This window comes from Coprococcus eutactus, from assembly GCF_001404675.1.
In the GTDB taxonomy this organism is placed as follows: domain Bacteria; phylum Bacillota; class Clostridia; order Lachnospirales; family Lachnospiraceae; genus Coprococcus; species Coprococcus aceti.
In genome coordinates this window covers 519,045-576,715 of the sequence record NZ_CYXU01000002.1, presented here as the reverse complement: position 1 = coordinate 576,715, position 57,671 = coordinate 519,045, and the positions used below count along the sequence as shown (strand labels likewise).

Genomic DNA, 57,671 nt, shown 5'->3' with positions numbered 1-57,671 from the left:
AATATTCAGGCTTTTTCTGCCAGCTCCGGCCTACACCGCGTACACCACAGTCTCATAAGGTCTGAGCGTACCATCGTAATCCGCATAATTACCCATAAGCACATCCGCAGTCTCAGGAATTGCATAGCCCACATCCTCACCGGTCATGTTGACAACAACATATACCGATCTGTCTGTGCTTTCTGCATTTGCTCCAGTTCCACATGCACACTCAATCTGAACCGGCTTGCGCCTGTACACTATGATTCCTGCATTATCCGTCTCCACATCCTCCAGGTCTCCGTAGATGAGAGTCTGTGTGTACTCCGAGTGATTTCTGAGCTGTATCATCGCCTTATAAAAGTTAAGCACAGAATCCTTATCAGCGCTCTCAAGCTCCACTGTCTGGAGGTCACACTGATTGTTGCATGCCAGCCATGGCTCATGCACTGAGAATCCGAAGTTCTTATCGCTGTTCCACTGCATCGGAAGTCTTGACTGGTCGCGGCTCCTGATATTTACAGATTCCATCGCCTCTGCCTCGCTGTATCCGGCTTCAATGCATCTCGCAAACTGTCCCTTGGAGTTGATATCGTCCAGCTCATCTATGTTATCAAAATGAGTGTTTATCATACCAAGTTCCTGTCCCTGATATACAAACGGCGTACCCTTCAGGAAGAAGAACAGCGCGCCCAGCGCCTTTGCCATCTGTGTTCTGTATTCAGGAATATCACCGGCTGGGAAGTACTTGCCTATACTTCTAGGCTGATCGTGGTTTTCCAGGTAATTTGCTGCCCATCCGATCTTTTTCACAAGTCTCTGATTGGTGAACAGCTTGTCCTTGAATTCCTCTATCGTCCAGTCTCTCTGGTGCAGCCAGAGATCGCCCGGATTGATATCTATATCTGTGTAGCTAAAGTCAAATATCATGGAGAAATGTCCATCTCTCCCAATATATCTGTCCAAATCCTCATTTGGAACTCCAGGAGTCTCTGCGACAGTCACAAAGTCTCCTCTGCCATATGTGTTGAGTTTTAACTCGTGAAGGAACTCATCTATTCCCGGCCTGTTGAGGCAGCATTTGCCAACATCGCATCTGCCGTCCTCGCCGTCTGACGGCATAGGCGGGAATGAGAGGTCTTTCTTGATAAATGTTATGGCATCCATTCGGAATCCTGAAACTCCCTTGTCAAGCCACCAATTCATCATGTCGTAGAGCTCTTGTCTCATCTCCTCACATTCCCAGTTGAGATCCGGCTGCTCCTTCGCAAATGAATGGAAATACCAGCTGCCATCCTCAATCTGTGTCCATGTGCTTCCACCGAAGTTGGATCTGAGATCTGCATGTCCATCTATGTTATCCTTAAATATATAGTAATTTCTGTATTTGCTGTGTCTGTCCCGGCACGCCTCCTGGAACCATCTGTGTTGGTCTGATGTGTGATTGATGACCATGTCCATGATGATCTTGATGCCATTTTCATTTGCGCATCTTATAAGTTCATCCGCATCCTCTATGGTTCCAAACTCAGGATTCACATCGTAGTAATCCGATATGTCATATCCGTTGTCCTTCATAGGCGACTTGAAGAATGGACATATCCACACAGCGGTCACGCCAAGATTTTTGAGGTACGGCAATTTCTCAGTTATTCCCTTCAGATCTCCTATTCCATCTCCGTTGCTGTCATAGAAGCTTCTAGGGTATATCTGGTAAAATACCGCCTCTTTCCACCATTTTCTGTCCATATTTTATGTTTATCCTTTCACAGCTCCGGCTGAAATTCCCTCGATGATATTCTTCTGAAGTATGATGAATATGATCACGATAGGGATGATGCAGAGAAGTACCGCAGGGAAGATTAGCTCCCATGGATTTCCATACTGTCCTGACAGACTCTTTGCATAATATAAGCTCAGCGTGAGCGTCTTTTTGTCGTTATTTCCTATTACGAGGAATGGAAGAAGGTAATCGTTCCATATCCACACTGCATTTGTGATGACAACTGTCATGGTCGTAGGCTTTAAGAGGGGCATGACCACATATCTGTATATCTGGAATATATTTGCTCCATCGAGCATGGCTGCCTCCTCAAGTGACAGCGGGATACTCTTGATGAATCCTCTGTACAGCAGAACCGACATACTGATTCCAAAGCCTCCGTACATGAGGATCAGACCCGGTGTGTTTTTGAGTCCCAGCTTGTCCATCAGCGATACCAACGGGTACATAACTGACTGGAAAGGTATGAGCATGGCTGCTGTGTATGCGATGAAGAGTATATTTGCCACCTTGGAATCTGTCCTGGCAATTGCCCATGCGGCAAATGAAGATATGACCACGATAAGTGCCACTGCCGCAACTGTTATGAGTACTGTCTGAAGCAGGCTGCTGCCGAGATTTATCTGCTCAGCTGCATTCTTCAGATAGTCCAGATTCCATGATTTCGGGAGAGCTATTGGAGATGCTACTATCTCCTGCTGTCCCTTGAATGAGTTGACGATCAGGAACCATATCGGGAATATGGTCACGATTGCCAATACAGCGAGTATAACCACTATGAGTGCTCTTTTGATCTTGCCTTTTACTCCCATTATGATTCAATCTCCTTTCTCTTAGTGATCATTACCTGAGCTATAGATATAACTGCAATGATAACGAAGAATATAACTGCCTGTGCCTGCGCCTCTCCGTATGCCGGAGGAGAGCTCTCTCTTACTGTTTTCAGTATCATGTAGGATATCATGGTCGTTCCGAAATTGCCCTCTGTCAGTGAAACATTGAGGTCAAGCATCTTGAAGCTGTTTGCCAGTGACATGAAGAGCACTATCGTAAATGAAGGCATGAGAAGCGGAAGTGTGATCTTCCTGAAGCTTGTCCAGCCCGTAGCCCCATCTATTCTGGCAGCCTCATAAATATCCTCTGAAATATTGTTGAGTCCGTTGAGGTAGATTATCAGGTAATAACCTGCAACCTGCCATACACCAACGATCGCATATGCCAGAAGTGCTTTCCACTGATTCTGAAGCATGTTGTTGAGCACCTCTACGTGTACCACACCGTCTGTTCCGAACAGCGTCTGTGAAAATACATTTTCAAATATGAAACGCCATACATAACCCATGGCGAGCATTCCAAGTACATATGGAAGGAACAGTACCGTTCTGAAAAGTCCCTTGCCCTTGGTAAGCTTCTTGATCATGAGTGCCAGAAGAAGACTGACAACATTCTGTGCTATTACTGCGAGTACAGCATATATGGCCGTGTATCCAAGTGACTGAAGGAAATCCTTCGACTTGAATATGCTTGTATAATTCTTAAGTCCCACCAGTGCATTCCACCAGTGCTCCCCACCTACGAAGTAGGAACCTCTCCACTCGGTGAAGGAGTAGATCACACCCTCTATAAAAGGAACTATGATAACCAGCAGAAACAACACTATAGAAGGCAGAACCATAAACCAGAATTTTCTCTTGTAAAATCTTTTCATAGTTTTTCCTTTCCTACATTGAACACCAGCCATACAAAATTTGCCTTCGGCAAATGGCTGGCGCTACATGTCAGGTTTTCATAGAAAACCTGACACATCCCATTGAACACCGATTACTCTTTGATGCTGTCCTTCCACTTTGTCAGTGCATCTTCCACACCTGTTCTTATAGTGTTCTCATCCCACTGATCAGGATTTGTAAACAACTGCTCCTGAATAGTTGCACCGATGGTGTTGAGTCCCCATGACTCAGGGAAAGCATCGAAGTCATTGCCCATCACAAGGTCATTGCTCATATAGTATACAAGTGAATTGCTGAGCGGATTCTCAAGCTTCTCGCTCTCGTCTGCGTTGAATGGGACAAATGCGAATTTGTTTGTGATGTAATCTTTTCCTGTATCTGATGTGTAGAGCCATACAAGGAAGTCCTCAGCGGCTTTCTGCTCCTCTTCTGAATCCTTCTTGTTGATAACGTAATACTGTGAAACGAACTCAGGGATTGAGCTGTTCATCTTGTCAACTGTAACGCCCTCAGCTGAGATGTCACTCTGCTCAAGGTTGACCTTCATTGGGAGCATTGTGAGTCTTGATGCCTTGTCTGCATCCACACCTGCGATGGTTCCGTATACCCAGTTACCCTGCTTGATGAACATTGCCTTACCCTCGGCAAATGTCTGAACTGCCTGATCATATCCTGTCACTGTTGAGTTGATGTACTCTGATCCACGCTCTACCTTGCCGCTTGGTCCTGCTGTGTAGCTTGAAAGCATGTCAAGCTCCTGAACCATCTTTACAAGTGGCTCCTCAAGCTTATCAACATCTTCCTTTGTAGCTGCTGCCGTTGCATTGTAGTTAGGGAATACTGCATTCAGTGCGTAGTTTGTATAGTGGTTTGCATATGTCCACTTCTCAGCGCCTGCGATTGCAAATACTCCGTTCATGTTCTCTGTTGTGGCTGTCTTGTCCTTTGCTGTGGTGTATGCATTGCCTGAAAGTGTAACCTTCTCGCCACCCTTGCCGTTTATGTAATCACCGATTGCCTTGATCATGCCTGTGAACTCTTCATAATTGGCACTTCTGTAATCAGCGACAAATGCGTCTGCGTTGTCAAGTCCAAATACATCACATATCATCTGTGTATCTGCGATAAGTCCGTAACCCTCTACGTTGTAAGGGATTCCGCAGCTTGCTCCGCTCTCATCTGCGAGCTGCATGCTCTCTGGGATTGAATCGTAGATTGACTTTAATTCTTCATTATTTACTGATGTTGATGGAAGTACAAATCCGCCCTCATTCCACTCTGTGAACTGTGCCTGGTTTATCGCGTACAGTGTAGGATAGTTCTTGGAATTCATCTCAGATCTGAGTGTCTCCATGGTCTCCTGTGTACCACATGTGTAAACCTTAACCTTAACTCCTGTCTCTGTCTCATAATCCTTGCACAGATCCTGGATACTGTCTGCGATCTCGGACTTTGTGTTGTAAATATACAGATCGTAATCCTTCTTTGCTGAACCACATCCTGTCATAGATGCAAGTCCCAGCATCATAGCTGCTGAAAGTGCACATGCTACTAATTTCTTTGCTCTCATAACCTTTTCTCCTTTTCTTGCTTTGAATTTTCCCTCTTGTTAATTCTCGCTATCATTCATATTGTTCCGATAAAACATATTTCATAAGCGCTTAAATGAAACATGTTTCATTTGCATTAAGATTATCATATGAAACATGTTTCGTCAATAGGGGATTTATAGATTTTTGTATTTTGTGCTCTTAGTAAGTTTTTTATGTTTTGTACCCGCAAAAAAAAGAAGTTCATGATTTTTGAGTGGCACCTCATTTTCTCTTCATGAACTTCTTTTCGTAATCATACTATAAAGTTGTATCGCCTTTTTCTACGCTCACCGGAAGTAGTATAAGATTTCCGTCTATATGTGTGTTTCTCTCTTTTGCGCTGTCGATCTGATCTGCGGTTGCTCTTTCAACCTGTCCTTCGGCATCATCTTCCTCCTCCGGTCCGTCGATCATCTCCATAAGCTGGCGTACTGCCTCCTGGGCGATCTCCTTGTACGGCTGATGTATCGATGTGAGCCTTGTCGTGCTGGCGTTGGTTATGTACGTTCCGTCGTATGCCACGATCGCCAGGTCATCAGGAATCTTTTTGCCTATGGCAAGTGCCGCCTTAAGGAATGCTATCGCCGGCATGTCTGCGGCAAATATTCCGTCCACGTCAGGATACTCCTCCAGTATGCATTTTGCCATCTCAAAATATCCATGAAAATCAAAGTCGTTCCACTGTATTGGAACTCGTCTGGATTTTATCCCATTCTCGGCAAGGACTCTATCTAGTTCCTCATGGCACTCAAATGACATGATATTCTTATCTACCTTGATTCCTGATATGTGGATGACATATTTGCATCCACTGTTTATAAATTCCTGGGCAGCAAGCTGTCCGCCCATCTTGTGATCCGACACTACGACAGGAAATTTGCTGCCAACCTTATAATCCAGCATGACCATCGGCTTATCTATCTTCTGGTATTCCTTCGCCGTACATGCCGACGTTCCGCATATGATCCCATCCACGATGTTGGACTTTAACAGCTTGAAACACTCCTTCTCCCTCTGCTTGTCATCGGATGTTGAAAAAAGCATAAACTTGTATTTCTTCTCATAAAGTATCTTTTCTATCTCCGATGCCAGTGATGAGAACCATGGGTGCTGGATATTTGGAACCAACATCGCAATGGAGTTTGATCTGCCCTTGAACATGCCTCGCGCAAGCTCATTTGGAACATAATCCAGTTTCTTCATCGCATCTTCTATCTTCTTCTGAGTCTCAGGTTCAACATTTGCCGTGCCGTTGATAAGTCTCGACACCGTGCAGATGGCGACCCCCGCCTCCTTCGCAACGTCTCTTATACTTGCCATATATAAATATACTCTCCTTATGAATTTCAGACTGTAGTCCATGAAACTTGTTTCATAAGAAGAGTATACCATAATACTTTCCGTAATGTAAATTGTGTAATATGACGATAATCAGCTCAAAAGCTCCTCTATCATAGCTCCGTCAAATGTCACGCTCTGAACGTGATTTACCTCGATCTGGTAAAGCGCATGTGCAACTATGTGCTCTGCAGCCTGCTCTATATCTCTGATTCCGGTCACGCCGTCGCACTTCTTGATGACAGCATCCACGCCGTCTGGAAGGATGATGCACTCGCTCTTGTCAAGTCCGATGCGCTTGAGCACCTTCGGCAGAACAAATTTGTTGAATATCTCCTTCTTCTCATCCGGGGTGTAATCCGGTATGTCTATAACAGCAAATCTCGACATGATCGGCTTGCTGATGTTCTCCTTGTCATTTGCCGTCGCTATAGGATACACGCCATTTGTCGGGATCATGCACTCCATGTAGTTGTCGGTGAATCCCAGGTTGTCCAGCAGTGTCAGCAGTACATCCGCAGGATTGCCGTTGCCCTTGCCGGAATTTGCCTTGTCCAGCTCGTTGATGATGAATACGAGGTTAGATTCTCCAGCCTGTGAAAATGCCTCCATGATGATTCCCGGCTTGGCATTGGAATATACTCTTGAACTTCCTGTAAGCTGTTCCGGATCGTTGATGGAACTCATGTCAAGGGTCGTCCATGGAAGTCTGAGTATTCTCGCAACCGCATAGGCTATCTGTGACTTTCCTGTTCCGGCAGGTCCGCAGAGCAGAAGTCCATATGCAGGAAGTGTATGTGTACGGTTGATCTGGATGATTGTCTCGATGATCCTCTGCTTTACCTTCTCCATTCCGTAGAGTTCCTCGTCCAGTATCCTTCTAGCCTCTTCCGGATCTATCGCCTCAAAGTAATTGCTCTTCCATCTGATGTTCATCGCCATGGAAAGTGCTCTCTGGGCGTGGCGTCTCTCCTCCGGTGATACCTCGCTGGATCTCGCAACCGCAAGATTTCTTCTGGCCCACAGCCTTATATTGTCAGGAAGTGTTCTTCCGGCGCAGTGCATGAAGTCAATGATGCTCTGCATGCTCGTGAGCTTCATGTCATCGCCCAGTGCCTCTTCCTCTTCTTCCTCCTCGGATTTCTCCTCTTCTGAAGGGGCGTCGCTGGCAAGAAGTCTCTCTATCATAAACTGCAGGAATCCATCATTTGCCGAGAGCTTTGATCCGCCGCCGAACTCGGTCTCCCTTATCTTGTATACCGCATAACCCTCCGGTCTGTTCTCTCCCGACAGACGGACGTTGATGTGATTCTCGCCGAGCCATTTGAGAAGGCTTACAAATCTCGCATCTATCTTCAATATGTCTGCGGACTGGACTCCGTCTACCTCGTCAAATTCAAATGCTGTTCTCTTGATCGGATTGGTGAACTTTCCGCTGGAGTGGTGAGCCCACTTCCTGGTCGTGTTCTCAAGGATCATGATCGGCTTCTCCGCTGTTGCTGTAGACTCCGAAGACTGAAACGTCTCATATGTAACTATGTTCTTATTCTTGTTGTCACTTCCACTGAAATCAAATACTGGCATATTTTCCTCCCTGTTTAACGATGTTTTATTGCAAGTTTAATCATGCCTTGCAATTATAAAACATCATATTTAATGTTCGTCAAACACCCGCATCCATCTTTCCCGTTTAAGCCTTGTGGTGAACAGGATTCCTCTGAAACAGAGCTCCACGCACATGGCGATCCATACACCGTAGAGACCGACTCTAGGTGCAAGTATGGCTGCAAGCGGTATCCGCACACACCACATACTTGCAAAGTTCATGCAGCTTGGGACCAGAGTGTCCCCGGCTCCCCTGAGTGCTCCCGATGCAACTATGGATGCGGCATAAAATGGTTCGGCAAATGCCTCTATCCTCAGCACTGCCGCCCCAAGATTTCTTATCTCTTCGTTCGGTGTCAGCACACCTATCATGGACGGAGCTGCTATGTACATAAGGACTCCGCCAATGGTCATAACCGACACACCTAATCCCATTGTAATCCATGCCATTCTTCTGGACAACTGTTTTTGTCCTGCTCCCACGCATTGTCCCACAAGTGTGGTTGATGCCGCCTGTACTCCGTACCCCGGCATGTAACAGAAGCTCTCCGCAGTAACCGCAAATGAGTTGGCTGCGATGGCTATCGTTCCAAGCGGTGACACGATCTTTGTGGACATGACATACGCTGAGCACATGACCATCTGCTCAAGACCCACAGGTGCTCCTATCTTTACCGCCCTGGTAAAGGTATCCCTGTGAAATCTTAAGTGTTCGCCCTTTCTTAAGTGAAGTGTCTTGTTCTTCCACAGAAGTGTAGTGACCATGATGGCACAGGTAACAGCCTCCGCCGTGATGGTTCCGAGCGCCGCACCTGCAACGCCAAGTCCAAGTCCCGGCATGGTAAATGTGATGCTATTTATCTGCACACTCCTTGTCGGAAATATAAAGAACAAATTAAAAATCACATCCATCACACAGCACATGACATTCAGTATACCTGGGAGTCTCATATTTCCGGAGCTCTGGTGCATACCGCCTGCTATGCTGTTCATCTGCAGAGCGGGAAGTCCCAGCATGTACACGAGGAAATACTGGCTTGCCATCTTCTGTATCGCAGCCTCACCGCCGAGCCATCTCGGAAGCGGTGAGCTTATAAGTGCTGCAATGAGTGCGAGTATGACGCTTATGCACAAGGCTATTATGAGTCCCTGTTTCATGATATTTCTGGCAGATTTATCCTCACCGGCCCCCACAGCCTGGGCTATCTGCACAGTAAATCCTGTAGTCACCGCAATGCATAGCCCGCCAAACAGCCATGTCGTGGACGAGACAAGTCCGATGGCTCCCGATGCATTTGCACCAAGACGCCCCACCATGGATGCATCGATGTACTGCATGACAATGGACGAGATCTGGGCAAGGATCGCCGGGATGCTGAGCCTGACCGTAAGTCCTATCTGCTGGGATGCGGTCATCGACTTTCCAGATATCATGTCCTTCAGCAAGTTTTCACTGCTACTCATCTATATCTCCTTTTTTAGCCGCATTGTCTATGTTTACCATCTCTGCGTTCATTTTTCTGAATGCCGTGGTTCCCTCGGCAAGTCTCTTCATGCCCTCTTCCACGATCGACCTTGGACATGCGATGTTAAGTCTGATAAATGCCTTTCCGTTCTTACCATATGAAAGTCCCGGCGACATATAGAGTCCGGTGTTCTTCCTGATAAATGCTGAAAGCTGTTTTGCGTTGTCAGTTATCTTACTGCAGTCAAGCCAGAGAAGGTATGTTGCCTCCGAGTACACCACCTTCATGTCAGGGATATTCTCAGATACAAATTTTCTCACATACTGCTTGTTCTCATACAGATACTGCCTGAGACTGTCCAGCCACTCGCCGCCATTTGTAAATGCTGCTATCGCCGCATCCACCGCAAATGCATTTGGCTCGGCTACTTCATCTGTGTTCAGACCTCTCCACATCTTGTGTCTCAGGAATTTATCCGGAACCACAATTGCTGCGGTCTGTATTCCAGCTATGTTGAAGGTCTTTGTCGGCGCAATACAGGTCACGCTTATATCCCTGCATGTGTCAGATGCCGTGGCAAATGGCACATACTCCTTTCCAGGATCGGTGAGATCGCAGTGTATCTCATCCGAGATGACCGTCACACCATACTTTGCGCATAGCTCTCCCACATGGGCAAGTGTCTCCTTATCCCAGATTTTTCCCGCAGGATTCTGCGGATTGCAGAGTATCATGAGGCTGGTCTGTGGATCTGCAAGCTTTGCCTCAAGATCCTCAAAGTCCATGGCATATCCCTCGCCGTCATATTTCAGAGGGCTTTCCAATATATTTCGCCCATTGTTGTATATAGAATTAAAGAAAATATTGTAGACAGGGGTCTGCACTACAACATTCTCTGCGGGTGTGGTGAGCTTTCTCACCGCCGTTGATATGGCTGGGATGACTCCGGAGCAGAACACCAGCCAATCCCTATCTATCGCAAATCCGTGTCTGTTGCCCCACCAGTTCACGTAGGCATCTGCCCACTCGTCCGGGATGATGGAATATCCGAATATTCCGTGCTCCACCCGGGCTGCCAGTGCCTCCCTGATGCATGGAGCCGTCTGAAAGTCCATGTCTGCCACCCACATTGGCAGTTCGTTTTCCGGCACGTCCCACTTCAGGGAGCCTGTGCCGCGTCTGTCTATAACCTTGTCAAAATCAAACTTCATGTTTGTCCCTCCACTTCATGGAGAGATTCCGCGGCTGCTGTGGCAAACGGCTGGCACATATAGAGTGCTCCATCACGTTCGTCTTCCCTCGCCTTGCTTTGCTTCTATCTGCACTGCGCTCTGCAAGCGATAAGGGCGTTGCTTGCGCCGCTCCGGCAAGAAGCAGCAATGCTCAGTCGACTTCACTACCGATTGAGCACTCTATATGTGCCAACTCGTTTCACCACAGCAGCCGCGGAATCTCATTTACGTTATGATATGCCACCATGTATTTATCATCATTCTACGTAAAAATTATTATATTTCTCTTATTTATATTATCATATGCTGTCACACGTAGGGGTGATGTTTTGCCGTGAATCCCTGTGCTTTAATTTAGTCCTGTACTATTATTTTTGTCTTTGACGGATCTACTTTGTCTTTTTCTATTATCAGGTTGTCAATGTGCTGGGCTTTGATGGTTCCTGATGTTGGGTTCATGACACTGTCTATCTTGCTGCAGATATCGGCATCCACTGTTGAATATTCAAATGCAAGTGTTGTGTTGATGAGCTTGCAGTTCTTCATCACAAGGTTGTCGATGTAGCACATGCCCTGAAGGCTCTCGATGGTGCAGTTCACCAGGGTGAGGTTCTTTGCGTTCCAGCCAAGATACTCGCCCGATATGAATGAATCATATACGGTCACGTTCTCGGTATTCCAGAATGCATCCTTTGAAAGCAGATTGGAGTTTCTTATCTCTACATTCCTGCATCCGTCAAATGAATAGTTGCCGTCAAGCTTCAGGTCGTCTATCTTCATATTATTGCTGTTCATGGCAAAATAGTCGCCCTTTGCTGTCACGTGGTTCATTGTCACGTCATCGCAGCTCCACAGTGTCTCCTCCGCATTGGTGAATGTCACATCCGTAAGCTCCAGCCCTTTACATCTGCGGAAGTTCTTTGGTGCCTGGATGAGTGCCCGCCTCACCGCGATATTATCAGTGTACCAGACTCCGGCTCTCGCCATCTCAAACCAGTGGCAATCCTCCGCAACAATGTTCTTGCTGTACCACAGCGGATACTTCCATTTGAACATGCTGCCGTACAGATTTATGCCGCGGCTCTCCTTAAGCGGAGACTCGCCATCGTCAAATATCGTATCATATATATCGAGATTTTTTCCCATGAAAAGAGCTCTCTCACCTGTCAGAAACTCCTGTCTTATGATTTTCTTTTCTTCTTTCTTATCCATCTCGTTCATCTTCCTTTTGTATATTCTCTATTATATTATTGGCCTATTATCACCATGTTATCACTTCTGGCAAATGCGAATATGACTGAGCTTATGACCACCATGAGTGGCAGTGCAAACAGTAATATATTTATTACCTGAAATTTGCTATATTAACAGACTTATCCTCTTAAATTAAGGGATTCTCAACCAGTCTTCTTTATATTATAATCTACACATACAAGTCCGGCATGTAAATAGGGATCTCATGTCTGATATTTTGGGGAAACAACAATTTCAGGGGGTACATTATGATTTTAACATCGGGGGATTCTATCAGTATTTTTTTCAGACTATTACCTTATACGACTTACATTATTCCAATAGCATCATTCATCATAGCTGTGGTCATCGGCCTTTCCATACGGGGTAAGGCATGCCGTATCGAGCGGGACTATACCAGAACATCCGCCGATATCACATCTGTCAGAAGATTCAGTAAAAGAACCCATATCAACTATGAATACCGCGACCAGTCCGGAGTATTGCACAATGGTTTTCTTTCCGTCCGCGGTATAACAAATTACAACTCCATGTCGTCCATCGCAATATATTACAACCCGAATAATCCATCCGTATCTTATACGGAAAGAACTATGAACAGTGACAAAAATGCACCATTCATCTATGGTAGTGCGGTTCTGCTTGGAACTCTGGTATTTTTATGGAGAAGGCGCTGATTTCTCAGCGTCCTTTTTTATTACCTCCTGATGAGATCCTTTGCCACCTCACCGGCTATTATAAGCCCTGCGACTGATGGCACAAATGCCACGCTGCCCGGGATGTCTCTGCGCTCTGTACATTTGTGTTCTGCACCCGGAGGACAAATGCAGTTGTTTCTGCAGCTTATCGCCATATCTTCGATCGGCCTTGTCGGAATCTCTTCCGAGTATACGACCTTGAGTTTCTTGACACCCCTCTTCTTCAGCTCTCTTCTCATGACCTTCGCAAGCGGACACACCTTTGTCTTGTATATATCTGCAACCTTGAACTGGCTTCCGTCAAGCTTGTTTCCCGCACCCATGCTGCTGATGATCGGGATATTCTTCTCCTTGCACTTCATGACAAGAGCGATCTTGGCTGTCACGGTGTCCACCGCGTCGACTACGTAGTCGTAGCTGTCCCAAGGGAAGTCATCCGCATTTTCCGGAAGGAAGAAACATTTGTGTACCTCAACCTCCACATTTGGATTGATGTCAAGCATCCTGTCCCTCATAACATCGGTCTTATACTTTCCAACTGTGCTCCTTGTCGCTATGATCTGTCTGTTGAGATTTGTCAGACACACCTTGTCGTCATCTATCAGGTCAAATGCTCCGACACCGCTTCTGACCAGCGCCTCGCATACATAACCGCCAACTCCGCCTATTCCAAATACCGCTACCTTAGAGCCTGCCAGCTTGTCCATTGCTTCCTTGCCAAATAGCAGCTCTGTTCTCGAAAACTGTGTTAACATCTCTTATTCTCCTAATATGATATATATCCCACTACAACTATATACAAAATAAGTTTTTTTTCAACTGAAATCTTATTGCCCCTCCGGGGACGGAGGTACCTGTCCCCTCCGTCCCTGATTTATATTGAGTACATGTATCCGATTCGGTCACTGTACTCCCGGGTAAGATCGGCGATGGTTTTGTTATCAAGCACATTGTTGATGGCAGATTCAAGGTCATCCCACACCTCTCCGATGACATCGTTCATAACCATGTTGGTGTCGCCATCCTCATCAACTCGATTATCGATCGGTGATATCCTGCCCTCAATCGCCCTTAGCACCATCCCAACCGTGATCTCCTCCGCTGGCATGTTCAGACGGTAACCGCCCCTCGGTCCTCTCACGCTCCTTAAATATCCTGCCTTTAGCAGAGAAGATGTAACCTGTTCAAGATATTTGTCAGACAATCCACACCTTCTGGCTACGGCTTTGACAGTAACCGTGCTGCCACTGTTTATCGATATATCTACCATGAGTCTCAAAGCATATTGTCCCTTTGATGATATTAACATTTTTCTGCCTCCTGTTCATTGTTATATTTTACCTATAGAATTACTATGAATTAGTTTTATTTTTTTTGGCAAGGAGAAAAACAGTTATGCATTTACATTCCATGCTTTATCTCCATGCCAATTACTTCCCAATTATTCTATTTATTTTTTTTGAGTATATTTCTATATCGTTAATCATATATGCTGATCAACTGTTTCAGTTATCCTTATTTTTTTAAACCATTCAGATATTCCTCAACATAATGGATAACTGCTGCACCATCTCCAACGGCTGTCGCCACCTGACGAACCGCCTTGGTTCTCACGTCGCCCGCAGCAAATATTCCCGGTGTGCTGGTCCGTCCGGTCTCGCCCGCTGCAACGTAACCAGCGTCGTCAAGTTCCACGACGTCACCGAGAAAATCTGTGATCGGACTTGTGCCTATGGCGATAAATACACCGGCTACCGGAAGTGTGAAATCGTAATCGGCCTGTCCATCCACTGCTGTCGGTGTCTTCACAGCAACCTTGAGCTCCAGCTTGCCCGGCGTTCCGCCTATCTCTGTCACCTGCGCAAATGGGTGAAATTCTATATTCTCAGTCTCAAGCACCTGCGCACCGAGTATCTTCTCGCCTCTAAACTCATCTCTTCTGTGGATCAGATGCACCTTGCTGCACATCTTTGACAGATACAGGGCATCCTCAAGAGCTATATTACCTCCGCCCACAACTGCGACTTCTTTGTTCCTAAAGAACGCTCCATCACATGTGGCACAGTAAGAAACTCCTGCCCCTGTGAATTCCTCCTCACCGGGAACGCCAAGCTTTCTGTGCTTTGCACCCGTGGCTATCAGAACCGCCTTTGTCTCTATGCTGCTGCCATCCTCCAGGCTGACCTTTTTGTGATCACCGTAATCCTCGATGGCTGTCACCCCTCTGTCATCAAACTCTACGCCCAATGTATCTGCGTGTTCTTTGAACTTCATACCCATGTCAAAGCCGCTTATGCCCGGCAGTCCGAGGTAGTTGTCCACCTGCTCTGTATTTACGATCTGTCCGCCGGAGAATGCTTCCTTCTCCAGTACCACCACGTCCATCATCGCCCTCTTGGCGTAGACTGCGGCGGACAGACCCGCAGGGCCGCTGCCCACAATAACCAAATCTCTCATATTTCCTCCTTGTCGAAGAAGGTCGCTGTCATGTTTATGTAATGCTCCAAGGCTACGCACGACTCTGTCACCTTGTCTTAGCTCCTGACTGCATTCGCTCCCGCCCCCTATAAGGGCAGGGGGGCTCCCGCTCAGCAAGGAGCGACAAGCTTCCGTCGTCTATGTGCTACCCGCCTTTGGAGCATCACATAAACATGACAGCTTACTCTTCGATAACCGTTAGTTTTATTATGTTATTTCCAAACCACTCTTTTAATACTTATCTAATTATTTCTACAATATAGGAATATAAATTCCTTTTTAATGAGACATCTTCTGACCTACTAAGTCTCTCTAGTTCTCTTTGTATTTCTTTATCAACTCACAGGTTTTGGATACGTCTTCCTTGCTGTGTGCGTAGGACACGAACATTGCCTCGAACTGTGATGGTGCAAGGTAGATTCCGTTGTCCAGCATGTATGAGAAATACTTTGCATACCTTGCGGTGTCGCTGGATATTGACGTGTCCATATCCACTACTTCCTGATCTGTGAAGAATACGCTCATCAGTGAGCCTATCTGGTTGACATGGACTGTGTCGCCGAGTGTGTCTCTGACTGTGTCGGCTATCTGCCTTGTGCTCTTTTCTATCGCCGGATATATTGTATCCTTTTCCTTCTGGAGTATGCGGAGCGTTGTGAGTCCGGCTGTCATGGCTATCGGATTGCCCGACAGAGTTCCCGCCTGGTATACTCCGCCAAGTGGTGCCACCATGCTCATGACATCGCGGCGTCCGCCGTATGCTCCCACCGGCATTCCGCCTCCGACTATCTTGCCAAGTGTTGTGAGATCAGGCTTTACCCCGAAGTATTCCTGGGCACCGCCAAGGCTGAGTCTGAAACCTGTGATGACCTCATCAAATATAAGAAGTGCGCCGTACTCATTTGTTATGTCCCTGAGGAACTGAAGGAATCCATCATGCGGTGGGACAACTCCCATATTTGCGGCAACCGGCTCGACCACGATTGCGGCAATGTCTTTGCCCTCCGCCTCAAATAACTTCTTTACGCTGTCCTCGTTGTTATACTCTGCTATGAGTGTATGCTGTGTATACGACTTTGGAACTCCCAGGCTGTCCGGAACTGACTGTGTGAGTGCCGCCGAGCCTGCCTTGACCAGAAGTCCATCACTGTGTCCGTGATAGCAGCCGCGGAACTTTACAATCTTGTCTCTGCCTGTAAATCCCCTCGCCACTCTGAGGGCACTCATCACCGCCTCTGTTCCCGAGTTGACCATTCGTGTCAGCTCCATTGACGGCATGAGCTCATTTATCAGCTCTGCGATCTCGAGCTCTTTCCTTGTCGGTGCGCCGAATGTAAGTCCGTCATCACAAGCCGCCTTCACCGCATCTATGACTCTGTCATCGGCATGCCCCAGAATTCCCGGGCCCCAGGAACAAACATAATCCACGTAGGAATTGCCATCCTCGTCAAATATATGTGAACCTTTTGCTTTCTTCATAAATACAGGTGTCCGTCCCACCGAGCCAAATGCCCTGACCGGTGAATTGACGCCGCCCGGAATTACCTTCTGTGATTTTTCAAATAGATCCTGTGAATTTGTCATTGCCATTCTTCTTTCTATAATTTATCGTCCTGTGTGACTTTTTTCTTTGTTTCCTTTTGTTTTTCGTAAAGCTATGTTATTTTAACCGTTTAGATACAATATTGTATCTTTTTCTATTTTATATTCCAAATAGATAAAAACGTCTCGTTATACATAGCAACTATTGTCCTACTCAGCTCTATCTTCTTTTAAGTGTTGATGTCGCATTCTCCTCATCTTTGGAAACGCCTCTCTCTCCTCCGTCGAGTGGGGCAGATCGTCGGAATCATTCCGAAATATGACTCCGTCATATTGATTCCGACTCAAGCCAGTGTGCCACGTCTATGGCGTGATAGGTTATGATGATCCCTGCTCCGGCACGTTTCATGGCTGTCATGTTTTCCATAACGATCCTCTTCTCGTCTATCCAGCCATTTGCCGCAGCTGCCTTGACCATGGAGTACTCGCCGCTGACATTGTACACCGCTATCGGATAGTCCGTGTGGTTTCTCACATCCTTGACTACATCCAGATAAGCAAGTGCCGGCTTGACCATGATTATGTCTGCTCCCTCGGCGATATCCGCCTCGCACTCTCTCAGAGCCTCCCTGCCATTTGCGGGATCCATCTGGTATGTCCTTCTGTCTCCAAACTGTGGTGCAGAATGTGCCGCATCGCGAAATGGTGCATAGTAACCAGATGCAAATTTCGCACTGTAACCCATGATCAGTACATCCGTCAGCCCGTTGTCGTCAAGTGCCTTTCTGATGTATGCGGTGTGTCCATCCATCATATCCGACGGAGCCACCATGTCTGCGCCAGCCTTTGCAAGTGATACAGCCATCTTGCCCAGATATGGAAGAGTCTCATCGTTGAGTATCTTGCCGTCATGGATAATTCCGCAGTGACCGTGTGATGTGTACTCGCACAGACAAATGTCCGCTATGACTATCATATCCGGATACAGCTCTTTTATCCTCCTGACTGCTTTCTGCATGATTCCCTGATCGTCGTACGCGCTGCTACCCACCTCATCCTTGTGAGCCGGTATGCCGAACAGGAGAACCGCGCTGATTCCGGCGTCCGCCACTCTGCGAAGCTCCTCCTCAAATGTGTCGAGTGAATACTGGTATATTCCCGGCATGGAGTCTACCGGATTCTTGATCCCTGTGCCCTCCGCCACAAACATCGGATATACAAGATCCTCCTTGTTAACCCTGTTCTCTCTAACCATATTTCTGATGGCCTCGCTTCCGCGAAGTCTTCTGAGTCTTATCATGTTACTGCCTCTTTTCTCTAAAATAATAATCACCGATGGCTGATATAAGGTGCTCGATATCACCAACCTCTGGAACTATATCCGCATGATAACCAGCCTTCTCCAAAGCCTTCTCGGTCACATTTCCAAGTGCCGCTATGCGGATATTCTTCATTATATCATGTATTTTAAAACTGCCGTCTGTATTGTCCGTATGATCCCCACATGAATCTATATCATTCAACAAATGAGCCACACCGCAGTTTTTTTTCTCTGCATCAAGAACATCTAGAAATCCTCTGACACCTGACGCGCTGACAAATGTGATCACATCCAGATCCTTCAGATACTGTATGCTCTCCATCCTGCGTCCAACCACATCATAAACTGGGATCTCCTCATATACCACACCGCCCTGATCAAGTATGTCAAGCATTGTCTCGCTGCCCTGAACGGCTCTCGGAAGGAGAAGTTTCTCTCCGTCATTCATCACATTTGCAAGTCCCATAGCAAGAGCACTTGTGGTGTACTCGTCCGGCACATAATCCGCTATATATCCCTCAACCTTAAGTGCGTCCCTTGTTCCGGCGCCGACCACCGCAAGTTTCAGATGGGCCAGTTTTCTGACATCTATATTCCATTCTCTGAGCCATTTGAAAAACAAGGTTATGGTGTTCTGACTGGTAAATGCCAGCCAGCTGTAATCTTCTATATGTTCCAGAGCCACTCGCAGCCTGTTCTTCTCCTCTGTCTGCTCCACACTCATATCCACTATGCTGTAGGACTGACCGCCAAGTGCATCTATTGCAACTCTCATCTTCTCGCGAAGCTTTGGCGTTCCAATAAGTCCAACGTGGACATTCTGAAGCGGTCCTCTGTTTGGTGCTGTAAAATCCAACGCTGCATTTTCACCCACAACTATGATCGCAGGAGATTCAAGCTTTGCCTCGTTCACCTTGTCCGCAATTGTCTGTATATCGCCGCGGACTATCCTCTGTCCAGGCATGGTTCCCTTGGAAATGACCGTGACCGGAGTATGTTCCTCCGCCCCAGTCTGAACAAGTCTCTCCATGATCTGTGGCAGTCTGTTCAGCCCCATCAGGAACACGCTTGTCCCTTCCTGATTTCTGATGTAGTCGTAGTCATCTAAACCACCTTCATCAGATCTGTGTATGTCTGCCCGCTTGTGTCCTGTTATCACGTGAAAGCTTCTGCTCGTTCCGCGGTGGGTCACCGGTATGCCGCACACCTCCGGAACCGCCACGGCGGACGTTATTCCCGGTATCACCTGAAATGGGATCCCCGCTTCTAAAAGTGCGGTCACTTCCTCGCCGCCTCTTCCAAATACAAATGGATCGCCGCCTTTGAGGCGCACCACCATGTTGCCTTTGCGGCCTTCCTCAACAAGTATCTCGTTTATCTCAGGCTGCTTCTTGTAGTGGCTGCCCGCCTGTTTGCCGACGTATATCCTGCGGCAGTCCGGCTTCACCATCTCCAGAAGCTGATAGGTTCCGAGTCTGTCATATATGATTGTATCGCATTGTTTTATGAATTCCAGGCCCTTCACCGTGATTAGTCCCGGATCGCCGGGGCCTGCGCCTATCAAATATACCATTTTTTTGCTCTCCATTCGCCGTGTGAGTTGGATGGGTGTCTCTCGGCTACGCACAGCTCAGTCACCTTGTCTTGCTCCTATTTGCACTCACTCCCGCCTCCGATAAGGGCGTTGGAGGCTCCCGTTCGGCAAGGAGCGACAAGCTTCCATCGCTTATGTGCTACCCGCCGTAGAGACACCCATCCAACTCACACGGCTTACGCATCGAAAAAATTTACTTCTTTACTTTTCTTTTATCTTCAATACATACTACTTCAAAACAATCTACATTTTATGTTTTTATTTATCTTTTAAATATACTGTTGCAAAACAACTTACTCTACTTTATTAAATTCTCTACCAGCTGTTCCCATTCTGCGGTGTTTCCTTCTACCGTCTTTCTGTGTATCTGGATTTCTTCATCTTTCTCTTTGTCCGATGAAGCCGCATCTGCTTTCATCAGGCTTAGCTTCATGTGGTCGCCATGAAGTTCTGAGTACACGCCTATCGGTTCGTGACAGCCGGCGTTCAGGCGATTCAGAACTGCGCGCTCGCATGTGAGCTGTGTGTATGCCTCTGTGTCATTTATCGCTCTGACCATGTCGTATACCTCGCCAGAGGTTCGTGTCTCTATGGCTATGATTCCCTGACATGCTGCCGGAAGCATTGACTCTGTACTGATGTATCTGAATGTAAGTTCGTCCTTGTGCACTTCAAAGCATTCTGTGCTGTCATTGCCTTTGTCTTCAATAACTCCCAGGCGCTCAAGCCCTGCCGCTGCAAGAATGATGGCATCGTATTCGCCATCTTCCAGCTTCTGTATGCGGGTGCCGACATTTCCTCTCAGGTTCTTGCACTCAGCATTTGGATACATGTCTCTTATCTGGTACTGCCGTCTCAGGCTGCTGGTTCCCACCACGAAACTGTCGTTTCTGTCAAATGACCTGCCACTCTTATATATAAAAACGTCCTGCGGACATGCTCTCGGAAGTGTACCCGATATCGTAAGACCTTCCATGATCTCCATCGGCATATCCTTGGCACTGTGTACCGCTATGTCTATGTCACCTTTAAGTATAGCTTCCTCGAACTCCTCGACAAATACCGCTTTGCCTCCGAATTCCAGAAGCGCTCTGCTGGTGTCCCGATCCCCCCGGGTACTCATTGTAACCATCTGAAAATCAACCTGGGAAAATCTCTCATTGAGTGCCTTTATCACCAATTCAGTCTGAGCAAGAGCAAGCTTGCTGCCGCGGGTTCCAACTTTTACTGTTTTTTTCTGTCCTCCGCTTTCGCAATCCAAATCGTCACTATTGAATCCATCTGCCATGTCATTCTCCGCAAATTTACGAATATTCGGTTTATTTTTACCATGTCCATTCTCAACTCTCATCTAACAGACTCCTAACCATTTGCTGAAACGCTTTCTTTCGCTCTTCCTCGCCGTCTATCTGTGCTTTGATCTGCTCGCGGAGCTCACCCATACGCTCTGCTATATCGCCATAACTCCTACCTAAATGGCTCTCTATATTTCTCTTGATCGTGCCCGCAAGCACTGGACTCTGTCCACCGGTGGAAACGCTTATAACAACCTCTTTATCCTTTATGATCGCTGGAAAATAAAATCCGCAATCTGCCTTCACATCAACCACATTTACAAGTATTCGCTGCTGCCTGCAAAGCTCCGCCATTTCGTGGTTGACCTTCTCATCGTCCGTCGCCATTATGACGACAAATGCACCGTCAATATCCTGCGGCTGCACGCACCTTTTTACAAGTGTTAGGCATCCAGAATAATCTGCAAAATTCTCTACAGAACCACGATCATCGCTTGTCGCTGCACAGTATTTGTCTGGCGTATTCACCTGCTCCGCCAGTTCTAAAAGCTCCGGGCAGAACTCCGGTGACACCACCGTGACCACCGCGCCAAATTCCAGCATGCTGCACACCTTTCTGTATGCAACAGTTCCGCCTCCTGCGATCAGGCATCTCTCATTATTCAATTCTATCATAAATGGGAAATACGACATCACTACCTCTAATTTCTATTATTGAGTCTCTATTAAAAAGCACCAAAAGTTGTTCCAATTATCTGACATCTGACATAAACATCATCAGCCGATGATACTGCATAACCTCAGGCAAACAAGCAGTATTCAGTTCTCACATCCGGCAGTCACAATACTGTCCAGCATTTTCTCAAATGCATCATACTCAAGCTGTCCTTTGAGTTTATATACCATCTTTGCGCCATCTATAGTCTTAAGCTTCGCCATCACGTCTCCATGCTCCCTGTTGAACCTCGAAAATGCTATGTTCTTCATAATCTCGTCAACCTGTGATATGAGCCACGGCTCCATCTCTGTGATTGTTTTTGCCCTGCTTTCATTGTTCTCTCTGGAGAGTGTTCTGATATAGTCTATGTCACGCAGCACACATCCGTCCACATCTGAGACCGCAGGATCAATGTCCTTTGGCATTGCCAGATCAAGGAGCAATCTCCGCTTCGGCTGCATTTTCACAGCCTCCGCCAGTTCATCCCTGACAAATGTATAATGTGGGCTTGCTGTCGCACTGATGATGACATCCGCCCAGGCTGCCAGCTCATATCTTCTGCTGTAGTCCTCTATCCTGATCTGCTGATGTCTGTCAAATATGCTATCTGCACTGTGGTGACTTCTGCTTGTGCCTGTTATCTCTATATCTGGTGCAAGATCTGCAATATCCTTGACAACTATGCTGCCTATCTTGCCTGTGGCTCCTACGACCAGGATATGCCCGGTATTTGCCTTTTCAGCATCCACACTCTCAGCTTGACTGCTGCTTACCACATCACTTCGAACATCTCTGCACGTGTTTTCAATGCCGCCATTTCTTGTAAAATTCACTGCCTCCCGTGCTGACAAGGTTCCGACGGATACCGGAAGTCTCGTAGTGTCACTCTCCGTCGCCACCGCCTTTGCCGCCGCAAGTGCTCCCTGAAATGCTATATTCAGCTCGCCGTCACAGGCTCCAAGCTTCTTTGCCACAAGATATGCGCTCTTCACCTGATGTATGATCTCCACCTCGCCGAGCACCATGGAATCCATACCACACGCCACTCTGCACAGATGTAACATACACTGGAATCCCTCATAATTCATGCTATATCTTCTTATGAGGCTGACAGGGACATCCCTATCATTAGCCAGAAGCATTTCTACCTGTTCAAGCAGGCCACCTCGCCCACCGGAAGCTTCACCGCTGCTCATTTTCCCTGTTATAGCAGACCCACATGGCTCACATTTATCCGTAAAGTATATTTCCATCCTGTTGCAGGTCGACAACACGACACATCCACCCACCGCAGCCTTTAGCCGCTCGGTGAACTGTCTCTGTCCTTTTGTCGAAAATGCAAAGCTCTCCCTGACATCGGCCGGTGTATTCTTATGATTTATACTTATGCAAAACATATCTTCAGTAACTCCAAATGAAAATTTATGACAAGCTCACGTAAAGAACAAGGGCGGGTATCAAAGCCCGCCCTGTTCTTTCAAATGCCTGCTATCCATCATGATTCTATAACAAGCTCCTCTATCGTCACATTCTTTTCCTCATCTATGTTGAAGGCCTTGAGTACCGGATTGTCTATCTCCATGAGGGAGAGAATCAGATAATTCACCTTGGAATCATATGCAAGTCTCTTATCCTCCTCCGAAGGTCTGGATGGAGACTCTGGATGGGAATGGAAGTTGCCAAGAAGCTCGTATCCATTTGCACGCATATCCTTAACTGCCGCAAGCTGCTCTCTCGGGTCCATGGAAAAATGCTCGTTGCTGGCGTCAATATTTGTCAGGAGATACACCTTCCTGATGTACTTCTTGTCTCCCTCTCTGACACCGCCGATCAGACCACAGGACTCATTTGGAAGGCCCTCCTTGCAGTGTGCAAGTATCTTCTCGTAATCAGACTTTGTCATGTACAACATCTTACTTCATATCCTCCTTATTATCAAGCATTGAGCAGACGCATGAAAAGGCGCTTCGCGCGGCGTCTGCGTGCTTCATAAGGAATCTCCCGCAAGCGGGTCCTCCTTATGAAAATTACTTTCCGTCACACTCCACCTGCTCGTAGTCGATGAGCTTGGTGATGGTTGGATTTGGTCCACATACAGCACATCCACAGCCCTTCTTGTGAGGGAGCTTTACTGTGTGGAATTCCATCTTAAGTGCGTCAAATGTAAGGAGTCTTCCTGTCAGAAGATCGCCAACTCCAATGAGATACTTGATTGCCTCCATAGCCTGAAGACTTCCGATAACACCGCCCATTGCTCCGATGACTCCGGCCTGCTTACATGTAGGAACCGCATCCTTTGGAGGTGGATCCTTGAATACACATCTGTAACATGGTCCCTCATCTGGAACATATGTCATAAGCTGACCCTTGAATCTGATGATTCCTGCATGTGAAAATGGCTTCTTAGCCATAACACAGGCATCGTTGATAAGGAATTTTGCAGGGAAGTTGTCTGTTCCATCGATGATGAAATCATAGTCCTTGATGAGATCCATGATGTTCTCTGATGTCACGAACTCTCTGTATGTGATCACATTTACATCAGGGTTCATGGCGTTCATGGTCTCCTTTGCGGATTTGACCTTTGCCTTGCCCACATCTGCTGTTCCGTGAATGATCTGTCTCTGAAGATTTGACAGATCTACCTCATCGGCATCAACTATACCGATGGTTCCTACTCCGGCTGCTGCCAGGTACATAGCGGCTGGCGCTCCCAGTCCACCTGCGCCTATGATCAGCACCTTGCCATTTAACAATTTCTTCTGTCCCTTCACGCCAACTTCCTGAAGGATAATGTGACGTGAGTAACGTTCCATCTGTTCATTTGTGAATGCCATTAGAAGCTGCCACCTCCCATGAAGTAGAGGAACTCTACTGTATCGCCGTCCTTGAGCTCTGTTGTTGCAAATGCATCTGAGTCAACAAACTCATCATTGACTGTTACTGTGACATAGTCCGGATTCTCAACGTTCTCTGACACGATGATCTGAGCTATTGTTGTCTTCTCTGCTATCTCTTTCTTCTTTCCTGCTATTGTGACTGTCATTTTTCTTTCCTCCTGACGATTCATTTGCCTGTCCGGGATTACCGGGCTGCATAAAATGTGATTATATACTTTATAATTTTAATTATATAGTTTCATTCTTCTGTACACTGGAAGTAATTGACTACAGTCAAATACTCCATTGTGTCACTTTACCAACGAATTTCTACAATAATTTGCCAACTTCCTCCTCCAGCGCATTTCTCTTCACAAGACCGCGGATGCGGGAAACCTCCTCACCACTCTTGAAGAAGAGTATGGTTGGTGATGCCATGACTGCGTACTTCTCAGCAAGCTCTGCGTCGAAGTTTACATTTACCTTGTATACATTTACCTTGTCCTCGTAGTCATCTTCGATGCCGCCAAGGATAGGTGAGAGCTGCTTGCATGGTATGCAGCTGTCCGAATAGAATTCCACGATGACCGGGAGCTCCGACTGAAGAACCTTCGCATCGAAATCCTCTGCACTGACTCTTACTGCCATTCATTTTCTCCTTTTCTGATCAATCCTCCAGTTTTTTAACTATAAGATCATAAGTGCCATTCTCGTTGTCGATGAGCTTCAGGATCTGCTGTCCTTCCTCCTTGAAGCTTCTTGGTACATTCTGTACAGGCTCGCCGTCATTCATGGTAACCGCAAGCACCTGTCCTATCTCAAGCTCCTCCATGGCTACCTTCGCCTTGACAAATGTCATCGGGCACACCACATCAGTTATATCTACTCTGTCATTGATTTCATAATCAGCCATTGTAAGCCTCCTTTAATACTTCTTTGAATTTGTCTAAGCCCACGCGCTCCAGGGTGAACTGGAAACGCTCGCTTGGCTTTGCATTGTCTGCAAAGAACTGTATTGCTGCATCTGTGATACGGAAAAGCTGCTCCTCAGATGTAACAACCGGAAGTAACTCCTCGCCGCGGTGGATCGTGTTACCAAATAATCCTCCGAATGAGACAAGGTATCCTGTCTCGCCCTTCCATGCATCTGTAGGACATGCCTTTGCGCATCGACCGCAATAGTTACATTTGTCTGTGTCGAGGATGATCTTGCCGTCCTCCATGGTGATCGCGCCCTCACGGCACGCCTTGACGCACACGCCACACATGATGCATGATGGCTCATCCCACTCTACTACCATTGCGCCCTTGATTCCCACATCGTTCTCCTCTGCCTTCAGACAGTTGTTCTGGCATCCTGTGACACCGAACTTGAACTTGTGGGGAAGCTCCCTTGCGTAATATCTCGCATCAAGCTTCTTTGCTATATCATAAGTGTCTATATTGCCGCTCGGACAGATCTGATTTCCCTGGCACGCTGTGACTGTTCTTACTCTTGGGCCACACACACCCGGCTTACAGCCTCCCTTTGCCAGTTCTTCCTTTACCTCTTCCACATCGTCAAGCTTAACAAATGGGATCTCGACGCTCTGTCTCGATGTGAGATGTACATGTCCATCTCCGTATTTCTCGGCAACCTCTGCTATCTTCTTGAGATTCTCTGCGGTAAGATTTCCTCCCACCACCTGAAGTCTCAGAGAAAAGTTATTCTTCTGTTTCTGTCTCATGAATCCGCCCTTTTTCAGAGCTGCGTAATCTACTGCCATATGTAGTTCCTCCAAATCATTTGTGTATTAGTCGGCAAGGGCTTTCTGGAAATCTTCTATGAGATCCTCCACGTCCTCGATTCCGACACTAATACGAATCATATCATCATATACGTTGGCGTCAAGCTTCTCCTGCTCTGTGCTGTGCGCATTCAGTGTTGATTCAGGATGCACGATGAGCGTCTTTGTGTCTCCTATGTTCGACACTATCTGCGGTATTGTGAGCTTGTTCATCACCGCAAATGCCTTCTCCTTGCTGCCGACTCTGATGGTGATTATGGCACCATAACCACCGTGGAGCTGTTCATTTGCGATGTCATGCCAAGGACTGGATTCAAGTCCCGGATAGTTGACTTTTACACCCTCCTGACTTTCCAGGAACTGAGCAAGGGCAAGTGCATTGTGTGAGCATCGCTCCATTCGAATCCCCAATGTCTCCATGCCCAGCATATTGTAAAATGCCGTCTGCGGAGCTATGCAGGCTCCTGTATTTCTAAAAAGTCCGTTTCTGAGCTTTGCTATATAGGCGAACTTTCCGAACATCTTGTACTGCTGCAGAAGCGGATAACGCTCTGCGTCCCATTTAAAATTGCCGCTGTCGGTGATGACTCCGCTTATGGCATCGCTGTTGCCATTGATGTACTTGGATGTGGAATTGATGACTATGTCCGCTCCAAGTGTCAGTGGTGTGACCAGATATGCAGTCGCCACTGTATTGTCTATCAGGAGCGGCAGGTTATGTGAATGTGCCAGCTCCGAGAGAGCTTTGATATCCACCACATCAAGCTTTGGATTACCTATGGTCTCGGCAAATATCACTCTGGTATTCTCCGTGATCGCCGCCTCAACCGCTTCCTTATTCGATATCTCCACAAATGTCGTCTTGATCCCAAATGCCTCCAGATCGTGGAACAGATCTATCGTTCCACCGTAGAGTCCTGTGCTGGAGACTATCTCTCCGCCAGTTCCTACTATATTTAAGAGTGCATTTGTGAGTGCCGCCATTCCAGAAGAACACGCTACCGAACCCACTCCCTTTTCAAGATTCGTCATCCGCTCCTCAAATGCAGCTATCGTCGGGTTGTTGATCCTTGTGTAAGAATACCCCGTCGCCTTGTTGTGGAAGAGCTTCTCATGCTGCTCCGCCGAAGGCTGATAGAATGCACTGGATTGATAGATCGGTGTAAGTGTGGCGCCTGTATTCTCATCACCAAGCTTTGCGCTGTGTAATAATGCTGTATTAAATCTCATGATTTTCTATGCCTCACTAAATAATAAATCCTATAATTCCTACGAACATGATAGGATTATAGCTCTTATACCCTACTATGTCAATAGGAATTATAAAATAAGCAATGCAGATAATAAAAAAATGCCAGTTGATGGGAGCTTGCTCACAATCAACTGGTGTTTTTTTGTTATCTATATGGCGCATGCCATTCCACGAGCCGCGTTAGCGGCGAGGGGCGCATTGCTTATTTTATAATTCCGTACGGTATACACGGCACATGCCATTTCTCTGGCAGCTTCCCCATACGTTTTCACTCATTTCTTATTTGCAATTTTCTTATACAGCATCTTCCTCACATAGAAATAACATACTATCTGCATAGCAAGGGTTATGATCCAGGACGCCGGATATGAGATGAACAGAACCGCCAGGGATCTGTGTCTCGGGAAAATCCAGTATATCCACACGATTCGGGTTCCCACCGTTCCTATGATCGAGAGGAGCATCGGAACTCCGGAATGTCCCATCCCACGAAGCGCCCCCGGGAACAAGTCCATAAATCCGCACAGGAAATATGTGACTGTCGTATACAGCAGAATCTCCATTCCGCACTTTATAACCGCGTCGCTGCTCGTATATATATGCAGCAGCTGCGGTCCAAAGAAATACGCTCCATTGCCCAGAACCATCATTGCCGCAAATGACAATATCAGACAGTCGATCAGAACTCTCTCCATACGTTTCCATTTGCCGACACCGTAGTTCTGGCTCGTAAAACTCATGCACGCCTGCGTTACAGCATTCACCGTCACATACAGAAAGCCAAATATATTATTTGCCGACGTGTAGCCCGCCATGGCAACCGAGCCAAACGAGTTGACTGACGACTGCAGCAGTACATTTGAGAAGTTGATGACCGTGCTCTGGATTCCAGCCGGAACTCCGACCGAAAAGATCTGCTTTACATATGCACCCTTGATGGTAAGCTTTGAAAATCTAAGCTGATAGCTCGTTTCTGACCTGCACAGGCAGCGGAGGACGAGTACGCAGGATATCAGCTGTGAGATGACTGTTCCGATTGCGACCCCCGCAACTCCAAGCTTGAAAATGATCACAAAACACAGGTTAAGGCCTGTATTTGCAATTCCGGATATAACCAGAAAAAGGAGTGGTCTTTTGGTATCTCCCACCGCCCTGAGTATGGCAGCGCCGTAATTGTACAGCATGAAAAATGGCATTCCCAGGAAATATATCCTCATATATAAAGAAGAAAGTCCGATGACATCCCCCGGAGTATCCATAAGCTCAAGCGCCGGTTTTGCGCAAATCCACCCGACAAAGGCCATAATAATACCGCTGACCAGCGCCAGCGCGATCGCGGTATGTACTGTCTCTGACATTTCTTTATCTTTTCCTGCGGCATAAAGCCTTGCCGCAAGCACATTTGCCCCAAGGGATATCCCTATGAACAAATTGGTGAATACATTGATAAGTGCTGTGGTTGAACCGACCGCCGCCAGCGACTCGTTACCACTGAACTTCCCTACAACAATGATATCCACCGCATTGAACATCAGCTGCAGAATACCCGAGAGCATAAGCGGGAGCGAAAATGAGATCAGCTTATCCATGATCGTCCCGTTGCACATATCAATTTCATATTTATTTTGTTTTAATGTAGAACTCATTTCTTTCCTCACCAACTAATAGCATATATGTTCTGATAAATCACACACAGCAATGCTTATGTTCGCTCTTCTGCCTGTACATATATTCATCAGCCCGCTTCATGGCGGTCTCCCAGTCGCAGCACCTCGTACCATTGGTGCCTAGTCCCATGAACAATTTTAACACAGAGTATGTTGGGGCACAATGGAGGATGTGAAGCAAACAAAACAAGAGCAAAACATATTCCCTCGTCTACTATACAAATAGTAAAATCACCTCCCATTTCCCCCTTATTTTTCCACTCACAGCGTCACTCTGCGCTTTATAAACGCATTTGTCAAAACCTATTGACACAGCGATTTGAATGGTCTAAATTGTGCCTACCGGCCGGATAAAATACTAAGGAGGAACACTCTTGCCAACAACAAGAAAACTTTATGACAGCATCTTCAAGAAGATTCTCACGCTGTCCTCGAAAGCTGTGATCAACATGATTAACGGCCTGTTCAACATGTTTTACGATCCGGAAAACTCAACAGTATCTTATCACTGGACTGAAAATGTTCACGATAATCAGAATTCTATGACCACAACTCTGGCCGACACCATACTCGTAATCAACAATTCCGATGCATATCATATGGAAGCGCAGATGAAAAAGGATGATTCTATTGTATTCCGTGTATTTTCATATGGAGCGGGATATGCAGATCAGACTAAGGAGATACTGCAGGACGAAGAGGGCTGTCAGGTATATCGAATTCATTTTCCTGAACCCTGTGTGATATATCTGAGCAATGTACCAAAATCAGTACCTGATACATATTCGTTGCAGGTGGGATTCGGGCATACCCAGAACATAACCTATAACGTCCCTGTTACAAAACTCACGTCCTGCTCCGTAAAGGAAATAAACGACAGGAAAATGATCATCCTGATTCCATTCTACATTCTGAAACTCCGCGAAAAGCTGAGGAATAAGAAAGCACGTACACCAGAGAATATAGCCTCATTGAAAAGCCTCATCAAAACAGATATAATGGGTAGCATAGACAAGAACGTGGAACTTGGGAATATAACAGCTGAGGATGGAGCACAACTATACAGATTTACTCAGATGCTTTATACTCGCCTATATTCCCAGTTTGAAGAGACCGAGGAGGTTACGGATATGGTGGAACAGTCGATTATTACATTTGTGGATGTTTTTCAGGAAGAGAAAGCCAGGATGGAAAAACGTATGGCTGAGATGGATAAGGAGATTGCCGACAAAGACAAGAAGCTCGCCGACAAGGACAACGAGCTTGCCGAATTAAGGGCAGAAATAGCCAGACTTAAAGGTTCTGACAAATAAATATTTCATATTACTACTTTCTATACAAAAGCGAAGGACGAAGGCATAAAACACCTCCGTCCTTCGCTTTATTATTATATTACTACGTGATCTTTTTTAGATGTAGTTTCCATCGTGAACCTGGGCCGCGTCGTATACAGACTCCTTGCGGATCTCGTCTGCTATCTCGTCTGCGTCAAGCTCGCCGTCAGCATTCCAGTCACCGCTGTAGACCTCGGCGCCTTCTACCTTGATTCCTGCGATCTGCTGCTCGCTTGCGAAGAGAAGCACGATGATTCCGGCATGATGAAGATGTTTTAATACAGCATTTACATCCTCGCGGATATCTGGAGCGTACAGATATGTATGACGTCCGTCGATGCTGAGCTTCTTCTCCACCGACTCAACGAAATCTCTTGTGACATTGCCTGCTGCAAATGGAACTATGACAGCCTTCTGTCCCTTGATCGCTGCACGCACATTTCTGTCTATGCGTCCCTCGTAAAGTCCGGTCTCCTCAGTGTGAACCTCCTCGACAACACCGCAGGCACTTGTCATGTCTGTGACACGGTCGATGAGTATGAGTTCTCCGAGAGTCTTATGCTTCTTGAACTCGTCAACCACGATCCTGTCGGCAAATGCGATCCTGCAGACTGCGATACCATTCTTCGCAAGGGTGTCCGCTGATTTCTGCTCACCTGTATTTACATCTATGGTGTAATCGATATGTGTAACTGTACCAGGGATCATCTTGGTTCCGAGCTTCACGAAGAAGTTCTTGCCATTGTACAGCTCATCGTCATCCATCCAGAGAAGTGTTGCGGTGATCGAAGATGCAATCTTTGCGCCTGAATCAACTGTGAGCACACATCCTCTTGACACATCAACCTCACGGTCAAGCTGTATTGTTACAGGCTGTCCCTTCTGTGCTGAGTCCACTGTGTCAAATCCAACATGGATGCTCTTGACCTTTGCGGTCTCGTTGCTTGGGAGTGTGTTGATCTCGTCTCCGACGTGGATCTCACCATCCTCGATCTGACCCTGAAAACCTCTGAATGTGTGGTCAGGACGGCACACTCTCTGAACAGGCATATAGAATCCTGCCTCTGTGTTATCCTCTGCGATATCTATATCCTCAAGGTATGTAAGGAGTGCGGGACCCTCATACCAAGGAATGTTCTCTGACTTCTTTGTCACATTGTCACCCTCTGTAGCTGACACAGGGATGATAGTGATATTTGGCAGGCTGAGCTCTGATGACAGCTCATTTATCTGCTCAACTATCTCGTTGAAACGCTTCTCATCGTATCCGACAAGATCCATCTTATTTACTGCAAATACAAAGTATCTGATTCCCATCAGCGCACAGATCCTTGCGTGTCTTCTGGTCTGTACGAGCACGCCCTGCTTTGCATCTATGAGGATGACTGCCAGGTCGGCAAATGATGCTCCAACCGCCATGTTCCTTGTGTACTCCTCATGACCCGGTGTATCCGCCACGATGAAGCTTCTCTTGTCTGTTGTAAAATATCTGTATGCAACATCGATGGTGATACCCTGCTCACGCTCCGCCATCAGTCCATCCAGAAGAAGTGAATAGTCGATGGCACCGCCACGGCTTCCTACCTTGGAATCAAGCTCCAGAGCCTTCTCCTGATCTGCATATAAAAGCTTTGAATCGTATAATATATGTCCTATAAGTGTTGACTTTCCGTCATCTACACTTCCGCATGTTATAAATTTAAGTAATCCGCTCATCTTAGAAGTATCCCTCCCTCTTTCTACGCTCCATGCTGCCTGCTGCCTCGTTGTCAATAACTCTGGTGGTTCTCTCTGAGGATACCGCACTGAGCGTCTCCTCGATGATCTCAGGGAGTGTGTCCGCTGTGGACTCCACGCCGCCTGTCAGTGGATAACATCCGAGAGTTCTGAAACGAACACTCTTCATCTCTATCTTCTCACCAGGTCTGAGTTTCATTCTGTCATCATCGACCATGATGATATTTCCGTCACGGTATACAACAGGCCTAACCTTTGCGAAGTACAGCGATGGGATCTCTATGTTCTCACGCTCTATGTACTCCCATATATCAGCCTCAGTCCAGTTGGAAAGTGGGAACACTCTGACCTCCTCGCCCTTCTGGATCTTGGTGTTGAACAGCTTCCACATCTCCGGTCTCTGGTTCTTTGGATCCCAGGCATGCTGTGCATTTCTGAATGAGAGTATCCTCTCCTTCGCACGGGACTTCTCCTCGTCTCTGCGTCCGCCGCCAAATGCTGCTGTGAAGCCGTATTTGTCAAGAGCCTGTTTGAGTGCCTGTGTCTTCATGATATCTGTGTATGCTGAGCCGTGGTCAAATGGATTGATGCCCTTCTTGACACCCTCCTCGTTGATGTACTCGATCATGTCAAGTCCGTATTTCTTCGCTGTCTTGTCTCTGAACTCGATCATTTCCTTGAACTTCCATGTTGTATTTACATGCAAGAATGGAAATGGCGGCTTCTCAGGATAGAATGCCTTGAGTGCCAGATGCAGCATTACTGAGCTGTCCTTTCCTATTGAGTAAAGCATAACCGGCTTATCACACTCCGCAGCAACTTCGCGGATGATGTATATCGCCTCTGCCTCCAGTTCGTCAAGATGTGATAATGTACCCATATCTATACCAACCTTTCTTCTTTTTAATATTTATTAGCTTCCTTCTTGTCTATCACTATCTGGTCTGTGGTGCCATCCATCTTTCGGATATTCCACAGAAGCAGATCTCCTTTGTTCTCCACCGACATCTGGCTTCCCATTCCGCCGATGTCAGCTCCGAGATATAATGAGATGGCGTCAAATGCACACTCCTTGATACAGGATGAGCACCCCCAGCAATCCTTAGGGTATTTCATGAATATCTGTCCATCCTCATCTCTCTTTATGAGGGAACCCGGGCAGACATTTGCACATTTGCCACAGTTTTTGCAAAGCTCTTTATTTATCACTATGCTCATATGCTTCCCCCTTTCCTTGGAACATCAGCCCATTTGAAGTCGCCTCCGGCGAGGGGCTGACGCTGCATGCCATATTTCCTGCGGGAACCTGGCACAAATTAACCAGCTCTCTGTGTATCATCTTAAGCTCGCCGTCCACCATCTTTGAATTGACAAATATCTCCCAGTCTTTGCTCTTCTCCGGGTAGTCCAGATTCTCAGCAAAGCTGTGCCATCTCGTCTCCTTCCTGTCCTTCAGGTGTGCGATTACGGAGAGTGCAACTGTGAGTCTCTCCTTCACCTCATACACAAACATGAGCTCGTGCATGTCGTGGGCACTTATGTGCCATACAAGTTTCTGGAGCTGCTCTATCTTCTCCTTTGCCAGCTCAAGCTGTTTCTCGTTGAACTGGTAATGGGTAGATATTCCTCCGGCGTAGTTGTCCATGACCTTCTGCATGGCCTCCTCTATCGCCTCGTATGTGAACATCTTCTCGTCAGTGTCGAGGAAATGGTCATACTCTTCTATCTTTCTGTCAAATGCAGCCTCCTCGTCAAGCTCAGGATCAAGGTATCCCTCGTCAAGCTGCTTTACCATGGCAATGGCCGCTATCTCTCCCTCAACCATCGCACCGGTCACATACTTCTGTGGACATCCGCCCGCCACATCTCCGGCTGCGAACAGTCCGCGTATTGTGGACTCTCTGTCGTTGTCCACCCAGTAACCGCTCGCCGTGTGGCCGCCGACTATATAAGGCTCTGTGCCCTCTATCTCCACATTCTGCTCACTCGGATTCTTGCCGGACTCAAGCCATTTGAGAGTCTGGCTCGGAGCCATGTTGAGGTATGCCCTCTTCAGTGAGTCATCCTGCTCTGGGGTGATGCCCTCGGTTCTCAGATAGCATGGACCTCTGCCTTCTATATTCTCTCTCACCGTTCCGTACACTCTCTGGGATGTGGTGAGTCCGTATTTGTTCTCGTATATCTCGCCGAGTGAATTGACCTGCTTGGCACCGACACCCTGGGCTATAGTTCCAGTTGGGGCTATGGTGTCCTTACATCTGAGTGCTATAAATCTCATCTCAAATGTGGTCATCTCCGCTCCGGCATTTATTCCCATTGCGTATCCCGCTCCGGTGTTGAACGGCGGGTACCACATCTTATGTCTTGAAAATCCCGGGTTGTTCGGTCTGTAAAGTCCCGCCGCACCGCCCGTAGCACAGAGCACTTTCTTTGCTCTGATCTCGTAGGCTGTATTATCCTCTATGGAGAATCCAAATGCCCCGAGGATCTGATTATTTTCAACTATATAATCCGTGATGTTGACTCTGTTCAGTATCTGACAGTTGTCAAGCTCCTCCACTGCCTTTGCAAGCAGCGACTTCATATTCTCACCATTTATCTTAATATTTCTGTTGCCTCTTGCAACATACTCACCGTTCTCGTCCTTGAGGATGACCAGTCCCAGCTTCTCCATCTTGTCTGTGACACGGTTCAGCCCCTGTGACATCGAAAGCAGAAGATCTTCTCTCACGATCCCGTCAGCATCAGTCCTACAGTAATCCACATAGTCCTCAGGCTTTCTGCCCTTCACTATGTATGCGTTGATGGCGTTCACACCCGCCGCCAGACATCCACTTCTCTTTATGTTCGCCTTCTCGGCGATGATGATGGAATAATCAGAATGTTCTCTGACGGTCAGCGCTGCATAGCAGCCAGCCGTACCACCACCGATTATCAAAATGTCCGTATGAAGTATTTTCCTGTTTGCAATACCCATATTTTCTCTCCAATCACTTTTATAATTAGATGTAGAATACATCGTTATCCTGCATTGCCTTGTTCTCCAGCAGATATGTCTGATTCTCATCAAATACATACAGCCTGTAGATGAGAACGTGGACCTGCTCCCCCGGCTTTACGACATCCTTCTCCATGGATCTCTCGGCGACGATCTCCACTCCGTTGACATCCACCGTGACGTCCAGATGGCTTCCGCGGAACAGCACATCCTTGACTATCCCCGACTCCGCCGCACTCTGGTACTGATCCAGCCTGCCGCTCTTGGATATCTTGACGAACTCCGGTCTGATGACCGCTCTGTCCGCCCCCGGCACCCTGTCAAAACCCTTGAGCTTCTCGTAGTCCTCCACAACAGTTGACCTTCCGATGAACTGTGCCACAAACGGTGTGGACGGCGTCTTGTATATCTCCATCGGCGATCCCATCTGCTCTATCTGTCCGTGATTGGTGATGATGATCTCATCCGCAACCTCCACAGCCTCATCCTGATCGTGAGTGACAAATATGCTCGTTATGCCAAGCTTTTCAACCATCTCCTTGAGCCAGGTTCTAAGCTCCGTCCTGACCTTTGCATCTATCGCGGCAAATGGCTCGTCCAGCAGCAACACCTGTGGATTCGGTGCCAGCGCCCTGGCAAATGCCACTCTCTGCCGTTGTCCGCCTGAGAGCTGATTCGGATATCTCTTCTCCATACCTGACAGCCCTGTAAGCTCCAGAAGCTCCATAACTCTCTTCTTGATCTCCTTCTTTGGAACCTTCATGAGTTCAAGTCCGAATGCCACATTGTCAAATACCGTCATGTAACGGAACAGTGCATAATTCTGGAATACAAATCCTATTCCTCTCTTCGCAGCTGGTATATCATTTACACGCCTGCCGTCTATGTATATGTCACCGGAATTTGGATTTTCAAGTCCGGCTATCATTCGGAGAAGTGTCGTCTTTCCGCTTCCCGACGGTCCCAGAAGCGCCACCAGCTTGCCCTTCTCCACACCAAAGCTGACATTGTTGGACGCCAGGAAATCTCCATATTTCTTATATATATTTTTCATCTCGACGTACATGTCGTCAGCCTCCTTTTTGTTCTCTTATTCTTCCGCACCTGATCTATCTTTCGAAACTCCTGCAAGCCATCCCATATGCAGACTATCTCACTTCGCCCTTATCGGATATCACCCTTTTTCGGGTATCGCCCCCTCGCCTCCGCTCAGCGGCAGGTCGTCACGCGCATGAGAGTTATGAACTTCGTTCATAAGCGCGTTTCCTCTTCGCTCTGTACTCAAGCAGATTTCTCAGGAACAATATGATGACCGCTATGATCACCAGTATGGACGATACAGCAAATGCCGCTGTGATGGATTCCTCCGTTCCCGACATGTACAGCGCATCGATCTCAAGTGGAAGTGTAAATGTCCCGCCCCTTGTCTTGGACAGTGCATTTACCGCACCGAACTCGCCGAGTGCTCTGGCGGTACAGAGAATGATTCCGTATATGAGTCCCCATTTCATCTGGGGAAGTGTTATCCTTCTGAATATCGTGAAGCCCTTCGCCCCCATGAGCGCCGCTGCCTCCTCCTCATCCTTGCCCTGGGCGTTCAGCACCGGGATAAGCTCCCTTGACACAAATGGGAATGTCACGAATATGGTAGCAAGCACAACGCCCGGAACTGCAAAAGTTATCCTGATATTTGTTCCCAGCATATCATTGATCCATCTGATCGCCGGATACGTCCATCCGAGTCTTCCAAATGTCATGAGGTAGGCAAGACCTACGATGACAGGTGATATGGAAAACGGAATGTCTATCAGTGTCGCCAGCACCTGCTTGCCTTTGAAGGAGAACTTCGTCAGCAGCCATGCCGCACATATTCCGAAAAATGTGTTTACCATCACAGCTATGACTGTGGCAATAAGTGTGACACCAAGTGCACTTATCACGTACTCTGTCGTGATGGACTGCAGGTAGAACTTAAAGCCCTCCTTCAGCGCACTTGTTATCACCGATATAAGTGGAACAACAAGCATGAGCACTATGAAAAGCACCGTCACGGTTATCAGTATTATCTTTGTCCTGCGCTTGCCGCGCTGCAGCTTTTCCTGTTCGCTCATCGTGGATCCTCCTTTCGTTTGTGCATTTGCGCATCAATGATTGTCGTAACTTATTATAGGTTTATAGTAGGTTTGTCCTTCTCGACTGCTTCAGCTGTACTATGTTGATCGCAAATAACAATACAAATGATATGACCAGCATCACCAGTGCTATCGCTGTTGCGCTGGCATAGTCTATGTAGCTGAGCTTCTGCATGATCACGTATGATATGACCTGCGTCTGCTCCTTTGCACTGTTGCCCGATATGTAGATGACACTGCCATACTCTCCGATCCCTCTGGCAAATGCCAATCCAAATCCTGTAAGCAGCGCCGGCCTGAGCTCCGGAAGAATAACCTTGAAGAATGTTCTTCTCGGTGTGGCTCCCAGCATGTAGGCCGCCTCCTCGTACTGATTGTCCATCTTCTCAAGTATCGGCTGCACCGCCCTTATGACAAATGGTATTCCAACGAATACGAGGGCAATGGTAAGTCCTATCTTCGTGTATGCAACGTCTATTCCAAGAGCCTTGAGCGTTTTTCCAAGAAATCCATCCTCACTGTAAAGTCTCGACAGTGTGATACCGGCAACCGCCGTTGGCAGACAGAATGGAAGCTCTATGAATCCGTCCAGTATCTTCTTGCCGGGAAAATCGTATTTGACCAGTGTCCACGCTATTATCAGACCAAACACCGTGTTAACTATCGCCGCTATGAACGAACAGCCGATGCTGGTCTTAAATGCATTCAGCACATTCTTCTTCAGAAGCAGATGCCAAAATTCACCCGGTGAGAGCTTCAGCGATGACACCAGCACCGATGCCAGCGGGATCAGAACTATCAGCGACAGCATTGCAATGACTATTCCAAGCGTCAGATGATATCCCGGGATAACTCTGGTCTTCTTTGCGTTATTAAGTTTATCCTTCTTGCCATTTTCCTCTGCTGCCATCTCGTCTTCCAATCCATTTTAATAATCATATATCTCGTCAAACTTTGCACCGTCATCGAAGAAATCCTCATAGGCTTTGTCCCAGCCTCCGAAATCATCTATGGTCCACTGCTTGATGTCCAGATCAAATACGTCTGCATACTCTGCAAGTATCTTCTCATTTGTCGGGCGATAGCCGCTCTCAGCCTCAAGTCTCTGAGCGTCATCGCTGTACAGGTACTTCAGATACTCTGTGCTGACCGACTCTGTTCCATTGTGCTTTGCGTTGTCATCGACAACCGCCACACTCGGCTGAGCCAGTATACTCACCGACGGATTAACTATCTCGTAATCCTCCGGGTATTCCCTCAGGGTTGCTATCGCCTCATTCTCCCAGGCAATCAGTACATCACCCTTGCCATTCTCCACAAATGTGGTCGTCGAACCTCTGGCTCCCGAATCCATGACCGACACATTCTGATAAAGCTTCTTCATAAACTGCCATATATCAGCTTCATCGCTGTATGTAGTTCTGGCATAGGCAAGAGCCGCAAGGAAATTCCAACAGGCTCCGCCGCTACTCTTCGGATCAGGTGTTATGACTTCCACATCGTCCTTCACCAGATCGTTCCAGTCCTTTATATCCTTAGCATTTCCCTTTCTCACCAGGAACACGATAGTGGATGTGTAGGGTGCTGAATCCTTGTCAAATTCATCTATCCAGCCCTTATCTATCAGACCATTTGCCGATATGAGGTCAATGTCATGCTCAAGTGCCAGTGTGACAACATCCGCATTACAGCCCTCCACAACCGATCTGGCCTGTGAACCGGAGCCTCCATGAGACTGGATGACCTTGATGTCCTGTCCGTACTGCTCTTTGTAATACTGTTCAAACATGTCATTGTATCGCTCATACAGCTCCCTCGTTGGGTCATACGAAACATTTGTAATTGTAATAACATCGTCCTTCTTCCCGCCACAGCCGGCAGCACCTATCGCCAGCACCGCCGCCATGGACAGAAGCAATACTCTTTTTCCAAGTCTCATATCTTTTCTCTTTCTCATAAATAGGTCAATTCATCCAATGAGCAATAATTGCTGCAACGATATTAACTTCTGCTATACAGTTCACAACCTCTAGGCAATTATTGCGGTCTACAGGTTAAACAGTGATGTTGAGAGGTATCTCTCTCCTGTATCCGGGAAGAGAACCACGATGGTCTTGCCCTCGTACTCAGGTCTCTTTGCAAGCTCAGTTGCCGCATAGAGTGCCGCACCTGCGGATATTCCAACCAATACACCATCTGTCTTTGCTATTTTTCTCGCCGTGTCAAATGCATCATCGTTCTGGATCCTGATGATCTCATCCACGATGCTCAGATCCATAACGCCAGGTACGAATCCTGCTCCGATTCCCTGAATCTTGTGTGGGCCAGGTGCACCGCCTGAGAGAACAGGTGAATCAGCAGGCTCAACTGCTATCAGCTTGACATTCGGGTTGTGCTCCTTAAGTCCGCTTCCTGTTCCTGTGGCTGTTCCGCCTGTTCCTACTGCTGATACAAATGCATCAACCTTTCCGTCTGTATCTCTCCAGATCTCCTCTGCTGTTGTCTTCTTGTGGATAGCAGGATTTGCCTTGTTCTCAAACTGCTGTGGGATGAATGCATTTCCATACTGCTCCTTGAGCTCATTTGCCTTGGCGATGGCTCCCTTCATTCCTTCTCTTCCAGGTGTTAATACGATCTCAGCACCGAGAGCTGAAACAATCTTTCTACGCTCAACACTCATGGTATCCGGCATTGTAAGTATCAGGTGAAGGCCCTTTGCCGCTGATACAAATGCAAGTCCGATTCCTGTATTGCCTGATGTAGGCTCGATGATGACTGTCTCCTGATTGATGAGGCCATCCTTTATTCCCTGCTCGATCATGGCTGCTGCCACACGATCCTTCACTGAGCCAAGCGGGTTGAAATACTCAAGCTTTGCAACGATGTGTGCCTTGAGTCCAAGCTCCTTCTCATAATTTGTGAGCTCCAGAAGTGGAGTGTTTCCTATAAGTTCTGTTAACTGTGATGCTATCTTTGCCATGATTTTGTTTCCTTTCTTTTTTTACTTTTTTCAAGTCTCTATGTTCTTTCTTGATTCTTTACTATCTTTATATACTGTACATTATTTTCTATATAATTCTTAACAGGCCATCTGATAAATCTTTTCCTCTATTGCTCCTGCCAGTGCTGCATGGCCCTCAGGATTCATGTGTTCCTGATCTGCCTCGCTGCTGTCCGCCACGGATGATGCCGCCAGGAATTCCACACCAAACTCATCGGCTATCTTCCTGTACACATCTGTGAGTTTTCTTGACACCTCAACGGATTCCGGTGAGAACTCAGGATCAAATTCATCCTTCCACACCTGCTCGCCCAAATGTATCGGCGATACGAGAAGTATCCTGCTGTCCGCTGAATACTGTTTTGCCTGAATGAGCAGTCTCCGTATTCCCTTGCCTATCACATCCGGCGATGCCGAGAACACTGTTTTACAGTCATTTGTTCCAAGCATGATCACTATATTCTCCGGTTTGTGTGTCTCCAGCAGAGTAGGGAACAGCGACACGCCCTTTCTTCCCTGTCTCAGTGGATCCTCGAACACTGTTGTTCTTCCACAGAGACCTTCCTCTATGATCCTTATATCTTTATTTGCCAGCTTCTGCTGCAATATACTGGTCCATCTGATCCCCCAGGGAAATCTCTCACCATTCTCAGGATTGTATCCCCATGTATTGGAATCTCCAAAGCACAACACCTGTTGCATCTGTCCACCTCCCGTCTATTGAACCTCGTTCTGTCCAATGGATCTCATTGTCAATCCACATATATCCTATCTGATATGTAGTAATTATCTGTCAACATGTTGGAGTATACAACTTATTTCCTACTATGTCAATAGGGATTATGTGCTTTTATTGTTTAAAAAAAGAGTGAAGATGTAAAAAATATCATCTCCACTCCTTTATAAAGCACATATCCAGCCGTTAATCCTCTGCATTAGGATCACAATCTCTTACATACACATCAACCGAACTACCGCTTACTTTTATGTAATATGACTTTCCAGCTTCACAGTTATAGCTCATGTAAAAATCTTTTTTATTTGTTGTCTTGCTATGCTCTGCATCGTCCACTTCCATGAGCAGATTTTTGTTCTCATCATATAAGTATCCCTTTGGATCACCGTATGAAACAGAATAAAAATAATATGTTCCTGTTTTCTTTGGCACATACCTGTAATACATTCCAACTTCTGCATATACATCGTTAAAATTGCCAAAGTCAATAGCAAATTCATTCACATCCGCAGTTAACGTGGTCGTCTTACTGGTCACTTTTGCTGATATCACACCACGCTTACCTGAACCTTCCGCTGTCAGCTCATATGTTCCAGGAACAAGATACACATATCCGTTCCAGCCACATATTCTACCATATTCATCTGTCCATCTGCCCAGATCGTCAACCGTGCACTTTTCATTGTTAGATTTGACCGCAATCTTTGTTACATCCGCCGCAAGATCCACTTTATTCTCCCCAACGCCAAATGTACGATTGCCGATATAAGTCACATCGTCCCCAATTTTAATTTTCACATCATATGTTCCAGGAATAATTGACATATAATATTGTCCATTACGATCTACTGTAGCAAATTCACTGTTAAGTTCGTATTGGACTGAATTATCTTTGTTTATGATAATAACACTTGCCCCATCCAGTATATTGCCATTTTTATCTCTGACATACCCCATAAGAGTTGATCCAAGTATAGTTTTTATCACACAACCAACTATGGTACTTATTTTTTCGTTGTTGGCATCTGTTATTTTTACTTTGAGATTATATGTACCTTCTTCTTCTAATTTACCGGTTATTTTTCCTTTTGAATCAATGCTGAGATTATAACTTTCTCCGACAAAACTGTATGTATAACTTCCGGAACCGCCAGCCACAGCTGCAATACTATTGTTGATCCTACAGATATGGCTGTTACGTCCCATAATTTTAAATACTGGTTCATAATTTCCTGCAATCGTTGTCTGGCTGTATATATTCCATGAAATTTCATAAGTGTCCACATTTCCCAGTTCATCGACTGCTTTAACAGTTGTCACAGTCGTTCCCGCCTTAGTCGGTTTTCCACTGAAATAAACCTTATTGGCATCTCCTGGATCCACCTTGTATTTCACGCCGGCAGGGAGGCCCACTACATTGATCACACATATGCCCTTATAACCTTCAATGCTATTTACATCCAGAGTCTTATTCATACCAACATTCTGCTCACACTTATAGGATACATAAATCGTTCTATTATTCACGTCTCCAGAATAATATGTCTCAATTTTAGAATTACCTGTACCCGTAAGTCCCTTTATATATATGCAGATTCTTGCCTTTCTTGACAATGTATAGCCTCTTCTCAGTGCAATCGTATAGTTCTTATTGTCTTTTGTTGTAACACTGTCAAATGGAATATTGTAATTATAATTACCATTCATCACTGTACTCGCCTTGATTGAAAAACTTGAGGACGTCAGTTTCTGTTCAGATGACAGCGTAAGTTTAACTGTACGAGGGTTACTCATCATTGCCGATACAATTGTGACTGGTTTTTCGACCGTTATTTTGTACGAAGCCTTCTTGCCGGTGCCATCTGTAGCCTTCGCTGTTATCACCGCTGTTCCTGTAGCAGCTGCATATACATTTCCTGCAGAATTTACCACTGCTACCTTATCATTTGAAGAACTCCATGCACATTTTTTATTTGTTGCATCTGCCGGCTTTATCACCGGGCTTAGCTGCATCGTTCTGCCAACATACATCTTTCCATTTGTTTTGCTGAAACTTATCGATGATACTGAGGCCCTTACAGTCACCCTGCAGATCGCTTTCTTTCCTGAACCATCAGCAGCAATCGCTGTGATCGTCGCTCTACCGCCTCTTACTGCTGTGACCCTGCCTGATACGCTTACCTTTGCGATCTTGGAATTGCTGCTTTTCCAGATAACCTTCTTATTGCTGGTTGTGTTAGGACCTACTGTCGCCTTTATCACTGCCGACCTGCCCTTCTTGATCGTCAGCGCAGATTTGTTCACCTTGACTCTTGTGGCCGGCTGTCCGACTGTGACCTTCACCACCTTCTTGATCTTCGCATTTGACTTGAGAGAGATCGTGATATTTGCACTACCCTTTTTCACTGCTTTTATCTTGCCTGCAGAAGATACTGTCACGATCTTTTTATTGCTTGTTGAGAATTTCAGATTGCCTGAAGTCGTATTTGTCCTCAGAGTAAATGTTTTCCCTGCCTTGAGTGTTAGTGTATTACTTGGAAGATTTTTCACCGTAATACTACTGATGGTTGTTGTGGTCGCTGCTTTTGCCGGAATGCTGACACCTGTAAATGTCAGCGCAAACACAAGGATCAGCGCAACGAGAGCCATAAACCTGTTCCCTTTTTTCATAAATTTCCTCCTTTTTTATGTAACATTCCCTTTTATTACACCATATCATATATTAAAAATTATATACTATGCTTGTCAATCTCGCACATGCTATTGAGCATTATTCATATCCACATAAAAAGACGTACGGGTATCCACTTAATTTCCAGGATACTCTGTGGTTATATATACCATACTGCTGTTTCGTGTAACATTAATATAGTAGACTTTTCCTGCTTCACAATTATATGACATATAGAAATCGTGGTCATTTCCTGTGCTGATATGCTCCTGCTTGTCATCATCATTAATTGTAAGCACTTCTCCATCTGCATCATAAAGATGTCCATATGGATTATTACTCGATCCAGAGCTTGAATAGATATAGTATGCTGCCGTCATCTTTGGAACAAATCTATAGTATGTTCCCACTGATGCATTTATAGAGGTTCTATCACCAATCTCCTCATAGTCTGTCTTAATATCTGCTACAACATATGAAGTCTTGCTGTTTATCGTTGCGGTTATAGTTCCGGCTAAAGCAACCCCGCGACCTGTAAGTCTGTAAGTACCAGGCGCCAGATAAACGTATGCACCAGCTCCAACGCTGTTGCCATCCTCGTCATACCATGTGCCGATATTCTCTATATTATATCCGTTATCCTTTGATCTAACGGATATCTTTTTTACATCCGACGAATAATTTCTTCCCGAAATGTTTCCGGTAAACCGCTGTGAATATATGTATGTTGTGTCCGAACCCGAATATATAGCTATATCATATGTCCCAGGAACAATATCTACAGAATACGATCCATCTCTTTTTACATCAGAATAACAGTAATATGTATACTCTGTGGATTTGTCCCTATTCGTAAATATAATATATGCATTTGACAATACTTCTCCTGCCACATCCCTGATATATCCCGATACTGTAATTCCCTGTGCAACATTTATCACACAGTCTACAGTTGTGCTGACTCCGGCATTATCGGAATCCGTTATCCTGACTTTTATATTATAAGTACCAGCCTTATTGATGTAACCCTCCAATTTACCATTACTATAAATATCAAGACCATAAGTATTGCCAACTATATCATAGATATAATTTCCTGAGCCACCAGCTACAGAATTTATATCAGCAGCTACATGCACAGCCGCTCCACTTTCACCACGAGTGCGATAATACCTTGGGCTGTAATAAGCTGATATCACGGAGCTGTTGTATACACACCATGTTACGATAGTTGTCATTGTATTACCATACTCATCAACTGCTGTAATTGTCGTGACTGATGTGCCAGACTTGGTTATTTTCCCTGTGAAAGTAATACAGTTGGAACGCATTCCACCTATTGTATACCTCATTCCAGCCGGAACGTCCTTTACAGAAACCTTGAGGTAGCCACTGCCAGATAAATTAACGTCTGTATTCACATTCGCATTCTGCTCAATTGCTCTGGCTTCATAATATGTCTTATTATACTTTCCGTCAGAATAATATGTCTCCACCTTACCGGTTCCTGTTCCTGTAAGTCCACTTACGTACACACATATTCTGTCCGAAGATGAAAGCCTGTTCTCCTTGTTTAACCTGATCGTGTATTTTTTATTGTCTCCTGTAGACACACTTTCAATCGGAATGCTCTTGTTGTATATGCCGCCATTTAATGTGGTCTTTACTTTAACAGCAAAATTTGATGCTGTCAGCTTCTGTGCAGATGACAATGTAACATTTATTGTCTGCCTGTTATCCACCTGCGCCGAAGCAATCTTCACAGCATTTAGAACTGTCAGCTTATATTTTACTGTCTTTTTTGTTCCGTCTGTAGTTGTTGCTGTAATCACTGTGGTTCCAGCGCCAACAGCCACAACGAGTCCGAATGAACTTACCATAGCGACCTTATCATTCGAAGACTTCCAGGTACACTTTTTGTTTGTTGCATCTGCCGGTGCAATGACTGGGTTTAACTGTTCTGTTTTTCCCACATACATCTTACCGCTGCCCTTTTTGAACTTTATAGAAGTTACATACGCCTTGACTGATACCTTACAACTTGCCTTCTTGCCGGAACCATCTGCAGCTACTGCTGTGATGACTGCTGAACCACCTCCGGCTGCTGTTATCCGTCCTCTGGAATTAACCTTAGCAACCTTTATATTGCTGCTCTTCCATACGACCTTCTTATTGCTTGCCTTGCTTGTTCCAACAGAAGCCTTTACCACAGCACTTTTTCCTTTTACCAGCGTCAGCTTGCTTTTAGTAAGCTTTACAATCGTGACAGGCTGTCCTGCAGTTACCGTAATAACCTTCTTTACCTTAGGATCAGCCTTCAGCGACATTGTAATCTTAGCTGTCCCATTTTTTACATTTCCTGCTTTGATCACTCCCGCAGTTGTCACGGTTGCTATCCTTCTGTTGCTGGTTACGAATTTCAGCTCTTTCGCCGCCACATTTGTCTTAAGAGCAAATGACTTTCCCGCCTTGAGCGTAAGTGTGCCGGCTGGCAGATTGCTCACAGTGATGCTCTTTACAACCGTGTTTTTTGCCGTAGCCGCCGTTGTAGCTGCCAGCGCAGTTCCCGGAACATTCATACCTGAAAATATCAGTGCAAATGCAAGAATGACCGCCACAGCCTTCATGATTTTTCTGTACCCTTTCATAACACTCCTCCTGATTTAATAAAAAATCCGCTATACTTCATAAAATCAGTATAGCGGACTTTATTTTATTAATCTACCATCAAATACTATCAATGAGTTTTTCGCTGTCATCACACATCCTGTATCCCACGCCCAGCTCATTGATGATAAAACTCTTCTTGCCCGGCTTCACTCCGAACTTCTTTCTTATATTCGCCATATTGACCTGAAGTCTCTTGGTGCTTCCCATGTCATTGTAGCCCCAGACCTCCTTGACTATAAAACTGTATGTAAGCATCTTGCCCGGATGTCTGGACAGAAGATCGACTATGTTGTACTCAGTCTGAGTCAGCTTGATCTCCTCATCCCCTATGAACACTCGTCTGGCCTCATAGTCTATGAGCAAATCCCCAGTCTGGAATTTCCCTGTCGGCAGTTCACTGTCATGTGCCTGGTAAAGCACTGTGCGGAGTGCAGATCTGACCCTGGCAACCAGCTCCTCCGAACCAAATGGTTTTGTAACATAATCATTTGCACCCAGATTGAGAGCCTCCACCTTATCCTTCTCATCAGATCTCGCCGAGAGAACTATGACCGGCGTGAAATCCGTCTTTCTTATCTCTGTGAGGAACGATATACCATCCTTATCCGGGAGTCCGAGATCAAGTATAACTATGTCAGGCCTATGAGACGCATACATCATAAGTCCACTCCCGCAGGATGTGGCTATGATCGTCTGATAGCCATTTGCCTGCATCAGGGTATCCAGCAGATTGTTGATATTTTGTTCATCTTCTATTATCAAGACTTTGTATTTGTTATTGCTCATCCGTAACCTCCTCTATCTTCAGTGTAAACCTGAATACTGCACCACCTTCCGCGGAATTGTATGCACTTATATCTCCTCCATGTGCTTTTATGATGGTCGCACATACCGACAGACCTATTCCGGCATTTCTTCTCGGCCTGCAGTCCGCGGACACCTCATCAGAGCTGTCCCCCAGAAGGCTTCCATCAAACAGGTGTTTCAACCTATCCTCCGGTATTCCATCGCCATCATCCTGTACCTCAAACACAACCCTGTCGCCATCGCATTTCACATTCAATGCCAGATTCTTCATTCCCTCTGCATGCTGTACTGCATTCTCAAGGATATTGATGATAACCTGCTCTATGAGAATTGCATCCATTGGTATGATGACCAGCTCATCGGGCAGATCGACTTCTACCTCCTGATCAGGATATCTCTTTGCAAATTTGATAAGCACCGAATCTATCAGCTCATCCAGGGCTATCGGGGTCTTTATGAGATTAATGTCTCCGTCCAGCCTCGTTACGGACAGCAGATTCTCAACCATACGATAAAGCCACTGGGAATCCTGTTGTATTCCCCTGAGCATCTTCTCCTTCTGCTCATCCGTAAATTCGCTGCCACTCTCTATAAGTGCCGAGCTGGCCCCGTAAATGGTGGTAAGCGGAGTTCGAAAATCATGCGACACTGCACGCAGCAGGTTCGCCCTCATTTTCTCCATCTCACTTTCTTTCTTGAGCATTTCCTGATGCTTTATCTTACTTGTAAAACCACAGGTGATAAACGCTATGGCTATCATGATTATCGCCGATGTGATATTTTCAGGTATCAGGAAATCTATCTTGAAATACGGAAATGTAAATGCAAAATTCACTATTATCACGCTGACTACAGATGCCAGTATTCCATACACATATCCGTCAGTGAACACCGATATCAAAAATACCGAAAACACCATGACGGCCGGTATCAATATGTCTGTAGTAAATGTTGTCTTTATTATCAGACACAATCCAACCCCTATGGCTATCATCACCAGCATCAACAGCGCATTTTTTATAATGTCCTTACATTTACACCCCTTATTTTTTTTGCTTTTTTGTATATTTATTTTTTTCATATGTATCAATCCCTTTTGGATTATTCTAAAGAAAGCGCCACCAGTACACCTCATGTCACAAACGACATAGATCTTACCAGCGGCGCCCGCTTTCACACATTCAAGTGAAGTATATCATGCCTATAGTTAAGATGCAGATAAAGAATATCTACGATATGTGGAGCAGGCGCATTCCGATGCGCTTCGCGCAGCGCCCGCATTATCATAAGGAATCCACCCTTATGATATATTCTTTAACGCTTCTTCAAGGGTGTGCCATCCGAGGACCGCACACTTTACTCTGGCCGGCATGTGCGCTATATCCTTGAGCGCTGATGCCTCCTCAAGCTGGTCTATCTCCTCGTCTGTAGCCTCTCCCTGTATCATCTTCAGAAAGAGCTGCCCAAGCTTCAAGGCCTCCTCCTTGGTCTTTCCTATGATCATTCCAAGCATTATATCTGCCGACGCCTGGGATATAGCACATCCGTCTCCCACGAATGATCCATCCTCGATGACTCCGTTCTCAACCTTCAGTTTAAGCCAGATGTCATCACCGCAGTTGGGATTTACACCCTCCAGCACAACATTTGCTGCAGGAAGATCATATTTGAATTCAGGTCTCATATTGTGCTCTGTAAGGATCTCATTATAAAAATTCCTGTTTTGAATATTATTCTGCATATCCCATTCTCCTTCTCACATTTGCGACACTCTCCACAAATGCATCTACCTCTTCATCTGTATTGTAGAACATAAAACTTGCCCTTGTCGTGTTGTACACGCCAAGGTGTACAAGCAGTGGCTGTGCGCAGTGATGTCCAGCCCTCACATCTATTCCATCCGCAGCCATGATCTCGCTGACATCATGCGGATGTACATTGTCTATGGTGAACGCCACTATTCCGGTGTGGTTCTCCGGCTTATCTGAACCGATGACATGCACATGAGGAAGCTTTGCAAGTCCCTCCATGGCACGGGTCGTGAGCTCCAGCTCTCTCTTTTCTATATAGTCAAATCCAACCTCTTTGATGTAGCCTATAGCAGCCGCAAGTCCCGCAGCTCCTGCCGCATTGACTGTACCAGCCTCAAACTTGTGAGGCAATTCCGCATATACCGCACCATCTCTTGAAACCGAATCTATCATCTCTCCACCTGACATAAATGGAGGCATCGCGTCAAGCAGTTCCTGTCTTCCGTATAACACTCCTATTCCCATAGGTCCCATCAGCTTGTGGCCTGAGAATGCAAAGAAATCAGCGCCAAGCTCATGCACATCTATAGCCATATGCGGTGTACTCTGTGCGCCATCGACAACGACAACCGCGCCAAAGCTGTGTGCTCTGTCAGCCATCTTTCTGACCGGATTCTCACATCCGAGGACATTTGACACATGTCCGACAGCAAGCAGCTTTGTGTGCTCGTTGATTCCCGCATTGATGGTCTCGTCAGTCAGCGTTCCATCCTTCTCACAGTCGAGATATCTGAGAGTTGCGCCTGTGACTCTGGCTGCCATCTGCCATGGAAGCATGTTGCTGTGGTGCTCCATGATCGTAACTGCTATCTCGTCACCAGCCTTAAGATTATTCAGCGCGTAGCTGTATGCCACAAGGTTAAGGCTCTCTGTGGTATTCCTGGTGAAGATTATCTCCTTCTCAGAGTCAGCGTGAATGAAGTCCCTGACTACCTTTCTGGCACTCTCATACTTCTCTGTCGCCTCAAGGCTGAGCGGATAGAATCCTCTGAGTGGATTCGCATTGCTCTTCTCATAGAACTCTCTCTCAGCGTCTATGACCACCTGTGGCTTCTGCGCTGTGGCCGCATTGTCTATATAAGCTGTGTCATTGTTTCTCAACAGAGGAAAATCCTCTCTATAATTCCTGTCTGTCATATTCCATTACCTCCGCAAGCTGCTTCTCCACCAGCTTCTCTGTGTCCTCGTCCTGGATCTTGCGGTAGAGGACTTCCATCTTGCCCTTGGTCATCATGTCCTCGGCTGTCTCCATATCGATTCCCCTTGACGCGAAGTAAAATAAAGTATCCTCGTCAAGCTCACCGATGGTCGCTCCATGTGATCCCTCCACATTTTCCTCTGCACAGAGGATAAGCGGTATAGTCTTGTTCACCACATCATCGCCGAGCAGCAGTACATTCTCAGTCTCAGCGCCCTTCGAATCCGATGAACCTGTCTTGAAATCTATCGAACCTCTGAATATCTTCTCCGCAGCATCCTTAAGTGTTCCATCCACCTGTATGTTGCAATTGGTCTTCTTGCCTATATGGTTCACGACAAGATTTATATCTATCACCTGTTTTTTCTGTCCCAGATAACCTATATCCATGTTGGTTGAAGCACGCTTACCAATGAGCTCAGTTCTCACGCCGTTGTACAGATTGCCCTTGCCGATAAATATCTGAAGCACATCTAGCTGGCCATTCTCCGCACACTCACTTCCCACGTCGTTGAGTATGGTCGTGTTCTCATCCTGCATAAATATCTGTACAAGACGTATGTGTGCGTCCTTCTCTATATTAAAACGCGTACGGAATGCCAGGCTGCCGCCCTCCGCATTCTCGCCAAATGTCTCTATGACTGTCATGTCTGAACCTGCATCTGCCTGCACGTAAGCATAACCGCTGCTGCCATTTGCCCCGGTTCCATTTATCAGCACGTGCACTGTCTGACCTTTATTGGTCTCGTCCGCAACGAGTACACTTCCTGCTGCCTGCTGTGCGAAGAGTACGTCCGCATCTCTTCCTGCACCAGTCTCTATTCCATCGAAATCAGAAGCCTGCTTATCAGCTTCCTTGCCGCCATCTATCTTCACACTGCATCCCGCCATGTCCGGATTCCAGTTAAGTGCTGTGTCATTCATGCGAAGCCAGTACCATGTCTTTGCCGGGAGCTTGTTGATCTTCATCTCGTTATTGTTCTCCATGTCACCGCACCTCCTTAACCTATGCTGCCCTTCATCTCAAGACGGATGAGGTTGTTCATCTCAAGAGCATACTCAAGCGGCAGCTCCTTCGATACATTGTCTGCAAATCCACTGACGATACATGCTCTCGCGTCTTCTTCACTCATTCCTCTTGACATCAGGTAGAACACAGCCTCGTCACTGATGCTTCCTATCTGTGCCTCATGTCCCACATTTACCTTCTTGGTTCTGATATCCATGGCCGGTATGGTGTCCGAACGTGATATCGAATCAAGCATAAGTGACTGGCAGGAAACTGCTGCCTTGGAGTTCTCAGCCTCCTTTGTCACTACAACTGACGAACGGAATGTGCTTATACCCCCGTCCTTGGAGATAGACTTTGTGTTGATATATGAGCTTGTGTCAGGTGCCGCATGAACTACCTTCGCTCCTGTGTCAAGGTTCTGTCCCTTACCGGCAAATGTAACTCCGGTGAACTCCATCCTGGCGCCCTTGCCCTTGAGCACGCTCATCGGGTAAAGGTATGACACATGTGATCCAAATGAACCCGATACCCACTCGATGGTTCCACCCTCTTCAACTCGGGCTCTCTTGGTGTTCAGGTTGTACATATTCTTGGACCAGTTCTCTATGGTTGAATATCTGAGCTTTGCGTTCTTGCCGACAAACAACTCCACACAGCCTGCGTGAAGGTTCGCCACATTGTACTTCGGTGCCGAACATCCCTCTATAAAGTGGAGGTCTGCTCCCTCATCTACTATGATGAGTGTGTGCTCAAACTGACCCGCGCCCGCTGCATTAAGTCTGAAGTATGACTGAAGTGGGATCTCAACCTTTACTCCAGGTGGCACATATACAAATGAACCGCCTGACCACACAGCTCCGTGAAGTGCTGCAAATTTGTGATCATGAGGGGTGACAAGCTTCATGAAATGCTTCTGCACCATGTCTGCATACTCACCTGTGAGTGCACTCTCCATATCAGTGTACACAACTCCCATGTCCGCAACCTCCTGACGGACATTGTGATATACGAGTTCTGAATCGTACTGTGCACCAACTCCCGCAAGGGATTTTCTCTCAGCCTGAGGGATTCCAAGTCTCTCAAATGTATCCTTGATATCCTCAGGAACTTCATCCCAGCTGCCCTTCATCTTGGTATTTGGTCTTACGTAAGTAACTATATTGTCAATATCCAGTCCCTCGATGGATGGGCCCCAGTCAGGCACCTGCATATTGTTGTATATCTGTAAAGACTCAAGTCTGAAATTCTGCATCCATGCCGGATCATGTTTCTCCTTTGAAAGCTGCTCAACTATCTCAGGTGTGAGACCAGCTTTAAGCTTATAGGCATCTTTGTCATCATACTTGAAGTCATATATATTTCTGTCTATGTCCTCTACATATGTCTTTTCCTTCATCTTCTATATCCTTTCATACTCTGCAAATCCAGACTCGTTGATCTTGTCCACAAGTGATGCGTCACCAGTCTCTATGATCTTGCCCTCAACCATGACATGTGTGTAGTCAACGGTGAGTGACTCAAGGATCTTGGTGCTGTGTGTGATGATAAGCAGACTTCCCTTGCAGTTCTTCTGGTATTCCTCGATACCTGCTGATACTGTACGGACTGCATCAACGTCAAGTCCTGAATCTGTCTCGTCAAGGATTGCCAGTGATGGCTTGAGCATCAGAAGCTGAAGTATCTCTGCCTTCTTCTTCTCACCACCTGAAAATCCCACATTCAGGTCTCTCTCCGCATAAGATGGATCCATCTGAAGGATCTCCATGGTTCTCTCAAGCTCCTTCTTGAAATCCCAGAGACGGATTCTCTTGCCGGTCTTCTGCTCAAGGGCATTTCTTATAAATGAGCTGAGTGTCACACCAGGCACCTCTAGAGGATTCTGGAATGAGAGGAATATTCCTGCCTTTGCACGCTCATTGACAGCCTCTTCTGTGATGTTCTTACCATCAAACCATATCTCGCCCTCTCTGACTGTATATCTAGGATTGCCCATAAGTGCATATCCAAGGGTTGACTTTCCGGTTCCATTAGGTCCCATAAGTACATGTGTCTCACCCTTGCCTATCTCCAGGTTCACACCGTGAAGGATCTGTTTATCCTCAACATCAACATGTAAATTCTTAACTTCCAATAATTTTTTATCTGACATCAGTCTGCCTCCTTTTATACCAAGCCCGGCAATTGCTTTATCACTGCTATATCCGGCGATTCAATTGTCCCGCTTTAATTATCTTTTTGCTTGTATCAAATTACTCTGCTCATTCCACATTTCTGGCTATATCCGCCAGTGTCTTACCCTGGAAATAATCCTGTATCAACTCCGCCAGTCCCTGCCATATCGGCAAAGTGTAGCACTGTCCGGATCTGTCACAGGTCATTGCGCTGTTCTTCATGCATGCCACCGGGGCAAGTCCACCTTCCGTGAGTTCAAGTATCTCCCACAGTGTATATTCCTCAGGAGCCTTTTTGAGTCTGTAGCCTCCGCCATGTCCGCTGGCTGCCTCTATCAGATTTGCCTTGGACAGCATGCGCATTATACTCTCCAGATACTTCTGGGACAGTTCCTCTTTCTGAACTATTTCTTTTAACGGAATGAATCTGCCGTCGTGGTTTATGGCAAGGTCTGCCATGACCCTCAGGGCATATTCTCCCTTTGAAGAAATCACCATATCTGTAAATCCTCCTTACATATGAGTGTGATCACATTCCAGCCGCAAATACACGGTCATTCCAGTCATCACCCTCATCCGCCATTTTGGGGCGTAATAAGTCAATATCTGACTCGCAAAAATAGGATATTCCCATTTACCTACTATGTCAATAGGTTAATACACAAAAAATAATAGAAGGTGTGGCAGCCTTCCATTATTTTCCATTATTTTGTCTTTTTCAAGCATTTTATATAATTTATCCGTGCAGCAGTCTACTCATGATATGTTATTATCAGCCCATCTTTTCCCATATAATAGCTGCACAGCCCGCTTGCAGGTACGACGCTCACATCCGTGTCGAGCCATTCAGCCTTGATAAGATGCCCCAGCTTTTCTGCTCCCTCCTCATTCATACAGTGGCTTATGACCAGCTCTCCCCCTGCAAATCCCGTCTCCCGGAGAGTATCTATCAGCTTATCATATGTCTTCTTCATACCTCTGAATTTGTGTCTGAGTTCAATTCGTCCACCAGGTGATGCCACACCTATTGCGGATATATTGAATCTATGAGCCGCATAACCCACAAGCTTATTTAATCTGCCCGCCTTTATCAGGTTGTCCAGACTCCCCAAGGCAAACATTACCTGCGTCTCCCTCACTGCTTTGTCGGCAGCACTTACTATGGCATCAAATGAATCACCTTCATGAATACCTTCATATATTATATTTGTCAGCTGTTCCGGGAGCCCCCCGGCACCACATGTGTTTATCACCGCAATATTCCTGTCCGGATATTTCTCAAGCGCCATATGTCTTGCAGCTATGGCGCTGTTGTAACTTCCCGACAATGCAGCTGACAACGTAAATGCGATAACATTTTCCGCATCCCCCCACGCCTCAAGCCACGCATGGGGTGAAGGGCAGCTAGTTCTTCCGCCTGACCGGCAATTTGCAATATGTTCAAGCATCTTCTCTATATCTATACCCGGTTCGTCTATATAATCTGTGTTATCAACAGATATTACAAACGGAACCTCAGCATAATCTATTCCAGCCAGTCCATCCGGTCCATCCGGCACGAGCAGACTGCAGCCGGAATCCGAAACCAGTTTCCATCCATGATCATTTCTTTTCATCTCAACAACACCTCCATGCACAATATGCATCACACGAGTATTATTAGATATTTTTTCTGTATTTATACATTTTAGACATTTTTTCTGGGAGCATAGATTTTACAAAAAAAGGTATGATCAAGCTGCACTCAACGCAACCTGATCATACCTTTTATTTATTATATAAATTATCAATTTTTAACCTTAACAACATCCTTCTTCCTGTACTTCTTCACCTCATACAGCTTCTCATCTGCCATAGTCATGGCATTCTGAAGACCTTTCTTGTTATATTCTACGATCTGACAGTTTCCAAGCGATACACTCACTTTATAAGGCTTATCACAGTGCTCATTAAACTTCTCAAATGAACTGTATACTTCCTCAGCAAATGCATCTGCAGCGTCAGAGTCCTTAAGGCCGAGTACAAGACAGCAATACTCGTCTCCACCTATTCTGCCTACGATTCCATTATCGCCTACAGATTTGATCAGAATATCTCCTATGGTTTTAAGAGAGAAATCACCCTCATCATGTCCATATCTGTCATTGATGATCTTGAGACTGTTCATATCAGCGTAGAATACCGTAGCCGTCCTTTTCTGCTCCTCACATTCCTTGAGCAGCTGTAATGATCTGTCAAAGAAACCTCGTCTGTTCATGATTCCTGTAAGGGGATCCTGTTTTGACAGATTGTCAAGCATAATGTTGTTTTTTTGCAGGATCGCCATACTCTCCTCAAGGCGCTTCATGATCTCCTCGTTCGTCTTGAGCAGATTGATCATCTTGACAGCAGCTGAGACCTGGTTTCCAAGAAACTCCCCATTCACCAGAACTCCTTCCGTGAGATCACACAGAAGGACTCCATAGAGTATTTCGTTGGAATACAGCGGCAAGAGTACATATATTCCAGCTCCTTCCACACCGAGGCTCTCAAAATCATAAAGATTTGATGATGACACCTTCTGGTTCACAGTGATCACACTGCTGACCTTCTCTTTAAGATCCTTAGTCTTGAGATATAACTGGTCAGGCAGTTCAAATGGCTCACCGATCAGATGTATTATTGGCTCTTTATATAAGAATATAAATGCATTCTCTATGTCCAGCCAGTCCATGGTGCCAAGAATCTCTCCATAACTTCTGTCGTTGCCTCTGTCAAAGCTCAAGACCTTCTGGATAAATGTCTTCATCTTGAACTGAGTCTTATTCCGCTCTTCCCACTGCTCTGAGAGCATATGGTTCATTGAGAGATATCCCTCAATGACATTCTTACTACGTTTTCTTGATCCGCCTTTTTTACAGAATGAATCTCTTCTGATAAACTCAGTAGGAAGTATCTTACTCTCAACCTGCTTGCCATCAATGAGCCTGACCATAAGATTTACAGCCTCTGAGCCAAGTTTTCCCGCGTCTGCACGCACAGTCGAGAGCGTCGGATATATCTGTGTAGCCCACTCAATATCATCGTAACCCATGACTGATATATCTCTTCCCGGCAGAATATCTCTCGCCTTAAGTTCTTCATAAAAACCAGATGCACAGGAATCATTCACACAGAACACTCCCTGCATATCCGGATTTCTGTCCAGAATATCTCTGAAAACCTCTTTTGATTCCGATGTAAGATTGCCCTCCACATAAAGTCCCGGATCAAACTCTATTCCATGAGCCTCAAGCACCTCAATGTAGGTTCTCCTTCTCTCCTTTGCATCATAATTGGAGTCCGGACCGCCTATCATGCCTATTCTTGTATAACCAAGTTCCTCGATCATGTAATTGAGTCCTTCTCTTATGCCTGCTCCATTGTCATATCTGACACAAATCTGATCCGGCTCATCTGCAGCCACTATCACGCACGGCATCTGCAGATATCTTTTCATAAATTCGCTGATACGCTCCTTGGTTGCAAAGCAGCCAATACAACTCGATGCAACAATAACGCCGTCCAGATTCTCCTTTGTAGCATAGGAAAACAGTGTCTGGTACTGATATTCATAATATATATCTGACGTTTCTGGGTATTCCCGGTCAAGGAACTTACCCGGAATAACAACTATATTGACATCAAGTGTCTTTGCTCTCTCTATAACCCCATGACAGAGCAGCCTCGTAAAATCATCCGTGATTCCGCCTACCAGAACACCTATCGTCTTTCTCTTCATAACTATCCCCCTTGACATTCTCTTCCAAAGGCAGGATCTTACTTGCTGACTGTGGATGCTACGATCTCCATATTGCCCTCAAACACTGGGTTGCTGTATCCATTTGGCAGGATAAAGTGATCACCCTTCTTTATAGCGTTTCCATCCACGGTTCCACTTCCCGCAACTACAGACATGATAAGGAATGGCTTGTCGCCCACATTCAGCTCTGCCTTTCCCTCAACATCCAGCTTGTATACTGTGTAATACTTACAGCTTATAAGCTCACAGAGTTCATTTGCCTTATCTGCCTTGACACTTATAACGCTGTCCTCAACCGGCTTTGCAGGAACTGTTATAACATCTATGCTCTGCTTTACGTGAAGATCTCTAGGCTTTCCATTGCTCAGTCTGTCATAATCATAAACTCTGTATGTGATGTCA

Annotated in this window: 52 protein-coding genes (1 of these 52 only partly in view); 2 read left to right on the top strand and 50 right to left on the bottom strand. The window is 46.2% G+C overall.

The window, feature by feature from the left end; genetic code table 11:
• Window positions 1-30: 30 nt before the first annotated feature.
• The 9 genes from ARA78_RS06930 to ARA78_RS06890 all read right to left on the bottom strand — a co-directional run bounded on the left by ARA78_RS06930 (window position 31) and on the right by ARA78_RS06890 (window position 11,937).
• Window positions 31-1,728, bottom strand: a complete 1,698-nt coding sequence (locus ARA78_RS06930; RefSeq protein ID WP_055280289.1) for an alpha-glucosidase — start codon at window positions 1,726-1,728, stop codon at window positions 31-33.
• A 9-nt stretch (window positions 1,729-1,737) separates the two neighbouring features.
• Window positions 1,738-2,574: a carbohydrate ABC transporter permease gene (locus ARA78_RS06925; protein WP_015534748.1), complete on the bottom strand. Its 837-nt coding sequence runs from the start codon at window positions 2,572-2,574 to the stop codon at window positions 1,738-1,740.
• A complete protein-coding gene (locus ARA78_RS06920; RefSeq protein ID WP_044998090.1) occupies window positions 2,574-3,470 on the bottom strand; it encodes a carbohydrate ABC transporter permease in 897 nt (298 codons plus the stop codon). Before ARA78_RS06920 ends, ARA78_RS06925 begins: the two co-directional genes overlap by 1 nt.
• A 113-nt stretch (window positions 3,471-3,583) precedes the next feature.
• Entirely contained in the window at window positions 3,584-5,062 is a 1,479-nt protein-coding gene (locus ARA78_RS06915; RefSeq protein ID WP_022217126.1) for an ABC transporter substrate-binding protein, read from the bottom strand.
• A 280-nt stretch (window positions 5,063-5,342) separates the two neighbouring features.
• Window positions 5,343-6,404 (bottom strand): LacI family DNA-binding transcriptional regulator, encoded by a 1,062-nt coding sequence (locus tag ARA78_RS06910; RefSeq protein ID WP_022217127.1) that lies wholly within the window; start codon window positions 6,402-6,404, stop codon window positions 5,343-5,345.
• A gap of 111 nt (window positions 6,405-6,515) precedes the next feature.
• A complete protein-coding gene (locus ARA78_RS06905; RefSeq protein ID WP_015534745.1) occupies window positions 6,516-8,006 on the bottom strand; it encodes an AAA family ATPase in 1,491 nt (496 codons plus the stop codon).
• 69 nt (window positions 8,007-8,075) lie between these two features.
• On the bottom strand, window positions 8,076-9,491 hold the full coding sequence (locus ARA78_RS06900; RefSeq protein ID WP_055280288.1) for an MATE family efflux transporter: 1,416 nt from the start codon (window positions 9,489-9,491) through the stop codon (window positions 8,076-8,078).
• Complete coding sequence (locus tag ARA78_RS06895) at window positions 9,484-10,704, bottom strand: MalY/PatB family protein (protein WP_055280287.1); 1,221 nt, start codon at window positions 10,702-10,704, stop codon at window positions 9,484-9,486. The genes ARA78_RS06900 and ARA78_RS06895 overlap by 8 nt, the downstream gene beginning before the upstream one ends.
• Window positions 10,705-11,079: 375 nt before the next feature.
• Window positions 11,080-11,937, bottom strand: a complete 858-nt coding sequence (locus tag ARA78_RS06890; protein ID WP_055280286.1) for a DUF3737 family protein — start codon at window positions 11,935-11,937, stop codon at window positions 11,080-11,082.
• A 290-nt stretch (window positions 11,938-12,227) separates the two neighbouring features.
• Between ARA78_RS06890 and ARA78_RS06885 the strand changes: the two genes are divergently transcribed.
• Window positions 12,228-12,656 (top strand): DUF3592 domain-containing protein, encoded by a 429-nt coding sequence (locus ARA78_RS06885; RefSeq protein WP_055145476.1) that lies wholly within the window; start codon window positions 12,228-12,230, stop codon window positions 12,654-12,656.
• Between the two features lie 20 nt (window positions 12,657-12,676).
• Here ARA78_RS06885 and ARA78_RS06880 read toward each other — a convergent pair whose 3' ends face one another.
• The 18 genes from ARA78_RS06880 to ARA78_RS14370 form a co-directional block, all read right to left on the bottom strand.
• A complete protein-coding gene (locus ARA78_RS06880) occupies window positions 12,677-13,432 on the bottom strand; it encodes a tRNA threonylcarbamoyladenosine dehydratase (protein WP_004851697.1) in 756 nt (251 codons plus the stop codon).
• Between the two features lie 119 nt (window positions 13,433-13,551).
• Window positions 13,552-13,986 carry an RrF2 family transcriptional regulator gene (locus ARA78_RS06875; RefSeq protein WP_015534740.1) on the bottom strand — a complete coding sequence of 145 codons (435 nt, stop codon included), beginning with the start codon at window positions 13,984-13,986 and terminating at the stop codon, window positions 13,552-13,554.
• Window positions 13,987-14,192: 206 nt separating this feature from the next.
• Window positions 14,193-15,134, bottom strand: a complete 942-nt coding sequence (locus ARA78_RS06870) for an NAD(P)/FAD-dependent oxidoreductase (RefSeq protein ID WP_055145473.1) — start codon at window positions 15,132-15,134, stop codon at window positions 14,193-14,195.
• Window positions 15,135-15,467: 333 nt separating this feature from the next.
• Window positions 15,468-16,745 (bottom strand): glutamate-1-semialdehyde 2,1-aminomutase, encoded by a 1,278-nt coding sequence (gene hemL / locus ARA78_RS06865; protein ID WP_055280285.1) that lies wholly within the window; start codon window positions 16,743-16,745, stop codon window positions 15,468-15,470.
• A 280-nt stretch (window positions 16,746-17,025) separates the two neighbouring features.
• Window positions 17,026-17,997, bottom strand: a complete 972-nt coding sequence (hemB, locus tag ARA78_RS06860) for a porphobilinogen synthase (protein WP_044998093.1) — start codon at window positions 17,995-17,997, stop codon at window positions 17,026-17,028.
• A 1-nt stretch (window position 17,998) separates the two neighbouring features.
• The gene (cobA, locus tag ARA78_RS06855) at window positions 17,999-19,591 is read right to left on the bottom strand and encodes a uroporphyrinogen-III C-methyltransferase (RefSeq protein ID WP_055280284.1); all 1,593 of its coding nucleotides are present in this window, start codon (window positions 19,589-19,591) and stop codon (window positions 17,999-18,001) included.
• Between the two features lie 319 nt (window positions 19,592-19,910).
• Window positions 19,911-20,963, bottom strand: a complete 1,053-nt coding sequence (gene hemC / locus ARA78_RS06850; protein ID WP_055280283.1) for a hydroxymethylbilane synthase — start codon at window positions 20,961-20,963, stop codon at window positions 19,911-19,913.
• Window positions 20,953-21,582: a precorrin-2 dehydrogenase/sirohydrochlorin ferrochelatase family protein gene (locus ARA78_RS06845; protein WP_055223643.1), complete on the bottom strand. Its 630-nt coding sequence runs from the start codon at window positions 21,580-21,582 to the stop codon at window positions 20,953-20,955. The genes hemC and ARA78_RS06845 overlap by 11 nt, the downstream gene beginning before the upstream one ends.
• A gap of 144 nt (window positions 21,583-21,726) precedes the next feature.
• Entirely contained in the window at window positions 21,727-23,022 is a 1,296-nt protein-coding gene (locus tag ARA78_RS06840) for a hypothetical protein (protein WP_055280282.1), read from the bottom strand.
• A gap of 98 nt (window positions 23,023-23,120) precedes the next feature.
• Entirely contained in the window at window positions 23,121-23,537 is a 417-nt protein-coding gene (locus ARA78_RS06835) for a M67 family metallopeptidase (RefSeq protein WP_004851714.1), read from the bottom strand.
• A 115-nt stretch (window positions 23,538-23,652) separates the two neighbouring features.
• Window positions 23,653-24,462 carry a thiazole biosynthesis adenylyltransferase ThiF gene (thiF, locus tag ARA78_RS06830; RefSeq protein ID WP_004851717.1) on the bottom strand — a complete coding sequence of 270 codons (810 nt, stop codon included), beginning with the start codon at window positions 24,460-24,462 and terminating at the stop codon, window positions 23,653-23,655.
• Window positions 24,462-24,671, bottom strand: a complete 210-nt coding sequence (thiS, locus tag ARA78_RS06825; protein WP_015534732.1) for a sulfur carrier protein ThiS — start codon at window positions 24,669-24,671, stop codon at window positions 24,462-24,464. Before thiS ends, thiF begins: the two co-directional genes overlap by 1 nt.
• Before the next feature lie 163 nt (window positions 24,672-24,834).
• Complete coding sequence (locus ARA78_RS06820; protein WP_055280281.1) at window positions 24,835-25,152, bottom strand: thioredoxin family protein; 318 nt, start codon at window positions 25,150-25,152, stop codon at window positions 24,835-24,837.
• 19 nt (window positions 25,153-25,171) lie between these two features.
• Window positions 25,172-25,417: a sulfurtransferase TusA family protein gene (locus tag ARA78_RS06815; RefSeq protein WP_015534730.1), complete on the bottom strand. Its 246-nt coding sequence runs from the start codon at window positions 25,415-25,417 to the stop codon at window positions 25,172-25,174.
• Entirely contained in the window at window positions 25,410-26,270 is an 861-nt protein-coding gene (locus ARA78_RS06810) for a 4Fe-4S binding protein (RefSeq protein ID WP_055280280.1), read from the bottom strand. The genes ARA78_RS06815 and ARA78_RS06810 overlap by 8 nt, the downstream gene beginning before the upstream one ends.
• A 27-nt stretch (window positions 26,271-26,297) precedes the next feature.
• A complete protein-coding gene (locus ARA78_RS06805) occupies window positions 26,298-27,521 on the bottom strand; it encodes an O-acetylhomoserine aminocarboxypropyltransferase/cysteine synthase family protein (RefSeq protein ID WP_055280279.1) in 1,224 nt (407 codons plus the stop codon).
• A gap of 294 nt (window positions 27,522-27,815) precedes the next feature.
• Window positions 27,816-29,189, bottom strand: a complete 1,374-nt coding sequence (locus ARA78_RS06800; RefSeq protein WP_055145444.1) for an MATE family efflux transporter — start codon at window positions 29,187-29,189, stop codon at window positions 27,816-27,818.
• A 40-nt stretch (window positions 29,190-29,229) separates the two neighbouring features.
• The gene (locus tag ARA78_RS14370; protein WP_278319457.1) at window positions 29,230-29,355 is read right to left on the bottom strand and encodes a hypothetical protein; all 126 of its coding nucleotides are present in this window, start codon (window positions 29,353-29,355) and stop codon (window positions 29,230-29,232) included.
• Window positions 29,356-29,584: 229 nt separating this feature from the next.
• Here ARA78_RS14370 and ARA78_RS06795 point away from each other — a divergent pair, with 229 nt between their 5' ends.
• Entirely contained in the window at window positions 29,585-30,523 is a 939-nt protein-coding gene (locus ARA78_RS06795) for a hypothetical protein (protein ID WP_055145441.1), read from the top strand.
• 96 nt (window positions 30,524-30,619) lie between these two features.
• Here the strand turns inward: ARA78_RS06795 and ARA78_RS06790 are convergent, their stop codons facing one another.
• The 23 genes from ARA78_RS06790 to ARA78_RS06680 form a co-directional block, all read right to left on the bottom strand.
• Window positions 30,620-32,260 (bottom strand): sulfate adenylyltransferase subunit 1, encoded by a 1,641-nt coding sequence (locus tag ARA78_RS06790; RefSeq protein ID WP_070097464.1) that lies wholly within the window; start codon window positions 32,258-32,260, stop codon window positions 30,620-30,622.
• A gap of 1 nt (window position 32,261) precedes the next feature.
• A complete protein-coding gene (gene cysD / locus ARA78_RS06785; RefSeq protein WP_055280278.1) occupies window positions 32,262-33,161 on the bottom strand; it encodes a sulfate adenylyltransferase subunit CysD in 900 nt (299 codons plus the stop codon).
• 23 nt (window positions 33,162-33,184) lie between these two features.
• A complete protein-coding gene (locus ARA78_RS06780) occupies window positions 33,185-33,499 on the bottom strand; it encodes a 4Fe-4S dicluster domain-containing protein (RefSeq protein WP_004851736.1) in 315 nt (104 codons plus the stop codon).
• Window positions 33,480-35,258: an adenylyl-sulfate reductase subunit alpha gene (locus ARA78_RS06775; protein WP_055280277.1), complete on the bottom strand. Its 1,779-nt coding sequence runs from the start codon at window positions 35,256-35,258 to the stop codon at window positions 33,480-33,482. The genes ARA78_RS06780 and ARA78_RS06775 overlap by 20 nt, the downstream gene beginning before the upstream one ends.
• 25 nt (window positions 35,259-35,283) lie before the next feature.
• Entirely contained in the window at window positions 35,284-36,345 is a 1,062-nt protein-coding gene (locus ARA78_RS06770; protein ID WP_004851740.1) for an ABC transporter ATP-binding protein, read from the bottom strand.
• A 172-nt stretch (window positions 36,346-36,517) separates the two neighbouring features.
• Window positions 36,518-37,390, bottom strand: coding sequence for a sulfate ABC transporter permease (locus ARA78_RS06765; protein WP_015534720.1), 873 nt, complete (start codon window positions 37,388-37,390; stop codon window positions 36,518-36,520).
• A gap of 61 nt (window positions 37,391-37,451) precedes the next feature.
• A complete protein-coding gene (cysT, locus tag ARA78_RS06760; protein ID WP_055280276.1) occupies window positions 37,452-38,321 on the bottom strand; it encodes a sulfate ABC transporter permease subunit CysT in 870 nt (289 codons plus the stop codon).
• Window positions 38,322-38,339: 18 nt separating this feature from the next.
• Entirely contained in the window at window positions 38,340-39,350 is a 1,011-nt protein-coding gene (locus ARA78_RS06755) for a sulfate ABC transporter substrate-binding protein (RefSeq protein ID WP_055280311.1), read from the bottom strand.
• Window positions 39,351-39,458: 108 nt separating this feature from the next.
• Window positions 39,459-40,391, bottom strand: a complete 933-nt coding sequence (gene cysK / locus ARA78_RS06750; RefSeq protein WP_055145423.1) for a cysteine synthase A — start codon at window positions 40,389-40,391, stop codon at window positions 39,459-39,461.
• 99 nt (window positions 40,392-40,490) lie between these two features.
• Window positions 40,491-41,114, bottom strand: coding sequence for a GDSL-type esterase/lipase family protein (locus ARA78_RS06745; RefSeq protein ID WP_055145420.1), 624 nt, complete (start codon window positions 41,112-41,114; stop codon window positions 40,491-40,493).
• A gap of 220 nt (window positions 41,115-41,334) precedes the next feature.
• Window positions 41,335-43,818: an Ig-like domain-containing protein gene (locus ARA78_RS06740; RefSeq protein WP_055280275.1), complete on the bottom strand. Its 2,484-nt coding sequence runs from the start codon at window positions 43,816-43,818 to the stop codon at window positions 41,335-41,337.
• A 138-nt stretch (window positions 43,819-43,956) separates the two neighbouring features.
• Complete coding sequence (locus ARA78_RS06735; protein ID WP_055280274.1) at window positions 43,957-46,467, bottom strand: Ig-like domain-containing protein; 2,511 nt, start codon at window positions 46,465-46,467, stop codon at window positions 43,957-43,959.
• A gap of 79 nt (window positions 46,468-46,546) precedes the next feature.
• Window positions 46,547-47,275 (bottom strand): response regulator transcription factor, encoded by a 729-nt coding sequence (locus ARA78_RS06730; RefSeq protein ID WP_055145411.1) that lies wholly within the window; start codon window positions 47,273-47,275, stop codon window positions 46,547-46,549.
• Window positions 47,265-48,299, bottom strand: a complete 1,035-nt coding sequence (locus tag ARA78_RS06725; protein WP_055224539.1) for a sensor histidine kinase — start codon at window positions 48,297-48,299, stop codon at window positions 47,265-47,267. Before ARA78_RS06725 ends, ARA78_RS06730 begins: the two co-directional genes overlap by 11 nt.
• A gap of 297 nt (window positions 48,300-48,596) precedes the next feature.
• Window positions 48,597-49,037, bottom strand: coding sequence for a Fe-S cluster assembly sulfur transfer protein SufU (gene sufU, locus ARA78_RS06720; RefSeq protein ID WP_004851759.1), 441 nt, complete (start codon window positions 49,035-49,037; stop codon window positions 48,597-48,599).
• Window positions 49,027-50,244, bottom strand: a complete 1,218-nt coding sequence (locus ARA78_RS06715) for an aminotransferase class V-fold PLP-dependent enzyme (protein ID WP_055280273.1) — start codon at window positions 50,242-50,244, stop codon at window positions 49,027-49,029. Before ARA78_RS06715 ends, sufU begins: the two co-directional genes overlap by 11 nt.
• Window positions 50,225-51,292: a SufB/SufD family protein gene (locus ARA78_RS06710; RefSeq protein WP_055280272.1), complete on the bottom strand. Its 1,068-nt coding sequence runs from the start codon at window positions 51,290-51,292 to the stop codon at window positions 50,225-50,227. Before ARA78_RS06710 ends, ARA78_RS06715 begins: the two co-directional genes overlap by 20 nt.
• A 14-nt stretch (window positions 51,293-51,306) precedes the next feature.
• Window positions 51,307-52,713, bottom strand: coding sequence for a Fe-S cluster assembly protein SufB (gene sufB, locus ARA78_RS06705; RefSeq protein ID WP_004851766.1), 1,407 nt, complete (start codon window positions 52,711-52,713; stop codon window positions 51,307-51,309).
• Window positions 52,714-52,716: 3 nt separating this feature from the next.
• The gene (gene sufC / locus ARA78_RS06700; protein ID WP_004851768.1) at window positions 52,717-53,466 is read right to left on the bottom strand and encodes a Fe-S cluster assembly ATPase SufC; all 750 of its coding nucleotides are present in this window, start codon (window positions 53,464-53,466) and stop codon (window positions 52,717-52,719) included.
• A 109-nt stretch (window positions 53,467-53,575) separates the two neighbouring features.
• The gene (locus ARA78_RS06695) at window positions 53,576-53,986 is read right to left on the bottom strand and encodes an RrF2 family transcriptional regulator (RefSeq protein WP_015534709.1); all 411 of its coding nucleotides are present in this window, start codon (window positions 53,984-53,986) and stop codon (window positions 53,576-53,578) included.
• A 254-nt stretch (window positions 53,987-54,240) separates the two neighbouring features.
• Window positions 54,241-55,104 carry a DegV family protein gene (locus ARA78_RS06690; protein ID WP_055145399.1) on the bottom strand — a complete coding sequence of 288 codons (864 nt, stop codon included), beginning with the start codon at window positions 55,102-55,104 and terminating at the stop codon, window positions 54,241-54,243.
• A 170-nt stretch (window positions 55,105-55,274) separates the two neighbouring features.
• Complete coding sequence (locus tag ARA78_RS06685) at window positions 55,275-57,248, bottom strand: GGDEF domain-containing protein (RefSeq protein ID WP_238050635.1); 1,974 nt, start codon at window positions 57,246-57,248, stop codon at window positions 55,275-55,277.
• A gap of 38 nt (window positions 57,249-57,286) precedes the next feature.
• Window positions 57,287-57,671: the 3' portion of a type I phosphomannose isomerase catalytic subunit gene (locus ARA78_RS06680; protein ID WP_242849678.1), read on the bottom strand. Its footprint extends 563 nt past the window's final position; only the last 385 of its 948 coding nucleotides appear in the window; its start codon lies off the right edge, out of view; the stop codon is at window positions 57,287-57,289.

Bases quoted from the DNA above. Each gene is read 5' to 3' on its own strand.
- ARA78_RS06930 (WP_055280289.1), bottom strand. From the start codon at position 1,728: ATGGACAGAAAATGGTGGAAAGAGGCGGTATTTTACCAGATATACCCT.
- ARA78_RS06925 (WP_015534748.1), bottom strand. From the start codon at position 2,574: ATGGGAGTAAAAGGCAAGATCAAAAGAGCACTCATAGTGGTTATACTC.
- ARA78_RS06920 (WP_044998090.1), bottom strand. From the start codon at position 3,470: ATGAAAAGATTTTACAAGAGAAAATTCTGGTTTATGGTTCTGCCTTCT.
- ARA78_RS06915 (WP_022217126.1), bottom strand. From the start codon at position 5,062: ATGAGAGCAAAGAAATTAGTAGCATGTGCACTTTCAGCAGCTATGATG.
- ARA78_RS06910 (WP_022217127.1), bottom strand. From the start codon at position 6,404: ATGGCAAGTATAAGAGACGTTGCGAAGGAGGCGGGGGTCGCCATCTGC.
- ARA78_RS06905 (WP_015534745.1), bottom strand. From the start codon at position 8,006: ATGCCAGTATTTGATTTCAGTGGAAGTGACAACAAGAATAAGAACATA.
- ARA78_RS06900 (WP_055280288.1), bottom strand. From the start codon at position 9,491: ATGAGTAGCAGTGAAAACTTGCTGAAGGACATGATATCTGGAAAGTCG.
- ARA78_RS06895 (WP_055280287.1), bottom strand. From the start codon at position 10,704: ATGAAGTTTGATTTTGACAAGGTTATAGACAGACGCGGCACAGGCTCC.
- ARA78_RS06890 (WP_055280286.1), bottom strand. From the start codon at position 11,937: ATGGATAAGAAAGAAGAAAAGAAAATCATAAGACAGGAGTTTCTGACA.
- ARA78_RS06885 (WP_055145476.1), top strand. From the start codon at position 12,228: ATGATTTTAACATCGGGGGATTCTATCAGTATTTTTTTCAGACTATTA.
- ARA78_RS06880 (WP_004851697.1), bottom strand. From the start codon at position 13,432: ATGTTAACACAGTTTTCGAGAACAGAGCTGCTATTTGGCAAGGAAGCA.
- ARA78_RS06875 (WP_015534740.1), bottom strand. From the start codon at position 13,986: ATGTTAATATCATCAAAGGGACAATATGCTTTGAGACTCATGGTAGAT.
- ARA78_RS06870 (WP_055145473.1), bottom strand. From the start codon at position 15,134: ATGAGAGATTTGGTTATTGTGGGCAGCGGCCCTGCGGGTCTGTCCGCC.
- hemL (WP_055280285.1), bottom strand. From the start codon at position 16,745: ATGGCAATGACAAATTCACAGGATCTATTTGAAAAATCACAGAAGGTA.
- hemB (WP_044998093.1), bottom strand. From the start codon at position 17,997: ATGATAAGACTCAGAAGACTTCGCGGAAGCGAGGCCATCAGAAATATG.
- cobA (WP_055280284.1), bottom strand. From the start codon at position 19,591: ATGGTATATTTGATAGGCGCAGGCCCCGGCGATCCGGGACTAATCACG.
- hemC (WP_055280283.1), bottom strand. From the start codon at position 20,963: ATGAGAGTTGAGAATGGACATGGTAAAAATAAACCGAATATTCGTAAA.
- ARA78_RS06845 (WP_055223643.1), bottom strand. From the start codon at position 21,582: ATGATAGAATTGAATAATGAGAGATGCCTGATCGCAGGAGGCGGAACT.
- ARA78_RS06840 (WP_055280282.1), bottom strand. From the start codon at position 23,022: ATGTTTTGCATAAGTATAAATCATAAGAATACACCGGCCGATGTCAGG.
- ARA78_RS06835 (WP_004851714.1), bottom strand. From the start codon at position 23,537: ATGTTGTACATGACAAAGTCTGATTACGAGAAGATACTTGCACACTGC.
- thiF (WP_004851717.1), bottom strand. From the start codon at position 24,462: ATGGCATTCACAAATGAACAGATGGAACGTTACTCACGTCACATTATC.
- thiS (WP_015534732.1), bottom strand. From the start codon at position 24,671: ATGACAGTCACAATAGCAGGAAAGAAGAAAGAGATAGCAGAGAAGACA.
- ARA78_RS06820 (WP_055280281.1), bottom strand. From the start codon at position 25,152: ATGGCAGTAAGAGTCAGTGCAGAGGATTTCGATGCGAAGGTTCTTCAG.
- ARA78_RS06815 (WP_015534730.1), bottom strand. From the start codon at position 25,417: ATGGCTGATTATGAAATCAATGACAGAGTAGATATAACTGATGTGGTG.
- ARA78_RS06810 (WP_055280280.1), bottom strand. From the start codon at position 26,270: ATGGCAGTAGATTACGCAGCTCTGAAAAAGGGCGGATTCATGAGACAG.
- ARA78_RS06805 (WP_055280279.1), bottom strand. From the start codon at position 27,521: ATGAGATTTAATACAGCATTATTACACAGCGCAAAGCTTGGTGATGAG.
- ARA78_RS06800 (WP_055145444.1), bottom strand. From the start codon at position 29,189: ATGAGTTCTACATTAAAACAAAATAAATATGAAATTGATATGTGCAAC.
- ARA78_RS06790 (WP_070097464.1), bottom strand. From the start codon at position 32,260: ATGAGCGGATTACTTAAATTTATAACATGCGGAAGTGTAGATGACGGA.
- cysD (WP_055280278.1), bottom strand. From the start codon at position 33,161: ATGGGTACATTATCACATCTTGACGAACTGGAGGCAGAGGCGATATAC.
- ARA78_RS06780 (WP_004851736.1), bottom strand. From the start codon at position 33,499: ATGAGCATAGTGATAAATAAAGAGCTTTGCAAAAACTGTGGCAAATGT.
- ARA78_RS06775 (WP_055280277.1), bottom strand. From the start codon at position 35,258: ATGGGTATTGCAAACAGGAAAATACTTCATACGGACATTTTGATAATC.
- ARA78_RS06770 (WP_004851740.1), bottom strand. From the start codon at position 36,345: ATGTACGTCGAGATGAAAAATATATATAAGAAATATGGAGATTTCCTG.
- ARA78_RS06765 (WP_015534720.1), bottom strand. From the start codon at position 37,390: ATGAGCGAACAGGAAAAGCTGCAGCGCGGCAAGCGCAGGACAAAGATA.
- cysT (WP_055280276.1), bottom strand. From the start codon at position 38,321: ATGGCAGCAGAGGAAAATGGCAAGAAGGATAAACTTAATAACGCAAAG.
- ARA78_RS06755 (WP_055280311.1), bottom strand. From the start codon at position 39,350: ATGAGACTTGGAAAAAGAGTATTGCTTCTGTCCATGGCGGCGGTGCTG.
- cysK (WP_055145423.1), bottom strand. From the start codon at position 40,391: ATGGCAAAGATAGCATCACAGTTAACAGAACTTATAGGAAACACTCCA.
- ARA78_RS06745 (WP_055145420.1), bottom strand. From the start codon at position 41,114: ATGCAACAGGTGTTGTGCTTTGGAGATTCCAATACATGGGGATACAAT.
- ARA78_RS06740 (WP_055280275.1), bottom strand. From the start codon at position 43,818: ATGAAAAAAGGGAACAGGTTTATGGCTCTCGTTGCGCTGATCCTTGTG.
- ARA78_RS06735 (WP_055280274.1), bottom strand. From the start codon at position 46,467: ATGAAAGGGTACAGAAAAATCATGAAGGCTGTGGCGGTCATTCTTGCA.
- ARA78_RS06730 (WP_055145411.1), bottom strand. From the start codon at position 47,275: ATGAGCAATAACAAATACAAAGTCTTGATAATAGAAGATGAACAAAAT.
- ARA78_RS06725 (WP_055224539.1), bottom strand. From the start codon at position 48,299: ATGCTGGTGATGATAGCCATAGGGGTTGGATTGTGTCTGATAATAAAG.
- sufU (WP_004851759.1), bottom strand. From the start codon at position 49,037: ATGCAGAATAATATTCAAAACAGGAATTTTTATAATGAGATCCTTACA.
- ARA78_RS06715 (WP_055280273.1), bottom strand. From the start codon at position 50,244: ATGACAGACAGGAATTATAGAGAGGATTTTCCTCTGTTGAGAAACAAT.
- ARA78_RS06710 (WP_055280272.1), bottom strand. From the start codon at position 51,292: ATGGAGAACAATAACGAGATGAAGATCAACAAGCTCCCGGCAAAGACA.
- sufB (WP_004851766.1), bottom strand. From the start codon at position 52,713: ATGAAGGAAAAGACATATGTAGAGGACATAGACAGAAATATATATGAC.
- sufC (WP_004851768.1), bottom strand. From the start codon at position 53,466: ATGTCAGATAAAAAATTATTGGAAGTTAAGAATTTACATGTTGATGTT.
- ARA78_RS06695 (WP_015534709.1), bottom strand. From the start codon at position 53,986: ATGGTGATTTCTTCAAAGGGAGAATATGCCCTGAGGGTCATGGCAGAC.
- ARA78_RS06690 (WP_055145399.1), bottom strand. From the start codon at position 55,104: ATGAAAAGAAATGATCATGGATGGAAACTGGTTTCGGATTCCGGCTGC.
- ARA78_RS06685 (WP_238050635.1), bottom strand. From the start codon at position 57,248: ATGAAGAGAAAGACGATAGGTGTTCTGGTAGGCGGAATCACGGATGAT.